Annotated in this window: 57 protein-coding genes and 1 other annotated feature (1 of these 58 running past the window's edge); of the genes, 40 read left to right on the top strand and 17 right to left on the bottom strand. The window is 37.6% G+C overall.

Annotation, left to right across the window (positions count from 1 at the left end):
- From ACFO3L_RS06165 to ACFO3L_RS06125, 9 genes are all read left to right on the top strand, one after another.
- On the top strand, nucleotides 1–436 hold the 3' portion of the coding sequence (locus tag ACFO3L_RS06165; RefSeq protein ID WP_379964914.1) for a formate/nitrite transporter family protein. 362 nt of this gene lie to the left of the window's left edge; the window shows 436 of its 798 coding nt (coding positions 363–798); its start codon lies off the left edge, out of view; its stop codon occupies nucleotides 434–436.
- 284 nt (nucleotides 437–720) lie between these two features.
- Nucleotides 721–1584 carry a PRD domain-containing protein gene (locus ACFO3L_RS06160; RefSeq protein WP_379964912.1) on the top strand — a complete coding sequence of 288 codons (864 nt, stop codon included), beginning with the start codon at nucleotides 721–723 and terminating at the stop codon, nucleotides 1582–1584.
- 122 nt (nucleotides 1585–1706) lie between these two features.
- Nucleotides 1707–3575 carry a beta-glucoside-specific PTS transporter subunit IIABC gene (locus ACFO3L_RS06155; RefSeq protein ID WP_379964910.1) on the top strand — a complete coding sequence of 623 codons (1869 nt, stop codon included), beginning with the start codon at nucleotides 1707–1709 and terminating at the stop codon, nucleotides 3573–3575.
- A 38-nt stretch (nucleotides 3576–3613) separates the two neighbouring features.
- Entirely contained in the window at nucleotides 3614–5083 is a 1470-nt protein-coding gene (locus tag ACFO3L_RS06150) for a glycoside hydrolase family 1 protein (RefSeq protein WP_379964908.1), read from the top strand.
- A 188-nt stretch (nucleotides 5084–5271) separates the two neighbouring features.
- Nucleotides 5272–5721 (top strand): YaiI/YqxD family protein, encoded by a 450-nt coding sequence (locus ACFO3L_RS06145; protein WP_379964906.1) that lies wholly within the window; start codon nucleotides 5272–5274, stop codon nucleotides 5719–5721.
- 130 nt (nucleotides 5722–5851) lie between these two features.
- Entirely contained in the window at nucleotides 5852–6925 is a 1074-nt protein-coding gene (locus tag ACFO3L_RS06140) for a D-alanine--D-alanine ligase (RefSeq protein WP_379964904.1), read from the top strand.
- A gap of 65 nt (nucleotides 6926–6990) precedes the next feature.
- The gene (locus ACFO3L_RS06135) at nucleotides 6991–8346 is read left to right on the top strand and encodes a UDP-N-acetylmuramoyl-tripeptide--D-alanyl-D-alanine ligase (RefSeq protein ID WP_379964902.1); all 1356 of its coding nucleotides are present in this window, start codon (nucleotides 6991–6993) and stop codon (nucleotides 8344–8346) included.
- 409 nt (nucleotides 8347–8755) lie between these two features.
- Nucleotides 8756–10366, top strand: coding sequence for a degradosome RNA helicase CshA (locus ACFO3L_RS06130; RefSeq protein ID WP_379964900.1), 1611 nt, complete (start codon nucleotides 8756–8758; stop codon nucleotides 10364–10366).
- A 156-nt stretch (nucleotides 10367–10522) separates the two neighbouring features.
- On the top strand, nucleotides 10523–11065 hold the full coding sequence (locus ACFO3L_RS06125) for a sialidase family protein (RefSeq protein ID WP_379964898.1): 543 nt from the start codon (nucleotides 10523–10525) through the stop codon (nucleotides 11063–11065).
- A gap of 273 nt (nucleotides 11066–11338) precedes the next feature.
- Here the strand turns inward: ACFO3L_RS06125 and ACFO3L_RS06120 are convergent, their stop codons facing one another.
- The gene (locus ACFO3L_RS06120) at nucleotides 11339–12166 is read right to left on the bottom strand and encodes a MerR family transcriptional regulator (RefSeq protein ID WP_379964896.1); all 828 of its coding nucleotides are present in this window, start codon (nucleotides 12164–12166) and stop codon (nucleotides 11339–11341) included.
- Between the two features lie 89 nt (nucleotides 12167–12255).
- Between ACFO3L_RS06120 and ACFO3L_RS06115 the strand changes: the two genes are divergently transcribed.
- The 9 genes from ACFO3L_RS06115 (at nucleotide 12256) to ACFO3L_RS06075 (ending at nucleotide 21351) form a co-directional block, all read left to right on the top strand.
- Nucleotides 12256–13284: an NAD(P)H-dependent amine dehydrogenase family protein gene (locus ACFO3L_RS06115; RefSeq protein ID WP_379964894.1), complete on the top strand. Its 1029-nt coding sequence runs from the start codon at nucleotides 12256–12258 to the stop codon at nucleotides 13282–13284.
- A gap of 245 nt (nucleotides 13285–13529) precedes the next feature.
- Complete coding sequence (locus ACFO3L_RS06110) at nucleotides 13530–14264, top strand: alpha/beta fold hydrolase (RefSeq protein ID WP_379964892.1); 735 nt, start codon at nucleotides 13530–13532, stop codon at nucleotides 14262–14264.
- Entirely contained in the window at nucleotides 14261–16798 is a 2538-nt protein-coding gene (gene mprF / locus ACFO3L_RS06105; RefSeq protein WP_379964890.1) for a bifunctional lysylphosphatidylglycerol flippase/synthetase MprF, read from the top strand. Before ACFO3L_RS06110 ends, mprF begins: the two co-directional genes overlap by 4 nt.
- 184 nt (nucleotides 16799–16982) lie before the next feature.
- Nucleotides 16983–17348 carry a holo-ACP synthase gene (gene acpS, locus ACFO3L_RS06100; protein ID WP_379964888.1) on the top strand — a complete coding sequence of 122 codons (366 nt, stop codon included), beginning with the start codon at nucleotides 16983–16985 and terminating at the stop codon, nucleotides 17346–17348.
- Nucleotide 17349: 1 nt separating this feature from the next.
- Nucleotides 17350–18483 carry an alanine racemase gene (alr, locus tag ACFO3L_RS06095; protein WP_379964886.1) on the top strand — a complete coding sequence of 378 codons (1134 nt, stop codon included), beginning with the start codon at nucleotides 17350–17352 and terminating at the stop codon, nucleotides 18481–18483.
- Nucleotides 18483–18839: a type II toxin-antitoxin system PemK/MazF family toxin gene (locus ACFO3L_RS06090; protein WP_379964884.1), complete on the top strand. Its 357-nt coding sequence runs from the start codon at nucleotides 18483–18485 to the stop codon at nucleotides 18837–18839. Before alr ends, ACFO3L_RS06090 begins: the two co-directional genes overlap by 1 nt.
- A complete protein-coding gene (locus tag ACFO3L_RS06085) occupies nucleotides 18839–19114 on the top strand; it encodes a hypothetical protein (RefSeq protein WP_379964882.1) in 276 nt (91 codons plus the stop codon). Before ACFO3L_RS06090 ends, ACFO3L_RS06085 begins: the two co-directional genes overlap by 1 nt.
- Before the next feature lie 9 nt (nucleotides 19115–19123).
- Complete coding sequence (gene proC / locus ACFO3L_RS06080) at nucleotides 19124–19933, top strand: pyrroline-5-carboxylate reductase (protein ID WP_379964880.1); 810 nt, start codon at nucleotides 19124–19126, stop codon at nucleotides 19931–19933.
- Nucleotides 19934–19974: 41 nt separating this feature from the next.
- Complete coding sequence (locus ACFO3L_RS06075) at nucleotides 19975–21351, top strand: MATE family efflux transporter (protein ID WP_379964878.1); 1377 nt, start codon at nucleotides 19975–19977, stop codon at nucleotides 21349–21351.
- A gap of 45 nt (nucleotides 21352–21396) precedes the next feature.
- Here ACFO3L_RS06075 and ACFO3L_RS06070 read toward each other — a convergent pair whose 3' ends face one another.
- On the bottom strand, nucleotides 21397–22179 hold the full coding sequence (locus ACFO3L_RS06070) for an ABC transporter ATP-binding protein (protein WP_379964876.1): 783 nt from the start codon (nucleotides 22177–22179) through the stop codon (nucleotides 21397–21399).
- A 271-nt stretch (nucleotides 22180–22450) separates the two neighbouring features.
- Here ACFO3L_RS06070 and ACFO3L_RS06065 point away from each other — a divergent pair, with 271 nt between their 5' ends.
- Nucleotides 22451–25156, top strand: a complete 2706-nt coding sequence (locus tag ACFO3L_RS06065) for a YhgE/Pip family protein (protein ID WP_379964874.1) — start codon at nucleotides 22451–22453, stop codon at nucleotides 25154–25156.
- A 96-nt stretch (nucleotides 25157–25252) separates the two neighbouring features.
- Here the strand turns inward: ACFO3L_RS06065 and ACFO3L_RS06060 are convergent, their stop codons facing one another.
- The 4 genes from ACFO3L_RS06060 to ACFO3L_RS06045 are packed head-to-tail and all read right to left on the bottom strand — an operon-like array spanning nucleotide 25253 to nucleotide 28654.
- Nucleotides 25253–25915: an ABC transporter permease gene (locus tag ACFO3L_RS06060; protein ID WP_379964872.1), complete on the bottom strand. Its 663-nt coding sequence runs from the start codon at nucleotides 25913–25915 to the stop codon at nucleotides 25253–25255.
- Between the two features lies 1 nt (nucleotide 25916).
- Nucleotides 25917–26840: an osmoprotectant ABC transporter substrate-binding protein gene (locus ACFO3L_RS06055; RefSeq protein WP_379964870.1), complete on the bottom strand. Its 924-nt coding sequence runs from the start codon at nucleotides 26838–26840 to the stop codon at nucleotides 25917–25919.
- Nucleotides 26840–27475: an ABC transporter permease gene (locus ACFO3L_RS06050; RefSeq protein WP_379964868.1), complete on the bottom strand. Its 636-nt coding sequence runs from the start codon at nucleotides 27473–27475 to the stop codon at nucleotides 26840–26842. The genes ACFO3L_RS06055 and ACFO3L_RS06050 overlap by 1 nt, the downstream gene beginning before the upstream one ends.
- Before the next feature lie 3 nt (nucleotides 27476–27478).
- A complete protein-coding gene (locus ACFO3L_RS06045) occupies nucleotides 27479–28654 on the bottom strand; it encodes a betaine/proline/choline family ABC transporter ATP-binding protein (protein WP_379964866.1) in 1176 nt (391 codons plus the stop codon).
- Nucleotides 28655–29003: 349 nt separating this feature from the next.
- Here ACFO3L_RS06045 and queA point away from each other — a divergent pair, with 349 nt between their 5' ends.
- Nucleotides 29004–30038: a tRNA preQ1(34) S-adenosylmethionine ribosyltransferase-isomerase QueA gene (gene queA, locus ACFO3L_RS06040; RefSeq protein ID WP_379964864.1), complete on the top strand. Its 1035-nt coding sequence runs from the start codon at nucleotides 29004–29006 to the stop codon at nucleotides 30036–30038.
- 522 nt (nucleotides 30039–30560) lie between these two features.
- Here queA and ACFO3L_RS06035 read toward each other — a convergent pair.
- The gene (locus ACFO3L_RS06035; protein WP_379964862.1) at nucleotides 30561–31280 is read right to left on the bottom strand and encodes a DUF975 family protein; all 720 of its coding nucleotides are present in this window, start codon (nucleotides 31278–31280) and stop codon (nucleotides 30561–30563) included.
- Nucleotides 31281–31516: 236 nt separating this feature from the next.
- Between ACFO3L_RS06035 and tgt the strand changes: the two genes are divergently transcribed.
- The 4 genes from tgt (at nucleotide 31517) to adhE (ending at nucleotide 36651) form a co-directional block, all read left to right on the top strand.
- A complete protein-coding gene (tgt, locus tag ACFO3L_RS06030) occupies nucleotides 31517–32662 on the top strand; it encodes a tRNA guanosine(34) transglycosylase Tgt (protein ID WP_379964860.1) in 1146 nt (381 codons plus the stop codon).
- Nucleotides 32663–32737: 75 nt separating this feature from the next.
- On the top strand, nucleotides 32738–33052 hold the full coding sequence (gene yajC / locus ACFO3L_RS06025) for a preprotein translocase subunit YajC (protein ID WP_379964858.1): 315 nt from the start codon (nucleotides 32738–32740) through the stop codon (nucleotides 33050–33052).
- Between the two features lie 227 nt (nucleotides 33053–33279).
- On the top strand, nucleotides 33280–33636 hold the full coding sequence (locus ACFO3L_RS06020; protein WP_379964856.1) for a CPBP family glutamic-type intramembrane protease: 357 nt from the start codon (nucleotides 33280–33282) through the stop codon (nucleotides 33634–33636).
- A 402-nt stretch (nucleotides 33637–34038) separates the two neighbouring features.
- Nucleotides 34039–36651 carry a bifunctional acetaldehyde-CoA/alcohol dehydrogenase gene (adhE, locus tag ACFO3L_RS06015; protein WP_379964854.1) on the top strand — a complete coding sequence of 871 codons (2613 nt, stop codon included), beginning with the start codon at nucleotides 34039–34041 and terminating at the stop codon, nucleotides 36649–36651.
- Nucleotides 36652–36707: 56 nt separating this feature from the next.
- Here the strand turns inward: adhE and ACFO3L_RS06010 are convergent, their stop codons facing one another.
- A complete protein-coding gene (locus ACFO3L_RS06010; RefSeq protein ID WP_379964852.1) occupies nucleotides 36708–36929 on the bottom strand; it encodes a hypothetical protein in 222 nt (73 codons plus the stop codon).
- Nucleotides 36930–37116: 187 nt separating this feature from the next.
- Here ACFO3L_RS06010 and ACFO3L_RS06005 point away from each other — a divergent pair, with 187 nt between their 5' ends.
- Nucleotides 37117–37620: a hypothetical protein gene (locus ACFO3L_RS06005; protein WP_379964850.1), complete on the top strand. Its 504-nt coding sequence runs from the start codon at nucleotides 37117–37119 to the stop codon at nucleotides 37618–37620.
- A 213-nt stretch (nucleotides 37621–37833) separates the two neighbouring features.
- Here ACFO3L_RS06005 and fni read toward each other — a convergent pair whose 3' ends face one another.
- The 4 genes from fni to mvk are packed head-to-tail and all read right to left on the bottom strand — an operon-like array spanning nucleotide 37834 to nucleotide 41876.
- Nucleotides 37834–38874: a type 2 isopentenyl-diphosphate Delta-isomerase gene (fni, locus tag ACFO3L_RS06000; protein ID WP_379964848.1), complete on the bottom strand. Its 1041-nt coding sequence runs from the start codon at nucleotides 38872–38874 to the stop codon at nucleotides 37834–37836.
- A gap of 2 nt (nucleotides 38875–38876) precedes the next feature.
- Entirely contained in the window at nucleotides 38877–39959 is a 1083-nt protein-coding gene (locus ACFO3L_RS05995) for a phosphomevalonate kinase (RefSeq protein ID WP_379964846.1), read from the bottom strand.
- The gene (gene mvaD, locus ACFO3L_RS05990) at nucleotides 39956–40948 is read right to left on the bottom strand and encodes a diphosphomevalonate decarboxylase (RefSeq protein WP_379964844.1); all 993 of its coding nucleotides are present in this window, start codon (nucleotides 40946–40948) and stop codon (nucleotides 39956–39958) included. The genes ACFO3L_RS05995 and mvaD overlap by 4 nt, the downstream gene beginning before the upstream one ends.
- Nucleotides 40941–41876 carry a mevalonate kinase gene (mvk, locus tag ACFO3L_RS05985; RefSeq protein ID WP_379964842.1) on the bottom strand — a complete coding sequence of 312 codons (936 nt, stop codon included), beginning with the start codon at nucleotides 41874–41876 and terminating at the stop codon, nucleotides 40941–40943. The genes mvaD and mvk overlap by 8 nt, the downstream gene beginning before the upstream one ends.
- 314 nt (nucleotides 41877–42190) lie before the next feature.
- Between mvk and ACFO3L_RS05980 the strand changes: the two genes are divergently transcribed.
- The 4 genes from ACFO3L_RS05980 (at nucleotide 42191) to ACFO3L_RS05965 (ending at nucleotide 47187) form a co-directional block, all read left to right on the top strand.
- Nucleotides 42191–42859, top strand: a complete 669-nt coding sequence (locus ACFO3L_RS05980; protein ID WP_379964997.1) for a deoxynucleoside kinase — start codon at nucleotides 42191–42193, stop codon at nucleotides 42857–42859.
- Nucleotides 42860–42992: 133 nt separating this feature from the next.
- Complete coding sequence (locus tag ACFO3L_RS05975; protein WP_379964840.1) at nucleotides 42993–43934, top strand: glycosyltransferase family 2 protein; 942 nt, start codon at nucleotides 42993–42995, stop codon at nucleotides 43932–43934.
- A 249-nt stretch (nucleotides 43935–44183) separates the two neighbouring features.
- Nucleotides 44184–45518, top strand: coding sequence for a H2O-forming NADH oxidase (nox, locus tag ACFO3L_RS05970; protein ID WP_379964838.1), 1335 nt, complete (start codon nucleotides 44184–44186; stop codon nucleotides 45516–45518).
- 118 nt (nucleotides 45519–45636) lie between these two features.
- Nucleotides 45637–47187, top strand: a complete 1551-nt coding sequence (locus tag ACFO3L_RS05965; protein ID WP_379964836.1) for a ClC family H(+)/Cl(-) exchange transporter — start codon at nucleotides 45637–45639, stop codon at nucleotides 47185–47187.
- Between the two features lie 74 nt (nucleotides 47188–47261).
- Here ACFO3L_RS05965 and ACFO3L_RS05960 read toward each other — a convergent pair whose 3' ends face one another.
- Nucleotides 47262–47675: a DUF1801 domain-containing protein gene (locus ACFO3L_RS05960; RefSeq protein WP_379964834.1), complete on the bottom strand. Its 414-nt coding sequence runs from the start codon at nucleotides 47673–47675 to the stop codon at nucleotides 47262–47264.
- A gap of 107 nt (nucleotides 47676–47782) precedes the next feature.
- Nucleotides 47783–47907 (top strand) — a sequence feature (ribosomal protein L20 leader region).
- A 45-nt stretch (nucleotides 47908–47952) separates the two neighbouring features.
- Between ACFO3L_RS05960 and infC the strand changes: the two genes are divergently transcribed.
- The 9 genes from infC to ACFO3L_RS05915 all read left to right on the top strand — a co-directional run bounded on the left by infC (nucleotide 47953) and on the right by ACFO3L_RS05915 (nucleotide 54009).
- A complete protein-coding gene (gene infC / locus ACFO3L_RS05955; RefSeq protein WP_379964832.1) occupies nucleotides 47953–48474 on the top strand; it encodes a translation initiation factor IF-3 in 522 nt (173 codons plus the stop codon).
- Between the two features lie 66 nt (nucleotides 48475–48540).
- Nucleotides 48541–48741, top strand: a complete 201-nt coding sequence (rpmI, locus tag ACFO3L_RS05950) for a 50S ribosomal protein L35 (protein ID WP_379964830.1) — start codon at nucleotides 48541–48543, stop codon at nucleotides 48739–48741.
- A 72-nt stretch (nucleotides 48742–48813) separates the two neighbouring features.
- On the top strand, nucleotides 48814–49173 hold the full coding sequence (gene rplT / locus ACFO3L_RS05945; protein ID WP_379964828.1) for a 50S ribosomal protein L20: 360 nt from the start codon (nucleotides 48814–48816) through the stop codon (nucleotides 49171–49173).
- 118 nt (nucleotides 49174–49291) lie between these two features.
- Nucleotides 49292–50443 carry a VanZ family protein gene (locus tag ACFO3L_RS05940; RefSeq protein WP_379964826.1) on the top strand — a complete coding sequence of 384 codons (1152 nt, stop codon included), beginning with the start codon at nucleotides 49292–49294 and terminating at the stop codon, nucleotides 50441–50443.
- Nucleotides 50444–50625: 182 nt separating this feature from the next.
- Entirely contained in the window at nucleotides 50626–51699 is a 1074-nt protein-coding gene (locus ACFO3L_RS05935) for an NCS2 family permease (protein ID WP_379964824.1), read from the top strand.
- 1 nt (nucleotide 51700) lies between these two features.
- The gene (locus ACFO3L_RS05930; protein WP_379964822.1) at nucleotides 51701–52246 is read left to right on the top strand and encodes a phosphoribosyltransferase family protein; all 546 of its coding nucleotides are present in this window, start codon (nucleotides 51701–51703) and stop codon (nucleotides 52244–52246) included.
- A 93-nt stretch (nucleotides 52247–52339) separates the two neighbouring features.
- The gene (locus tag ACFO3L_RS05925) at nucleotides 52340–52789 is read left to right on the top strand and encodes a MepB family protein (protein ID WP_379964820.1); all 450 of its coding nucleotides are present in this window, start codon (nucleotides 52340–52342) and stop codon (nucleotides 52787–52789) included.
- 16 nt (nucleotides 52790–52805) lie between these two features.
- A complete protein-coding gene (dat, locus tag ACFO3L_RS05920) occupies nucleotides 52806–53651 on the top strand; it encodes a D-amino-acid transaminase (protein ID WP_379964995.1) in 846 nt (281 codons plus the stop codon).
- Nucleotides 53652–53736: 85 nt separating this feature from the next.
- Nucleotides 53737–54009, top strand: a complete 273-nt coding sequence (locus ACFO3L_RS05915; RefSeq protein ID WP_379964818.1) for a GNAT family N-acetyltransferase — start codon at nucleotides 53737–53739, stop codon at nucleotides 54007–54009.
- 55 nt (nucleotides 54010–54064) lie between these two features.
- Here the strand turns inward: ACFO3L_RS05915 and ACFO3L_RS05910 are convergent, their stop codons facing one another.
- Nucleotides 54065–54610: a GNAT family N-acetyltransferase gene (locus tag ACFO3L_RS05910; protein ID WP_379964816.1), complete on the bottom strand. Its 546-nt coding sequence runs from the start codon at nucleotides 54608–54610 to the stop codon at nucleotides 54065–54067.
- 122 nt (nucleotides 54611–54732) lie between these two features.
- Here ACFO3L_RS05910 and ACFO3L_RS05905 point away from each other — a divergent pair, with 122 nt between their 5' ends.
- Nucleotides 54733–55377 carry a FusB/FusC family EF-G-binding protein gene (locus tag ACFO3L_RS05905; RefSeq protein WP_379964814.1) on the top strand — a complete coding sequence of 215 codons (645 nt, stop codon included), beginning with the start codon at nucleotides 54733–54735 and terminating at the stop codon, nucleotides 55375–55377.
- Between the two features lie 62 nt (nucleotides 55378–55439).
- Here ACFO3L_RS05905 and ACFO3L_RS05900 read toward each other — a convergent pair whose 3' ends face one another.
- Nucleotides 55440–56192 (bottom strand): alpha/beta fold hydrolase, encoded by a 753-nt coding sequence (locus ACFO3L_RS05900; protein ID WP_379964812.1) that lies wholly within the window; start codon nucleotides 56190–56192, stop codon nucleotides 55440–55442.
- Nucleotides 56193–56284: 92 nt separating this feature from the next.
- Between ACFO3L_RS05900 and ACFO3L_RS05895 the strand changes: the two genes are divergently transcribed.
- Complete coding sequence (locus ACFO3L_RS05895; protein ID WP_379964810.1) at nucleotides 56285–56428, top strand: hypothetical protein; 144 nt, start codon at nucleotides 56285–56287, stop codon at nucleotides 56426–56428.
- Between the two features lie 41 nt (nucleotides 56429–56469).
- On the opposite strand, the gene aac(6') is transcribed toward ACFO3L_RS05895, so the two are convergent.
- Both aac(6') and ACFO3L_RS05885 read right to left on the bottom strand, forming a co-directional pair.
- Nucleotides 56470–56904 (bottom strand): aminoglycoside 6'-N-acetyltransferase, encoded by a 435-nt coding sequence (aac(6'), locus tag ACFO3L_RS05890; protein ID WP_379964808.1) that lies wholly within the window; start codon nucleotides 56902–56904, stop codon nucleotides 56470–56472.
- Nucleotides 56897–57340: an acyl-CoA thioesterase gene (locus ACFO3L_RS05885; protein WP_379964806.1), complete on the bottom strand. Its 444-nt coding sequence runs from the start codon at nucleotides 57338–57340 to the stop codon at nucleotides 56897–56899. Before ACFO3L_RS05885 ends, aac(6') begins: the two co-directional genes overlap by 8 nt.
- Nucleotides 57341–57671: the final 331 nt, after the last annotated feature.

Genomic DNA, 57671 nt, shown 5'->3' with positions numbered 1-57671 from the left:
CGTGTTGTTTGGTTACTTGATTTCTTTGACAGGACCATTCCAAGACTTACCGATTGATAGTTACTTTTTTGAGTCGATAACGAGTAAATTAGAAAAATCTTCGGGACAAATTTTAGTGGAGGGGATTTTTGCCAATATTGTCGTCAACGTTGCGGTTTTAATTAGTATGCGAATGAAAGACGATGCTGGAAAAATTATGGCGATTATTTTTATTATTTTCATCTTTGCCTTTTTAGGTTTTGAACACGTCATTGCTAACTTCCCGGCCTTTTCATTAGCTTACTTTGCTTCAAACGGAACATTAGAAGCGATGACCGCAGGCAATGCGGTACACAATTTAACTTTTGCCTTAATCGGTAATTATATCGGTGGTGGTTTAATCATGGGGCTCGGCTATGCCTGGTTAAACAACTCAAGCTCAAAATACGTCGATTAATCAAGGGCTTTATATTTAAAGTATTTATAAGACACGCAATCCATTTTTTTGATTGCGTGTTTTTATTTTTTAGATATAAAAGATAGAAAAAGATCGGATTTATTGAGGGAAACATGAATAGAATAGGCTTTAGAGCGTTTTTTGCTTTTTTTTCCAAAAAGTATTGACACCGCTTTCTAACGGTGGTATTCTTTATTCATACAAAACACGAGGAGTGTCACTGATACGATCAGGCACCACCAAATCTTTAGTAGTTGGGACAACTGCTTCAGTTTGGTGTTTTTTTGTTTCAAAAAGGGGGTAGTCATATTTATTCCATAGTGAAATCGCTAAATAATAACCTAGTCTTAGCACAAGATGAGCAGCGAAAAGAATATGTTTTGTTTGGCACAGGGATTGGCTTTAAAAAGAAGAAGGGGGATCTGATTGAGGAGTCGTTAATTACAAAAATTTTTCATGGGGAAGATTATCAAAATATTTCAGCGTTGGTAGATAGTATTTCTCCAGATGTATTATCGGTAACAGAAAATATCGTTGATGAAGGTGAAAAATATTTAGGCAAAAAGCTCAACACAAGTCTTTTGATATCGCTAGCGGATCATATTCAAAGTGCGATTAATCGCCAAAATGAAGGAATTGAGATTGTAGGGAGTTCGTTGCAGTGGGAAATTCCTTTCCTCTATACAAAAGAATCAAAAATTGGGAAAAAAGCCTTGGAAGTCATCGCTATAAAACTTGGAGTAGATTTACCAGAGATGGAAGCGGCTTTTATTGCATTGCATTTTGTTAACGCGCAAGATGGCATTCAGTCAATGGATGAAACGATGTTGATTACGGCAATTACCAAAAGTATGGTGAAAACAATTCAGTCGTTGTTTGATGTAGTATTGAATAAAGAAAGTATGAACTATTCAAGGTTTGTTACTCATATCCGCTATTTTATGAATCGACAAATTCGTCAAGAAGAAATGATTGCAAATCCCGATGATAAATTGTACTTAATTATTCAGGAACAATACCCAAAAAGTTACGCTTGCGGATTAATGATTCGTGAAATGTTAAAAAAAGAATATCAATTAGTTATTAATGATGATGAAATGATCTATTTGATTATTCATATTCAACGTGTTGTTTCAGAAACTAAATAAAAATAGGTGTGTAACATGATTGGCATTAACCTAAACAAATTTTTCAAGGACTTTTTTGAGTTCGCTGGAATTTGTTTAGGTTTTTTCTATATCTAAATACATGAAAATAGGAGTGAATGAACATGAACCATCGAGAACTAGCCGAACAAATTATTGAAAAAATAGGCGGAGTCGGAAATATTAATCAAAGTTGGCACTGCATTACACGTTTACGCTTTAATATACGCGACAAAGATGCGGTTAAATTAAAAGAGATTCAAGACTTGGAGGGTGTACTAGGGGCACAGTTTCAAAGTGGCCAGTTACAAATCATTATTGGAAGTGCCGTTGCAAAAGTTTATCAAGAAGTTCAGCAATTAACCGAAGGGAAAATTGTTTCTACTGATAACGAAGGTGGAAAAAAAGGGAATATCTTTGATCAATTATTTGATGTTATTTCAGGTGTTTTTACCCCGATTTTAGCTGCGATTACAGGTAGTGGACTCTTAAAAGGAGTCATGGCAATTTTAGTTGTTTTAGGTGTTTTATCCGATACGAGTTCAACATACATCGTATTAAACGCGATTGCTGATGCAACGTTTCATTTCTTGCCTTTTCTAATCGCTTTCTCAGCAGCTAATAAGTTTAAAACGAATCCATCGCTTGCAGTCACATTAGCTGGAATTTTAATGTATCCAACTTTTATGGCTAATGCGGCAGGTGGAGAAATTACGAGTTTAAGCTTTATTGGTTTAACGATTCCAATGAATAGCTATGCCTCAACAGTATTGCCTATTATTTTAGGTGTTTTACTTTTGAGTTACGTTGAAAAATATGCGAAGAAAATTGTTCCAGATTCTTTAACAATTATTTTTGTTCCATTAATTAGTTTGCTTGTAACAGCACCGATAACGTTAGCTTTTATTGCGCCACTTGGAAATCTGTTAGGAATGTATTTAGAACAATTCTTTACAATGTTGTTTACTGTTGCAGGTCCAGTAGCGGGTGCTTTAATGGGTGGTTTAATGCCAGTGATTGTCGTAACTGGTATGCACTATGCCTTCTTCCCAGGAACATTTGCAAGTTTCGATAAATTTGGGTATGACATCATGTTGCTACCTTTAAACTTAGTCGCTAATTTAGCACAAGCAGGTTCAACATTAGCAGTCTTTTTCAAAACCAAAGATCAAAAAATGAAACAAGTCGCATTCTCTGCTTTTATTCCAGCACTCTTTGGGATTACCGAACCAGCCATTTATGGTGTAACGATGAAACTTAAAAAACCTTTTTATGCAAGTATGATTGGTGGTGCCGTTGGTGGTGCGATTTTTGGAACATTTGTCGTTAAAGCTTTCAGTTTCACAGTTCCAGGAATTTTAGCGTTACCGACTTATATTGAAACAGGCACAAACAATTTTTTGTTTGCCATCTTAGGTGTTCTATCAAGTTTTGTTGTCGCATTTATCATGACGATGTTATTGAAGTTTGATCGCGGAGAGGTTGAAACAAAAGAAATTTTTGAAAGCAAAACAGTAATCACCAAAGAACTTCCGAGTCCTATTTTGTCACCGATGACAGGAGTAGTTAAAAATTTAAGTGATTGTCCAGATACAACTTTTGCTTCAGGAATTGTTGGTAAAGGAATTGGAATTATTCCAGAAAATAATACTGTGACTGCGCCATTTGAAGGCGAAGTTACAATGACTACACCGACCAATCATGCAATTGGTCTGTTATCTAAAACCGGTGTCGAAATTTTGATTCATGTAGGGATTGATACGGTTAGCTTAGATGGTCAAGGCTTCGAACGCTTAGTCAATGTTGGCGATCAAGTCAGTGTCGGTACGCCGTTACTAACTTTTGATATCGAAGAAATTAAAAAAAGAAACTTACCATTATTTTCACCAATTGTCATAACGAATAGTCCCAATTTTCTCGATGTGATTGTTTCAGTTAAAGCAGACGAAAGAATTACTAGTGGTCAGGAAGAAATACTAATCGTTGTTGATTAATTTAAAATAGAAAAAATAGTTTTTAGGAGGAATTTTTAATGAAAGAATTACAAACAGGATTTCCAAAAGGATTTTTATGGGGCGGCGCAACGGCAGCCAATCAAATAGAAGGTGCTTATAATGAAGGCGGAAAAGGCATGTCTACTTCGGACTATGCAGCATATAAAGACCCTTATGCAACTGGAAAAGTTGATAACTTCACATTTAATGTGACTTCAAAAGAGTTAAAAGAATATCAGGAAAATGAAGCCAATTATTTGTTCCCTAAACGTTGGGGAATTGATTTTTACCATCGCTATAAAGAAGATATCGCATTGTTTGCAGAGATGGGCTTTAAAACATTTCGGATTTCAATTTCATGGGCACGAATTTTTCCAACAGGTTTAGAAACAGAACCGAATGAAGAAGGATTAGCATTTTATGATAAAGTGTTTGATGAATGTGCTAAATATGGGATTGAACCGTTAGTAACTATGTCGCATTATGAGTTGCCAATCACTTTAACTGAAAAATACAATGGTTGGGCAAGCAGAGAATTAATTCCTTTATTTGAAAAATATGCGCGAGTGTTATTCAATCGTTATCAATCAAAAGTAAAATATTGGATTACTTTTAATGAAATGAACATGAATTTAAATAGTTTGTATACGGGTGCAGGGATTCTTGAAGATTTAATTGATCCGGAGAAAAAATTAGAAGTGACTTACCAAGCATCTCATCATCAATTTTTAGCAAGTGCCTTAGCAGTGAAAGCAGCGAAAGAGATTATGCCAGACGCTCAAATTGGTTGTATGATTAACCAAATTGAATCTTACGCTTTAACTACAAAACCGGAAGATCAATTGCAAGCATTGAAGTCCAATCAATTAAACATGTTCTATCCAGATGTTCAAGCTCGTGGCGAATACCCATCATATATGGCTCGTTATTTTTCTGATAATGATATTAACATTGTGATGGAGGAAGAAGATGCAGCGATTTTAGCTGAAGGAACAGTTGATTTTGTAGCCATTAGTTATTACATGTCACATGTAACAGAAGCGCGTGAAGATGCAGCAAAATTAGCCGGCTCATTTGATAGCCCGATTAAAAATGAATATTTAGAACTATCACAATGGGATTGGCCAATTGATCCAATTGGGTTAAGAATTTCATTAATGAAATTATATGATCGTTATGAATTGCCATTGTTCGTCTGTGAAAATGGTTTGGGTGCGAAAGATGAATTAACTGAAGATGGAAGAATTCATGATGACTATCGTATTGATTATATAAAAAAACATGTGGAGCAAATGAAAGAAGCAATCAAAGATGGTGTTGATTTGATGGGTTACACAACATGGGGCTGTATTGATTTAATTAGCTGTGGAACATCACAAATGTCGAAAAGATATGGTTTTATCTATGTCGATCAAGACGATGAAGGCAATGGGAGCCTGGCACGTTACCGAAAAGATTCTTTTGAATGGTACAAAGAAGTCATAGCTTCTAATGGTGAAAATCTATAAAGGACGAAGAGATGCGGTCGAAATCGCATCTCTTTATTTTTACATATAAATTTACTCAGCACAAAACAATTGCTGCCTGAATTTTATACTTTCTTTTTGAATCAGTTCATTAAAATATTGCCTGCCATACTAGATTTAGCTTAATTGTGTTAAACTAAAAAGGAGTTCAAGTAAAGAAGGTGGATTTAATGCGTTTTGTGATTGATGGCGATGGTTCGCCAGTTAAAGAAGAAGTGATTCGTTTAGGGAAGGAATTTCAGTTGCCGGTGTTAATTATTACGAGTGTCGATCATTATACGATGAAAGAATATCCTGATTTTGTACAATTTATTTATGTCGATAAAGGAGCAGACCGAGCGGATTATCAAATTGTGAAAGAAATCAAACCAGGAGATTTGTTGATTACGCAAGATTATGGTTTAGCTTCGCTTGTCTTACCTAAAAAAGCGCGTGTATTTCATCATTCCGGTATGGAGTATTTACCCGAGACGATCGATCAATTATTAATGCAACGCTATATTGGAGGACAAATGCGTAAAGCGGGTAAGCGAACAAAAGGTCCAAAACCATTTACCGCTAGTGACCGCCAATTATTTTATGAAATCATGATGGACGTAGTAGAAGCGGAATTGAAATAGCTAACCTGTGAAAGCCTTTTCTTATTTTTTTCGTTAAACTATGTTCGCTCCGCTGCTTTTGTGATAAAATATGAAATGATTTAGAAATGAATATTGAAAACACTGTAAGAGATATTAGGAGGACGCGTTTTTGAAAATTATTTTACTCTATGGCGGCCAAAGTGCAGAACATGAAGTGTCAATCTTGTCGGCTTTTTCAGTTTTGAATGCCGTATACTATAACTATTATCAAGTACAATTAGTCTTTATTACTAAAGAAGGCGAGTGGATTAAAGGGCCACTTTTAACAGAGCAACCAGCTTCAAAAGAAGTATTAGAATTGACTTGGCCAAAAGATGCGACAGAAGAAGGTGAATTTACAGGTGAGAAAATTTCACCAAGTCTCATTAAGGAAGACGACGCAATTGTCTTTCCAATTTTACATGGACCAAACGGTGAAGATGGGACCATCCAAGGCTTCTTAGAAACGATCGGCATGCCTTATGTAGGTGCGGGTGTCCTAACGAGTGCTTGTGCGATGGATAAAATTACAACGAAGTATTTATTGCAAGTTGCGGGTATTCCGCAAGTACCTTTTGTTCCAGTCTTGAAAAATCTCTGGAAAGAAAATCCAAAGAAAATTTTTGAACAATGTGAAGGCTCGTTATTGTATCCATTTTTTGTTAAACCGGCAAATATGGGTTCAAGTGTCGGGATTTCAAAAGTTGAAAATCGTGAAGAGTTACAAGCAGCTTTAGAAGAAGCTTTTAAATATGACAACCGCGCTGTAATCGAACAAGGTATTGAAGCCCGTGAAATCGAAGTGGCAATCTTAGGTAACGAAGATGTCCGCACTACTTTGGCTGGTGAAATTGTTAAAGATGTTGATTTTTACGATTATAATTCGAAGTATATCGATAACAAGATTACAATGGCGATTCCCGCACAAATTCCTGATGACGTGCAAGCCAAAGCTCAAGAATATGCGAAATTGGCTTATACAATGATTGGTGGTAGTGGTCTGAGTCGTTGTGATTTCTTCTTAACAGATAAGAATGAACTATTCTTAAATGAATTAAATACGATGCCTGGCTTTACTCAATTTAGCATGTATCCAGTTCTCTGGGAGTCAATGGGCTTACAGTATAGCGATCTAATTGAAGAGTTAATCCAATTAGGCTTAAATCGTTTTAAACAACGTAAAAACTTTTTAGTCAATATGTAGAAAAGACGAGGCTGTAATCAATGAAGGTTACAGTCTTATTTTTATGCAAAAATAAGGAGAAGAAAATGAATTTAACACTGAAAGAAATTACAATAGCATTGAACATTCAAGGAGAATTCCCAGATTTAACGATTTCAAGCGTTGAGTTTGATAGTCGTTTAATCACACAAAATGGTTTTTTCGTTCCGTTGGCAGGAGAACGGGACGGTCATACGTTTGCGGATAAGGCTGTTGAAAACGGTGCGGTGGCGAGTTTTTGGAGTCGCTCGTTAGAAGAAGCACCAAAAGGTTTGATTTTGTTACCGGTAGCTGACGTTACGGCAGCATTTCAGCAATTAGCTGTTTATTATCAAGCAAAAGTTGCGCCTAAAGTGGTCGCTATCACGGGAAGTAATGGGAAAACGACGACGAAAGATATGACGGAATCCGTGTTGGCCCAAAAATTTCAAACGTACAAAACGCAAGGAAATTATAATAATGATTTAGGGATGCCGTATACGATATTACACATGCCTGAACAAACGGAAGTACTCATTTTAGAAATGGGGATGGATCATCAAGGCGAGATTGCCTTCTTATCCAAATTAGCGAAACCTGATGTGGCGGCGATTACTTTAATTGGTGAAGCCCATCTTGAGAATTTAGGTTCACGTCAAGGGATTGCGGCAGCCAAAATGGAAATTGTCACTGGTTTAAAAAATGAGGGACTCTTGTTAATTCCAGCAAATGAGCCCTTACTTAAACCATTGGTTGCTGATTTACCACAAACGATTCAAACTTTTGGTGTCGGTCAAGGTGAATTGAGCGCGACGATTTTAACAGAAGACAAAGAGCGTACAACCTTTGAAGTTGACGGTTTCGTCTATGAGATTCCCATATTAGGTAGTTATAATGTTACGAATGCCTTAATCGCTTATGGTTTTGGTCAATACTTTGGTCTGACTCCAGAAGAAATTGCACGTGGTTTGGCTCGATTTCAATTAACGAAAAACCGTACACAATGGTTGAAAGCGGCTAATGGGGCGGATATTTTAAGTGATGTTTACAATGCCAATCCAACAGCGATGGGCCTTGTCTTGGATAGTTTTGGTCAGTTATCGATTGAAGGTCGTCGCTTTGTTGTTTTAGCGGATATGTTGGAGTTAGGTCCAGATTCAAAAGCAATGCACGTGGCGATGAAAGAACATTTAGCCGATAACTATCAAGCTGTTTTCCTATATGGTAGCGAAATGAAAGCTTTAGCAGATGCTTTAATAGGAAGTGCTTTTGATGTTTATCACTTTGAAAAAGAAAACAAACAAGCCTTGATGACACAATTAAAAGCACAGTTAAAAGCAACGGATGCCTTGCTACTAAAGGGAAGTAACGGCATGGGTTTAATTGACATTGTGACGTATTTGCAAATAGAGGATGAAGATTAAGAAAGTATAAGAAAAATTATGTAAACAGTTGTTGAAACTTGCTGAAATCTTTCAGCTGTGTTAGAATATTACCGTGCCGAAAGATGAAGAGAATGATTATCAACTCAAGATAATCAATAATGAAGATAAACTAAACATAAGGTGACTATTTATAGTCAGAATGAATTTATATTCGCAATGAGGCTAAGACAAAAGGGAATTGATTACTTGTCCTAGTCTTTTCTAATGCCTTCAAGAAGCGGTTTTTCGGTGGGAAATGAGTGAAAGTTTGGCTAGGGACATCCACTTTTACGTCATTTATCAAAAACAACGCTTCAAGTCAGAACAGTTGATGAACTGACAGAGGGGGAACCCTACAAACAAGCGATGAATGCGGGAGACGTATTCAATCACCACTAGGAGGATTTATTTGAAATTTAAAGAATTAAACTTATCACCAGAATTACTTGCATCCGTTGAACGTGCAGGTTTTGAAGAAGCGACACCGATCCAAGCTGAAACAATCCCAATGGCCTTAGAAGGTAAAGATGTTATTGGTCAAGCACAAACAGGTACTGGTAAAACAGCAGCTTTTGGTTTGCCAATGTTAGAAAAAATTGATCCACAACTTCGCCAAATCCAAGGATTAGTCATTGCTCCAACACGTGAATTAGCGATTCAAACACAAGAAGAATTACACCGATTAGGTCGCGATAAAAAAATTCGTGTATCAGCTGTTTACGGAGGCGCGGATATCGGTCGCCAAATCCGTCAACTAAAAGACAATCCACATATCGTTGTTGGTACACCGGGTCGTATGTTAGACCACATTAACCGTCGTACGTTAAAACTAGGAACAGTTGAAACGTTAGTATTAGACGAAGCCGATGAAATGCTGAACATGGGCTTCCTAGAAGATATCGAATCGATTATCTCTCAAGTCCCTGAGCAACGCCAAACATTATTATTCTCAGCAACAATGCCGCCAGCAATTAAAAACATTGGCGTGAAATTCATGAAAGAACCGGAACACGTAAAAATCAAAGCAAAAGAAATGACTGCTGATTTAATTGAACAATTTTACGTACGTTCAAAAGATTTCGAAAAATTCGATATCATGACTCGTTTATTAGACGTTCAAACACCAGAATTAACCATCGTTTTCGGCCGTACGAAACGCCGTGTTGACGAATTAGCTCGTGGATTAGAAGCTCGTGGTTACAAAGCAGAAGGAATCCATGGCGATTTAACACAACAAAAACGTATGAGCGTTTTACGTTCATTCAAGAATGGTCAATTAGACATCTTAGTTGCGACTGACGTAGCGGCTCGTGGACTAGATATTTCAGGTGTAACACACGTTTACAACTACGATATCCCTCAAGATCCAGAAAGCTATGTTCACCGTATTGGTCGTACAGGCCGTGCTGGTAAAGAAGGTGTGTCAGTAACTTTCGTAACTCCAAACGAAATGAGCTACTTACACGTTATCGAAAACTTAACGAAAAAACGTATGACGCCATTACGTCCACCAAGTGAAAAAGAAGCATTCTCTGGTCAATTAAATGCTGCAGTAGAACAAGTAAGCAGTAAAATTGCAGAAAATGGTTTGGATCGTTACTTAGAAGTAGCTGATCAATTACTTGAAGAGCACAGTCCCCAAGATTTAGTTGCATTGTTAGTTAAAACATTAGCAAAAGATCCAGCAGATATGGAACCCGTAAATATCACACCAGAACGTCCATTACCACAAGGCAAAAAAGGCTTTGGTAATAAAGGTGGCGGTGGTAACCGTCGTGGAGGCAATCGCTCAGGCGGTGGCCGTCGTGAAGGTGGAAACCGTGATGATCGTCGCCCTCGTGGCGAAGGTCGTGGCCGTGATGACCGTCGTTCACGCGGTGGTGAAGGTCGCGGACGCGATGAGCGCCGTGCCCCTCGTACAGAAGATAACCGTGGACGCAGCGGTAACGGTGCAGACCGTAGCAAACGTCAAAGCGGCGATAAAAAACGTAGCTTTGTGATCCGTAACAACCAAGATTAATTAAAGCCAAAAAGCGAAAACTAAAAAGTTTTCGCTTTTTTTTGCCTTAAACAATGTCTGACTATCTATTGGAAAGCGTTTACGATTGTGTTAAGCTTTTTATTTGAAACGTGAATAAATCAGGTGCTTGAAAGACACCTTATGGGAGTTTTTTTAGTGAGTAATCAGCAGATTTTATTTTATCCAGGTGATAATGGTTCAAAGGCTTACCGTATTCCATCGTTGATTTATACAAACGAAAACATACTAATTGCAGCAAATGATGCGCGACTGGTCAATCAAAATGACAATCCGAATCAAATCAATAACGTCATTCGTCGTAGCTATGATAACGGATTAACGTGGACAAATAGTCAAACAACCGTTGCTTATCTTGGCGATGAAGGTGAAGATGGACCAGCTGCGATGGATATTTCCTTGTTACACGATCAAGTAACCGATACGGTTTGGGGTGTGTTTAATCATACGCCAGGTGGTGTCGGATGGTATTTGAGCCAGACAGGCACGGGTTATATTGATGGCGATAAAAAATTAATCGATGGGAATCAAAAGGTGTATCGCTTATTGAGCGATGAGCAAGTTCAAACTCAGACTGGTGAAACGACGGCCTATCGAGTGGATAAATCTGGTTATGTTTATTTAAACGAACAACGTTTAGCGACGATTTACACTAAATTTGATACTGCTAAAAAGACATAACTTTTTGAAGTACAACTAGTTTTTTACAATTAGTCCATAGTCAATATGGCGAGGAAAAATGGATTACTGAAAAAGTCATCGAACCAGGTGCATTTGTGTATTCTTGTATGACACAATTAAACGATGGTCGAATTGGCATACTATACGAGACCGAAAGTGATCAGCCAGGATTGTTACAATCAACATTTGTAACGATTCGATTTGATGAATTACAATAAGTAAGCACCTTATGGCAAATGACGTCATAAGGTGCTTAAATGTTTTATGAGTTACTCAAATAAGTCGCTTCTTTTTTACAGGAATTTGCATGCGAATAAACATTGAACGATTCACGTCAGAGGTTTTACTGTTTTCGTAAAGCACTTCGCAAATGTAATCACCGATAACTTGATAACCTTGTTCAGCCAATGTCTTTTTGAAAAGGGGCAATTGTTTAATTTCTTCTTCGAAAGAGTGACAATAAAAAGTCGCATAAGTTCCTTTTTTTAATTTTTTTGTTTGGGGCGTTTTTTTATCTGAGAAAATAAAGAATTCGTGTGACTGAAAGGTCTCATTTGTAAATGATTGAAGAGACATCAGCGACCCTACCCGATTAAATTTGAGTGCTTGGTTTCGTTGTGACTTGAATTCGCGCAAGGAAAACTCGTATTCTTCATCCGTCATTTGATAAATATTTTTTGTAGAAGCATGCGGTAAGACCCAACGATTTGGAAAATCAACAAGCTCTATTTCGCGACAATCCTTTTTTTCTTGATACAGTAGCGCACCTTCTTGAAAACTTCGAATATCCTGTAATTGCTGCCGAATGCTGTTTAATTCATTTTCTAGTTCAGACTTCTTATTTTCAATTAATTGATTTAACATTGTTGGATTTTTCGTATCATTCATCATTTGTTTAATTTCGGCCAATGAAAAATCCAACTGTTGGAAAAATTGAATGTTATCAATCACGGCTGATTGTTTAATGTGATAGTAGCGATAATTGGTTATTGGATCGACTTCGATTGGGTGCATTAAATTAATTTTTTCATAGTGACGTAAAGCTTGAATTGAAATTTGATTGTACTGGGCGAAATCACCAATTTTCATTTTTGAAAACAATTTCAAAACACTCCCTTGACTCTATAGTTACTATAGATATTATACTATGAATGTGAAAATAAATTCAAATGAAAGCGGAGGAATTAAAAATGTTTAACGAGAAAGTACGTGTAGTGCAATATGGCTGTGGTAAGATGTCAAAATCAATTATCAAGTATTTAGTTAGTCACGGAGCAGAAATTGTCGGCGCAATTGATAGTAATCCAGCAGTAGTCGGACAAGATATTGGTACGTTTGCCGAATTAGGGTATCAAACAGGTGTTAAAATTTCAGACAATGCCCAAGAGGTATTTGATCATTGCGATGCAGACGTAGCAATCGTTACCGTTTTTAGTTACATGCCGGAAATGGAAAAAATATTTGAAACATGTTTGACGAATAAAGTGAATGTTATCACAACTTGTGAAGAAGCGATTTATTCATGGAATACGTCACCAACTGTTTCGAATCGTTTGGATCGATTAGCCAAAGATAATGGAGTAACAATCACTGGAAGTGGCATGCAAGATATTTATTGGATTAATATGCCAACCTTAATGATGGCGGGGATGAATCAGATTACAAAAATTAAAGGTGCCGTGAGTTATAATGTCGAAGATTATGGCTTGGCGTTGGCTGAAGCGCATGGCGCAGGATATGATTTGGCTAAATTTGAAAAAGAAATTGCCCAAGCTGAAAGTTTCCCTTCTTATATGTGGAATGCGGCAGAAGGAATTTGTGCCAAAATGAATTGGACGATTCAGTCGATTAGTCAAAAGAGCGTACCATTTGTTTTAGAAGAAGATGTTTACTCCGAAACACTTGGTCGGACTATCCCAGCAGGTGAGGCAATTGGTATGTCTGCGGTAACGACGATTCAAACACACCAAGGAATTGAGTTGGAAGTTGAATGTATTGGAAAAGTTTATCGTGAAACAGATGGCGATATGTGCGACTGGGAAATTACGGGAGAACCAAATATGGTCTTTTCACTAGAGAAACCAGATACTGTTGCTCACACATGTGCAACAATTGTGAATCGCATTCCATCACTCCTACATGCACCAACCGGCTTAATTACGGCTGATAAATTAGAAGAACCCAATTACTTAACGTATCCAATGCATCTATATGTTTAAATAATCATTCGTATAAACAAGGCGGAATCAAAAAATTAAATAACCAAGTTCCATGAAATCTGTTTGATAAAACACTGATTTCATGGGATTTTTATTTTTATAGATCGTTACGTAAAAGGTACTTTTGGACCAGTCGTATTTTTTTCTAAAAAAATTTAAAATCACTCGGTTGTCACAAGGCAAAAAAGTGAAGTTGATGTATGATTAAGACAAGGCATACTCGAGCAAAAAAGGGGTTGAAACAGATGAAGAAAGAAGCTTTTTATAGTCAAATGCCAGATGGCACTGAGATTTATTATGAAAAAAGTGGCGTTGGTGAACCGCTTTTCCTTTTGCATGGCAATGGCGATAGCGGGGGGTATTTTTCTCATCAAGTCCCCTTATTTGAAAAATATTTTACCGTGTATGTGATTGATAGTCGTGCACATGGAAAATCGAATAATACTCAACCGTATTTAGATTTTCCTTTGATGGCAGATGATTTAGTTCAGCTCATTGCACAAGAATCATTGAGCGATGTGACGATTTTAGGTTTTAGTGACGGAGCAAATTTGGCGCTTGTTTTTAGTGTCTTGTATCCTCAAAAAGTCCGCGCATTGGTTTTAAATTCTGGGAATATTTTTGTTTCAGGAGTGAAATTTTGGGCTAATTGGTGGAGCTATGCTCAGTTGATTTGGTTTTGGTTGGGTCATTTTTTTATTCCTAAATATCAGCAAAAATTATCGATGATTCGACTCATGCTACACGATAGCGGTGTTTCCGAAAGTCAGTTACATCAAATCGCTTGTCCAACGCTAATTATTGTCGGTTATCGTGATTTGGTCACATTGCGTCATTCAAAATTTTTAGCTCGATCAATCCCACAGGCATCCTTTGTTCGGATGAAGGGCGAAAATCATTTTTATGCAAGAAGAAATCCAGACAGTTTTAATCAAGAAGTTTTAGCATTTTTGAATTCGGTTGGTGAGGTGGAGAAATGAAAAAAGTGATGGCATTTTTTAAAAAGTATTTTGGTTATTTGAAATTTCTATTGTTCCTGTCAATTATTGTAATCGTTGTTCGTGAATTATTGTTACTCAACAAAAGTTTGTCCTATGAGGCATTATTATCAATCTTTAGCCAGATTGCGCCGTGGAAAACGCTCGTGATGTTGCTTGTTGGTGGAATAGCTGTGATTCCGATGATTGGTTACGATTGGATTTTGAATAAGAATTTAGATCAAAAACTCTCGAAAAAATACTTGTTTGAAACGAGTTGGATGATTAATACAATCAATAACGTGGCTGGTTTTGGTGGTGTTGTCAGTATTGGTTTACGCTCGCAAATATATGGGAAAAATAAAGAAACAAAAGTTTTAGCGGCCTCGTTATCGAAAATCTTTTTATTTATGATGTCCGGTCTATCGATTTATAGTTTTTTTGCGCTAATTGTCGGTTTTTTCGCAGATGTTTTGACCACTGATCACCATTGGATTTGGTTGTTAGGGGGAAGTTTGTATGTCCCGGTCGTACTTTTGATTCATTCTATTTGGAATCAAAAAAAAGAGCAAACCGTTAACAGTAAAGAGGCACTTTCGTTGATTATGATTTCCTTTTTGGAATGGACGGGAGTCATTGTAACTTTTTTTGTAGTCGGTCAATTAATGGGATTGAATCAGCACATGGCTAGTATTTTTCCACTATTTGTGGCGGCCAGTGTGATAGGTGTCCTCTCGATGATTCCAGGTTCATTAGGGAGTTTTGATTTAGTGATGCTCGTTGGCTTAACGCGCCTGGGACTGTCCAATGAACTAGCAACTAGCTGGCTATTACTCTATCGATTTTTTTATTATATTGTGCCCTTTTTAATTAGCTTACCCGTTTTTGTGCATACGTCAGCCAATCAAATCAACATGCGCTATGAAGGGGTTCCTAAACAATTGTTCTTTCAAGTCCTTCAGAAATTGACGGTCATTAGCTATTACGTTTTTGGTATTTTGTTAATGATGTCGAATGTCTTTCCGAAATGGTTTGACCAATACATTTGGCTGCAGCAATTTCATTTGCCAACAGCTCATTTGTTTTCGCAAATTCCCAATATTATCATTGGTAGTTTTTTCTTAATTGTCGGTCGAGGGTTAGCAGCGAAAGTTAAAAGGAGTTTACTCCCAGCCTATGTGTTACTCGTAGGAACAAGTATTTACTGTTTCCTACTCGGATATGGCGTACTGTTACAAATTTATTTGTTGGTTCTTTTCTTACTAACATTCTTCACTCGCAAAGAATTGTTCCGTAAACAATTCGTGTACGCTTGGGAATGGTTAACAATTGACGGCTTGATTTTAGCTATTTTTTCAATTAGTTACATTGTTCTTGGCGTTGAAAATCGACAAGGGCTACCAAAATCCTTTCATTTTCGAGCCTTACACTTAGTGAATGTTTCGATTGGTGAAATTTGGCTTTATAGTTTGTTAATCATCCTTTCGATTATTTTATGTAGTGCACTTTTAATCCGTTATTTACAAGGAACAAAAGAACTACTAGGAGAAGCGTTCAATGAAGCGCTTGTCCAAAACATTCTCCGGAACTATGGCGGTAATTTAACGAGCCAACTTGTTTTCTTAAAAGATAAACGAATTTTTGTTTATCAAAACGCCGACGAACCAACCGTCTTTTTCCAGTTTGCGATTTATAATAATAAATGTATCGTGATGGGGGATCCTTCAGGAAAAAAAGAGGATTTCCCGGAAGCTATTACAGCGATTATTGAAGCAGGCGATGTTTTAGGTTACACACCAGTTTTCTATGAAGTTAGCGAAGAGTTTGTTTTCTTACTGCATGAATATGGCTATGAATTTTTCAAAATGGGGGAAGAGGCGCGTGTTTATTTACCTGATTTTACATTATCAGGTAAAAAAATGAAGGGCAACCGAGCGTTAATTAATAAATTGATAAAATCGGGTTATCAATTCGAAGTTTTGCAGCCACCATTTAGTCCAGAAATGATGGCGGAGATCAAAGTAATTTCTGATGCATGGCTAGGTAGTCGTAAAGAAAAAGGCTTTTCGTTAGGTTTCTTTTCAGAGGAATATTTGCAACGAGCAGAGCTAGCCATTGTTCGTGATGAAAATCAGGCTATCGTGGCTTTTTCCAATATTATGCCGACGTATGACAAGGAAGTTATCACAATTGATCTAATGCGACACCACCCACAAAAGGCGCCTTCAGGCAGTATGGACTTTTTATTTATTCACTTATTTGAATGGAGCCAAGCACAAGGAATCGATTATTTTAGTTTAGGGATGGCACCTTTATCAAATGTTGGTGTTACGCAAAAAAGTTTCATTCAAGAAAAAATTGCTCATTTGGTTTATCAATTTGGTTCGCGTTTTTATTCTTTCCAAGGATTACGAAAATACAAAGCCAAGTATGCAACGAAATGGGTTCCAAGTTACTTGCTTTACCACCGAGATAACTGGATTTTATACGTGATGATTGCGTTGTTAATTGTCGATGATGAGTCGAAAAGGGAGTAGTTAAAACGGATTGCTAAGTGTTATCACAGCAATCCGTTTTTTTGTCGGAAAGCGTAGCGTAAAAATGATGTTTTCAAAGAGATTCATCGCCTCTCACAGCAGAGCGCTTCTTTTATCTCCTTTTTTTTGCTAAAATGGTTAGTAGAAGAATATTTCACTATTAGAATGAAAAGAGTCGAAGAGAATGATTCAAGGAATTGGAATAGATGCGGTGGAATTACCACGCATGAAAAAAATAATCGAAGAAAAACCGCGCTTTATTACCCGCGTGTTGACGAAGAATGAAAAATCTTTATTTGATGCCTTGCCAACTAAGCGACAAGTTGAATTTTTGGCGGGTCGTTTTGCCTGTAAAGAAGCTTTTTCAAAAGCTTGGGGCACAGGTATCGGACAAGTTACTTTTCAAGATATTGAAATATTAGTCAATGAAAAAGGTGCACCAGTGGTCACAAAATCACCTTATGACGAGGGAAGTGTATTTGTGAGCATTACCCATACCGATGCTTTTGCTTTTGCACAAATTATTTTAGAAAAAAAGGAGGCGAATTAAGATGGTCGTATCTTATCACCGTCCCACACGAGTTGTTGTCGATTTGGCAGCCATTAAAAAAAATGTTCAACAAGAAATTGTCCATCAAAAAGGTGCACGTGATGTTTTTGCCGTTGTGAAAGCCAATGGTTATGGTCACGGAGCGGTTCCGGTCGCTAAAGCGGCTTTAGCCGGTGGTGCTGCTGGTTTTTGTGTGGCAACTCTTGATGAAGGCATTGCGTTGCGTGAAAATGGTTTAACCGAACCGATTTTAGTTTTAGGAATTGTCGAGGTCGATTGGTTGCCACTCGTATTACAATATCATTTAGCGATTCCCGTTGCGACTTTATCATGGATAGCGGCGGCAAAAACGTTTTATTTGGAAAATCAATTAACAGGTGAGATTGCGCTGCATTTGACTGTCGATACAGGGATGGGACGGATTGGTTTTCAAACAGCTGAGGAAGTTTTATGTGCTGTTGATCAAATTGATGGCTTCAGTGGTTTTTTATTGGAAGGAATTTTTACGCATTTTGCGACGGCCGATGAGTTGGATGAGACTTATTTTGAAAAACAAAACCAACGTTTCGTGCAAGTTGTGGAGCAATTGCCTTACCGCCCGCGCTACGTTCATGGCAGTAACAGTGCGACGGCTTTATGGCATCAAGATCCTGGTAATTTAGTCCGCTTAGGGATTGCGATGTATGGTCAAAATCCGTCTGGTGGCGTTCTGACGGAAACGTATCCCCTACAAGCTGCGATGGCATTGGAATCCGCGCTCGTTCAAGTGAAAGAAGTTCCAGCAGGTGAGGGGATTGGTTACGGTAAAACATACGAGACAACAAATAGTGAATGGATTGCGACGGTGCCAATTGGTTATGCCGATGGTTTCGTACGCGGGATGCAAGGTTTTAAGGTTTTAGTTGAAGGACATTATTGTGAAATTGTCGGTCGGGTCTGTATGGATCAATTGATGATTCGCTTACCAAAAGCTTTTCCAGTTGGAACCAAGGTAACTTTGATTGGTAAGAACCAAGAGGAAGAAATTACCATGCAAGAAGTAGCCGATTACTTAGGTACGATTCATTATGAAGTGATTTGTCTACTCTCTGATCGAATTCCAAGAGTCTATTTGAATAGCGAGGGAATTCTTTAATGAAACGTGGAGATATTTTCTTTGCCGATTTATCCCCGGTTCAAGGTTCGGAACAAGGCGGGGTTCGGCCGGTTGTTTTAGTGCAAAATGATTTAGGAAATCGCTACGGTTCAACGTTGATTGTCGCAGCGATTACCACTCAAAAAAGTAAAGCTAATTTACCGACCCATGTTGCATTACCCAAAGAATTGAGCGGTTTAAAACGTGATTCATTAATTTTAGTTGAGCAGTTACGCACAATTGATAAGTGCCGTGTGAAAGAAAAAGTTTGCCGTTTATCAGAAAATAAAATGTTAGAAATTGATCGGGCATTATGTATTAGCTTGAGTTTAACGGATAGGAAGAAGGAGAAGTAATGGGAAAATATGTTATTTTACTAACGGTTATTCTCTTTCTTTTTTTTGTAATCAAAAAAGTAAAAAGTTTTTTCAAACAAATGAAATTAGAAAACATCGGTTATTGTTTAGTCGTTGATAAATTTGAAAAAGACGGGAAAGCAATGGTCGTTTTTCAACAAAGTGAGAACGAATGGACACTCTTTTGTCCATATAAAATATATTTGGAAACACCGTTACTGACAAGAGGGATTTTGACATTAAAAGATGGCGCCTTTTACTCGTTTGAAAGTTAGGAGGAATAGATGAAAATGAAAATTGGTTTTTATGGTTCAGGGAATATGGCGCAAAGTATTATTCAAGGGTTGTTAGAAAAAGAAATTTATCCCAAAGAAGCGATTGTTGTTTACAATCGTCGTTACGCACCAACGCTACAAAAAACAGTTGAGACTTATGGTGTAACACCATTATTAGATCAAAAAGAGTTTTTTGAATCGGTTGATACAATTATTTTGGCAGTTAAGCCACAAGTTTTAAGGACCTTATACACTGATTTACAACCATTATTGAGGCCGAATCATTGTCTAGTTTCATTAGCAGCTGGAATTACTTTAACAGAATTGGAAACAAAACTGGGAGAGCAGGCGTATATTAGAGCGATGCCGAATACACCATTAGCGGTCTTAGAAGGTTCGATTGCATTGGCGCGTAATCAGCAAGTGAGTGACGAGCAGTTTACAGCGATTCTAGACTTATTCAATCAAATTGGAGTTGCCAAAGAGTTGCCAGAATCGTTATTTGATGCTTTTATCGGTGTCAGTGGCTCCGCGCCAGCTTATGTTTATTTATTTATTGAAGCGTTAGCTGATGGTGCCGTTTTAGAAGGGATGCCACGTCAAATGGCTTATGAATTTGCGGCACAGACCGTTTTAGGCAGTGCAAAAATGGTGCTTGAAACGAAAGAACATCCCGGTGTTTTGAAAGACAACGTTTGTTCGCCAGGTGGAACAACGATTGAAGCAGTGAAAGTTTTAGAAGATAATCATTTTCGTAGTACGGTCATACAAGCAGTACAAGCGGCTGCTCAAAAAAGTCGTAAAATGAATGAGGGTTAATGATCGGAACAAAATAAACGAGACAAAGAAGGGATAAACAATTGTTTACCAAAGTTCGTCATAAAATTGAGAGGTCGTTAGAAGGTGAAGAAATTTCTCGTGGTGAGATTTTATCGATTCTCTTACCGGTTATTATTGATCAGTTTTTCTTAATTAGTTTTAATTTTATTAACACCGCAATGATTAGTTCTTCTGGTTCAGCCGCGATTAGTGCGGTGAACATGGTTGGGAGTATTAATATCTTTTTAGTTCAAGTTTTTGTAGCGATTGGACTAGGAGGAACGGTACTCATATCCAGAGCTTACGGCAAAGGCGATGCGCGTGGACTGGGTTCACTGAGTGCTAGTGTCATTCATGCCACATTAATTGTCGGGACGTTATTGATGTTGGTATTCTTGTTACTCCATCAAGTTGTTTTAAATTTGTTATTTGGAACAGCCGATCCAATCGTCATGTCGAATGCCAAAATCTATTTTATCGGTATTTTATTGAGTTATCCGGCACATGCGATTATTGAAGGCGTCAATGGGAGTTTACGTGGTCTAGGTTTTACGCGTAATTCACTCAAAAATTCACTATTTATGAATAGTGTCTATTTAATTTCAAATATCTTTTTGGTGTTGATTTTTGATTTAGGTATTATGGGTTTAATTATTTCATTGTTAATTTCCCGTTTTTTAGGGGCTATTTTTGCTAGCTACTCAATGTATCAATACCGGATGAATTTCCGGTTGCGAAAAAACGATTTACAGAGATTTGATATCACTATGGTGGGCTTTATTTTACGAACGTCATTGCCCTTTGCCGCAGAATCACTCTTTTTTAACGGTGGAAAAATCATTATGCAAATGATGATTGTCAGTTTTGGAACGGCGCATATTGCTGCCAATGCAATCGCTGGTTCGTGGGTCCAATTGGCTGAAATCATTCCAAGTGCGTTAGCGACGTCGCTTGTTCCGATTGTCGGCCAATCAGTCGGTCGAGGGAATTTGAATGACGTCCGTAAGTTAACGAAATCCTTTGTTCGTTTAGGTATTATTGCAATCGTAGCGGTTGATACAATCATGTTGCCACTCTTTCCCTTAGCGATGAAACTTTTCAATCCAGAACCGGAGATGATTCCAATTATTTTCAAAATGTATCTGGTGGCTTTCGTGATGCATGGTGTTGCTTGGTGTTATAGCTTTGTCTTACCGTCAGCTTTACGTGCCCTAGGGGACGGCAAGTTTACGACGACAGTCTCCTTATTTTCAATGTGGATTTTTAGAATTGGGGCGGGCTATTTAATTGGTGTCTATCTTGGTTATGGTTTAGTTGGAATTTTCGTAGTGATGACGATTGAATGGGCCATTCGAGGAGCGATTTTCTACCGACGCTTTACAAGTAATAAATGGATGAACCATCTAGAACTAAAATAAAAAAAACAAGAGAAGGATTCGTTTTGGCGAATCCTCCTCTTGTTTTTATTTTATAGGGGAAACGATGTAACGATTGCTAGCATAAGGTTCGATTGTAACGGCCTGTTGATAAAAATCTTGTAACGTCTCGGTTGAGAGTAAGTCTTCACGTAGTCCTTGAGCATAAATCTCCCCCGCCCTTAATAAACAAACATGGGAGATGAAAGGTAATATTTCTTCGGTGTGATGAGTGACGAATAAAATCGTCGGCGCTTGTGGTAGAAAAGACAAGTGTGCAATCTGTTGCAAGAGGCGCTCGCGGGCGAATAAATCTAGTCCCGTACAAGGTTCGTCTAAAATAAGCAATTCCGGTTCAGCCATTAAGCCACGAGCAATTAGGACAATTTGGCGTTCCCCTTGAGAAAGTTGCCCATAGGTTTTGCCAATCAGACTGGCAGCCTCCAAGTGTTCTAAAAGATTCTTCGCGTGCATTAGATCCTCAGGTTCATATTTTTGATAAATGCCAATGCTCGCAAATTTACCGGAAAGGACAATCTGTTCAGTAAATTCATTCGCACGTAAACGAACTTGAAGGGCGGAACTAATCCAACCGATTCGCTTACTTAATTCAGGGAGTGATGTTTGTCCAAAGACTTCTCCAAGAACCGTCACTTTGCCACTAGAGGGCCATAAATTACCGGTAATGATTTGTAAAAGTAAGGTTTTTCCTGCACCATTTAATCCTAGTAATGCCCAGTTCTCACCTTGCTCGACTTGCCATTGAATCTGATTTAATAAAAACTTATGATTTCGGATTAATTGTACATTTTCTAATGAAATAATTGGCATACGGTCACTTCCTTTATTTTTCTCTTTGTTATTTTATCTTCATTTTAGCGCTACGAACGCGATAGGATTAACGAGCGAACGCTAGCCTTAAAATTATCTTACTCGATAATTTCAAAAAGTAAAAATATTATGATGTTTTTCTGAGTCATTTTATTCCGATAAAACGATGGAATTTCAAGGGATGACGCTTGAAAATAAAAATGAAAAGGAGTAGTATCTGATGTTGGAAATAGTGATATATGAAAGGTTATTAAAGTGTAGGTGAACATCAATGAAAAAAATAAAAAAGATTTTCCAGTTGTATAAAATCGATTGGAAACGAATCGGAAAAAATCCAGTTGCGTTATTTTTAGTCATCGCTTTAATGATTTTACCATCGCTATATGCTTGGTTTAATATTAAAGCGCTCTGGGATCCATATGGCAATACGAAAGATTTACCGATCGCTGTTTACAGTGCGGACGAGGGAGCAAAATTAAAAGAGACCCAAATTCATATTGGTGAGGAAGTCATTGAGAATTTACGAAAAAATGACCAGTTAGGCTGGCGTTTTGTTTCTTCAAAAGAGCAAGTGACAAAGGGCGTGCAGTCTGGTAAGTATTATGCGGGGATTTATTTACCCCCGGAATTCTCGGAAGATTTATTAAGTTTTATCAAAGGAGATATTAAAAAACCAGCGATTAATTATTACTTCAACGGGAAAATTAATGCAATTGCCCCCAAAATTACCGAAAAAGGGGCGACAAGTGTCCAAGAAGAAATTAGTCGCCAGTTTATCGAGACGACGAGTGGTACGTTACTAGAGGTTTTTAACGCAATTGGTTATACGTTGGAAGACAATTTGGTTTCAATTAATAAAGTTAAAAATTTAATTTTAACAACCAACGATAATCTAGCTAAGATAGATGGTTATACGCAAGAAGTGGTTCATTTACAAAAAGCGATGCCAAGTTTGAAAAAAAAATTGGAAAAAGCCAATCAAATGGTCGATTATTTGCCAGAGGTTGATGCCTTAACGACAAAAATTATTGCATTAAATGACAAATTTCCGAGTATTCAAAAAGAAGCGGGAATTATTTTAACCTTACAAGATAAAATTCCTGAAATAAAACAAGCCAGTCAACAAGTTGCGATGATTGATGAAGATTTTTCAAAAATAGCTCAGACGATCACTGAAGGTGTGACTGAAGGGAAAGAGGCACTTGAAATTGTTCAGCAAGTCCAAGATTTATTACCAATGGTACAACAATTTGGTCAAGACTCAAGTAATTTTGTAGCAAAAACACAAGAAGCCGCAACAAAACTACAACAAGCGCTACCGCAAATTCAAAAAATTGTCGCTTTTAACTTTGAAGCACTAGGTAGTGTCTCAGCCCGTATTAATAGTATCGCGCAAGACTTACAAGCTTATCTGTCACAACCAGAAACGGGACTAACGCCCGAAGAAAAAGCAGCGATTTTACAGATTTTGCAAGTAGCCAATACGACAATTGATGAACAATTGCGTTTAATTGATGGCTTAAGCCAATGGTTAACTCAAATCAATCAAGAACAAAAGTTTGATACGGTCATTGCACAATTAGCCGATGTGAGACGACGACTACAAGATTTACAACAACTAAATCAGTTCTTAATTACAAACAGTGACGCGATTTCAAAAGAAAGTCTTTTAGCACACGTCAATAAGATTGAAGCTGTTTCAGGTACGATTAATCAAATCATTGCTAGTATCGACGTGGCAAATATTACAGAGATGATTAATCGGACGTTAAGTGAAGAAGTCTTGCCGGCATTAGCTAATGTCCAACAATTATTGGATAAAGGCAGTCAAATTGATTTAACGAAATTACTAAACGCCACACAAACAACCATTACGAATGCCGTGTCACTTTTAGAAAAATATGAAAAAGAACTGCCAGCAATTGGGGAAGAAATTCATGATGCCAACCAAATGCTAAGTACCCACCTTGATACGATCGTTAATGGTATTAATCGTGGGGCAGATTTATACAAAAATGATTTACCAGTACTAGGTGAAAAATTACAGATCGCCGCCGATTTTAGTCAAAATGAGTGGCCTGTTATCAAAAAAGAAATGACGAGTACCTTAACGATGGTCAATCAAAAAATGCCTAGCGTTGAAGCGGCCTTAAATGAGGGTGTCCGCTTAATTAATGAAGATTGGCCAACGATTCAAAAAGGCATTCAAAAAGCGGCAAAAGCCATTGAGAAGGGCGAATCAATGGTTGATTTAGGTGACATCATTCAATTACTCAAAGCGGATGCCTTATCAGAGAGTGATTTCATGGCAAATCCCGTCGAATTAAAAACCAAAGAATACTATCCAATTGGCAATAACGGTTCGGCAAGCACACCGTTTTATACAACCCTTTGTCTGTGGGTCGGTGCATTACTTCTTTCTAGTTTAGCAGCGACAGCATTTCACCTAGATGAAGAAGAGAAAGCCAAATACACGAAAAGAGAAACTTTTGTGGCGCGGATGTTAACCTTCTTAACCATTGCGATTCCACAAGCATTAATTGTAACACTTGGAAATCTCTGGGCTTTAGGTGTCGCTGTAGCCAATCCATTGGCGAGTGTCCTATTTGCGGTCTTAATTGCTCTGACCTTTATGATGATGATTTATGTTTTTGTCGGACTTTTTGGCAATATTGGTAAAGGAATTGGGATTGTTATTCTAGTCTTATCCATTTCAGGTGGGGGTGGGAATTATCCAATTCAAGTTTCAGGACCTTTCTTCCAATGGATTAATCCGTTCTTACCCTTTACTTATGGCGTGAATCTTTTACGAGAAGCCGCTGGTGGCATTTATTGGCCAAATGCCTGGATCGATATAGCCGTATTAATCAGTCTCTTAATTGTTTTTGCTATCGTGGGCACGTGGGCCTTTCCAAAAGTTGAACCATTAACTGAAAAAATTGAAAAACGCGCTAGAGAAAGTCACTTCTTCCATTAAGATCAAGCGAAGTTCATGATTTAGACGATGCTCAACATAAAAAAATACAAAGAAAACGAGCAATGACCGTAAAGTCACGCTCGTTTTCTTTGTATTTTAATTTTTCTTTTTACTTGTTGGATCAAGTTTTCGTTCGATAATTCCTAAAAACCAATCGGTAAAAATTGACATCGCAGCTGTCGGTAGAGCACCGGCTAAAATAATCGCCGCACCATCTGTCGCGTTCGTTCCACGGACAATGATATCTCCTAGACCGCCTGCGCCAACGAAAGTCCCAATAGCGGTAATTCCGATTGCTAGAACAAGGGCATTACGGACACCGGCCATAATAACTGAAATCGATAAAGGAATCTCAACTAAGTAGAGTCGTTGCCAAGGGGTCATGCCCATTCCTTTACCGACATCTAAAATACCGGCATCGACTTGACGCATACCAGTGTAAGTATTTTTGACAATTGGTAGAAGTGAATAAAGAAAGACCGTCACGATTACAACGTTAACACCGAGTCCTAGACCAAGCATTAAAATCGAAACCATCGCTAGTGCTGGAATGGTTTGAATTAAATTCGCAATCCGCATCACCCAATCCGCAAGTTTTACACGGCGGGAAATAAAGATCCCTAGAGGAATACCGACGATAGCAGCAAACAAGACACCATAGAAAGAGATTAAGAAATGACGGAGAAACTGCGTAAAGACGTAGCCGCCGTTTTCGTTGAAATAAAGTAGAAACTGTTGAAATAAATTTAAGTCTGCCATTTTATTTCCCTCCTTCTTCGAAATAATTATGTTCTTCTAAAAAATCTTTAGCAACAACTGAAGGTTCAATTAAATCATTATCGGATATGAAGTTGAGTTTTTGCATCGTTTGAGTATCGATTTGACCAGCTAATTTATTTAAAATCGAGTCAATTTCTGGTACTTCATCAAGCAGCTCTTGCGAGACAACGGGTGAAGCATCATATGGCGGGAAGAAATTCATATCATCTTCCAACATCACTAAATCGTAACTGGCAATCCGTCCATCGGTTGAATAACCTAAAACGACGTCCATTTGATTGGCAGCAACGGCATTGTAAACGAGTCCGATTTGCATCGGTAAAATGGATGCAAAACTAAAGCCGTATGTTTCGACAAATCCAGGATAACCATCACCTTCACGTGCCATCCAAGCACGGTCGGCACCAACGACTAATTGGTCGGCCACATCGGCTAAATCACTGACGGTTCTTAAGTCATATTTTTCAGCGGTATCTTGACGAACTAAAAAGACATAAGTGTTGGCAAATCCATAAGAAGGATACCAAACTTGATTGTATTTTTTCTTAAATTCGCGTTTAACCACATCAAATGCTTCTTTTGGATCAATTATTGGTTCTAACTGTAACGTTGAAGCAATATCTGTTCCTGTATAGCGAGCCGCAGAGATTTGGGCATCACCATTCAGCATCGCTTGATGATTAATATTTGTTGTTCCTAAGTTGTTAATAATCGTTGTGTTTTTATCAGTGTAGTGTTCAACCATTTCAGCCACAATACTACCTAAAATTTGTGCTTCGGTTGTAATTCCCCCGGTAATTGCAATCGTGTTAGGATCACTACTCGTTTTTAAACCTGGTAATGAGCAAGCGGATAAGACCAAGGTCATTACGAAGAATACAACGAGTTGTTTAGTTTTCTTCATTATTCCGCCTCCTTTTTTAAGATTGAAGAGGTTAACTTATCTTCTACTTTTCCTAATAAATAATCCGTTCCTAGCGCTAAAATAGTCACCGGAATTGTCCCAGCGAAGATTAAACTTGGCTGATAATTATCTAAACCACTAAAAATCAGCACACCAAGTCCACCAGCTCCAATATAGGAAGCTAAACTGGCCCAAGCAATCACATAAACCGCTGCTAAGCGTAGGCCTGCCATAATTGTGGGTAGTGCTAAAGGAATTTCAACTTGATAAATGGACTGGGCGGGCGTCATTCCCATCCCTTTTGCCGCGTCTAAGTAATTGACATCGACATTTTTTAAACCAATATATGTATTTCTTAAAATCGGTAAGAGAGAATAAATAAAGAGGGCGATGATTGCTGGTAAACGTCCCACACCTAGAAAAGGGATCATTAACGTAAGTAATGCTAAAGAAGGGATGGTTTGTAGCGCACTGGTAATCCCTAAAACAATATTAGCAATTTTTGGCATACGCGTTAAAAGAATACCTAAAGGAATCGCAACGAGCGCACCAAGTATCAACGCGATAAAGGAAATGTAAATGTGTTCAAGTGTTGTGGTAATGATTTGGCCACCATATTCTTGAAAGAAACTCATGACTTACCCCTCCTTTACTTCATCTGTATTGAAAGACTCAACTGCATCCATCAGGGAATCTTCTTCTCCAAATACGACATCATAAACAATGTCGACTAATGATGCACGGGTAATAATTCCGACGACACGATTATGGTCATCGACAACGGGCACATATTTTAGTCCACGTTTTAAGATACGTTGCAATGTATTACGTAGCAGGGCACTTTGTTTGACAAAGAAAACTTCTGCTTGCAAAATATCGCCAACGCTAGCCGTTAACCCACGATTTTTATTAATTGATTCAATATCAACAAAGCCTTTTAAGACGTCTTGATTGTCGGTAACAAGGAGTGTATCGACTCGTTTTTCACGCATTAAACGTAATGCTTCTTGAATGGATTTTTCGGTTGTAATCGTAATGGCTGTATTTAGCATCACTTCACCAACGGTTGTTTTGTCTGGTCGTGCTTGTAATAGGCGATCTTCACCTAAAAGATCTTCGACAAATGAATTGGCTGGATTTTTTAGAATATTTTCAGGCGTATCAAATTGAACAACCCGGCCTTCACTCATAATTGCAATGCGATTAGCTAATTTTAATGCTTCATCCATATCATGGGTAACGAAGACGATCGTTTTACCTAAACGTTCCTGTAAGTCTTTGACTAAATCTTGCAAAGAATCGCGTGTGATTGGATCCAGCGCACCAAAAGGCTCATCCATTAAAATGATATCTTGGTCAGCTGCTAAAGCACGAACTACACCAATCCGCTGTTGTTGCCCACCAGAAAGCTCACTCGGATAACGATCGAGCATCTCGCGGGGCAATTCAACTAAATCAATCATTTTTTCCGCTGTTTGATCGCGCTTCGCTTGATCGACCTTTAATAATTTTTGTACTAGTGTAATGTTTTCACGGATTGTCATATGAGGCATCAATCCAATACTTTGAATGACGTAACCGATTTTTCGACGTAGCTCGACAGCATTTAATTTTTGGATATCTTGTCCATCAATTAAAATCTTACCTTTACTAGGTTCGGTCATACGGTTAATCATTCGCATAGAAGTTGTTTTCCCACTTCCACTTGTACCGATAAAACAAATAAATTCACCTTGTTCAAAAGATAAATTTATATCTTCTACCGCTATTTTTCCACCACGATATATTTTGGATACATTTTGAAATTCGATCAAAAGAACCACCTCTTATCTTTCCTATTTTTTTGCGAATATATATATAATTGTGCCAAAAAAAAGACCTGTTGACAAATCTAAAGCCTAATTAAGGGAGAAAAAAGAGCGATAAACCAACAAAATGAATGCTTTTTAAGAAAAAATTATCAAGCGCTATCCCTTGTGAGCGTAAGAAGTAAGAAAGTTTTCAGAAAAAAATAAATTAGAATTTGATTAGAATTTTCGTTTTTTACGAAAAAAGGGCAAAAACACTTAAGAAAATCACAAAGAATTCGTCGATAGTTTTCTAATTGTTGAAAGAATGTTAGAATATGCTAGAGTATTTGACAGCAAAGAAAAGAGTGAGAGAATGTTAACAACAGAAGATTTTGATTTTGACTTGCCGGAAGCTTTAATAGCTCAAACACCGTTAAAGGATCGGACAAGTTCTCGTTTATTAACCTTAAATGCCACAACAGGTGAAATGGACGACAAGCATTTTTATAATATTTTAGATGAATTAAATGCTGGAGACGCGCTAGTCATGAACGATACAAGAGTTTTGCCCGCACGCTTATACGGAGAAAAACCATCAACAGGTGGTCACCTAGAAGTCTTGCTTTTAACGAATATTGAAGGTGACACATGGGAAACATTAATCAAACCAGCGAAACGCGCCAAAGTTGGGACAGAGATTTCTTTTGGTGACGGTCGCCTAAAAGCTATCGTTGAAAAAGAATTGGAGCACGGTGGACGAATTGTTCGCTTTGAATATGAAGGAATCTTTTTGGAAAACTTAGAATCATTAGGTGAGATGCCTTTACCACCATACATTAAAGAGCGTCTAGAAGATCCAGAACGTTACCAAACCGTTTATGCAAAAGAAAATGGTTCTGCAGCAGCACCAACAGCCGGACTACATTTTACACAAGAACTATTAAATAAAATTCAAGAAAAAGGCGTTCGTCTAGTTTATTTAACATTACATGTGGGCTTAGGAACGTTTCGACCAGTTAGTGTCGATAATATCGCTGAACATGAAATGCATAGCGAGTTTTATCGTCTGAGTGAAGACGCAGCCGCCGCATTAAATGAAGTAAAAGTTGCGGGTGGAAAAATTATTGCAGTTGGAACGACTTCCATTCGTACATTAGAGACAATCGGTTCAAAATTTCAGGGTCAAATTAAAGCCGATAGCGGTTGGACTAGCATCTTTATTACACCAGGTTACGAGTTTAAAGTGGTCGATGCCTTCTCAACGAACTTCCATTTACCAAAATCAACCTTAGTCATGTTAGTCAGTGCTTTTGCAGGACGAGAAAACACATTAGCTGCCTATCATCATGCAATTGAAGAGGGGTATCGTTTCTTTAGCTTCGGAGACGCAATGTTTGTCAAAAAATAACTTAATAAAAAAAGACAGCTGTTCTAAATGTTTCTAGAACAGCTGCTTTTATCTTTCGGAAGGAGTTGTTGGTTTTTATTGCGAGTCATGCAAAGTAACGTTCTCACGGTTTAACAAAAATTTTGTTTACTCTCAAAGGTTCGAAACTAAAATTCTTTTGCAAATCATGTACTATTTTGTTTCAGGTACTTTTTGATTCTTTGTACTTCTTGTGGCCTTATTTTAAAAATGGTATTACTCTGCACGTGGAATACTAGGTGAAGCTTGTAAAACGAACAACTTTTTGTTTGTTACGACTATTCTCTCGGTACTTTATCTATCTTAAATCTTCAATCTAAAATGTTTGGTACTAGAAAACGAAACCAACAACTTTGTTCCTTCCTTACACTCATATAGTAACACGAAATGACAGCGCTTGCAAAAGATACGCTTTTATATATGAAGACAAAAAAAAAGACACCCTAGTAAAAATTAAAATTTTTACTAGGGTGTCTTTTTCCAAGTACTCAAAGCAAATCGCTTTTACGCACTTTTTAAATTGTCGTAAAAGGCTGTTTTGGTTGTTAGGATGTATGGGGTTAGCCATAGGTAGCCAATGCCTAATGTGAAGAGGCAGAGGATGTGCCAACCGATGAAGCTTAGATCGAGTATGAAAAGTTGTCCTTTATGTCCATCCATTAATTGACGGCTTTTAGTGATTGAATCTAAGTATCCTGGGGCAACGCCAGTTTCACGATAGTCATCATAATAAATGAAATATGCTTGAGAATACGCATATCCTTTGATAATCCCTGGAATAACAAAGAGTAAACTCCATAGGAAGGTGAAAATAGAGGTTAATAGATAGATAACTAAAATACCGATACCGTAAGGCGCTTGAAATCCTTTAAATGCATCTTTCAAAGGTTCGATAGTCATTTTTTGACGACGGAAAACGTCAAGAAACGTCCAAGAAATACCAACAGTAAAGAATGTAGAGATTAAACCTCCAACTAAACTAGGTCCCCCTGATCCACCAAAGTTGATATCCGCTGAGGTACTCACATTTGATCCGTCGACAAAAGATTGGATCATGTCAGAATTATTAAAAATAAAATAAGCCGGGACAGCGATTAAAATAAGAAAAATAAGAGCAATAACGATTGTGATAGCTGTCGGAATTAGATTGATTAAGACGGCTTCTTTCCAACGGCCTTGTAACATTTCTTTTGCTTCTGCTTTTAACTCCGCGTTTGTTTTCATGTTGTTCACACCTTTTCTTTTTTATAGATTTGATTTGGATCAAACATTGTAGAAATGACTTCCTAACTAATTGAAGCATAACATCTTTTTTATTATTCTGCATAGGTTATTAGAAAAGCTATAAGAAAGATTAAGTTTTCAAGTGAAATTTTTCTTAGAGTTGCAAAATAACGTGGGAAGATTTATGATGAAGGGTGCAAAATAAATAGTGTATAAATTAGAAAGTAGGGAAATGAATGACGGAACCAGCCATTCGTTATCGATTAATAAAAAAAGAAAAACATACTGGAGCGCGCTTAGGTGAAATTATTACACCGCATGGGACGTTTCCAACACCAATGTTTATGCCAGTTGGAACATTAGCAACTGTAAAAACAATGGCACCAGAAGAATTAAAAGCGATGGGTGCCGGAATTATTTTGAGTAATACCTATCATTTATGGCTTCGACCAGGAGAAGATTTGGTTGAAGAAGCAGGTGGATTACATAAATTTATGAACTGGGATCAACCGATTCTAACGGATTCAGGTGGTTTCCAAGTCTTCTCACTAGCAGATATGCGTAATATCGAAGAAGAAGGCGTTCATTTTAGAAACCATTTAAATGGTTCAAAACTATTCTTATCACCAGAAAAAGCTATTCAAATTCAAAATAAATTAGGTTCAGATATTATGATGAGTTTTGATGAGTGCCCACCTTTTGATGAAAGTTATGACTACGTTAAAAAGTCTGTTGAACGAACTTCTCGTTGGGCAGAGCGTGGCCTAAAAGCTCATGCCAATCCAGATCACCAAGGGCTTTTTGGAATCATCCAAGGTGCCGGATTTGAAGAGTTACGTCGCCAAAGTGCCAAAGATTTAATTAGTATGGACTTCCCAGGGTATTCAATCGGAGGATTATCAGTTGGTGAACCAAAGGAAGAAATGAACCGTGTCTTAGACTTTACAACACCACTGATTCCCGATAACAAACCACGCTACTTAATGGGCGTTGGTGCGCCAGATTCATTAATCGACGGTGTGATTCGTGGTGTCGATATGTTTGACTGTGTCTTACCAACTCGAATTGCCCGTAACGGTACTTGTATGACTTCTCAAGGTCGTTTGGTCGTGAAAAATGCGCAATATGCACGTGACTTTAGACCGATCGATGAAAAATGTGATTGTTATACATGTAAAAACTATACACGCGCTTACGTTCGTCATTTAATCAAAGCCGATGAAACATTTGGTTTGCGTTTAACCTCATACCATAACTTACACTTCCTAATTAACTTGATGAAACAAGTGCGTCAAGCAATTATGGATGATAATTTACTAGAATTCCGTCAACACTTCATGGAAGAATACGGATTTAATAAAGAGAACGCAAGAAATTTCTAGTTTTTTGTGAAAAGACTAGAGAAGCGTTTCCTTTTTTGGTACAGTAAACCTAGATAAAAAATTGAGGTGAAATAAATGTCAGCAATAATTATGATTCTTCCAATCGTAGCTATGTTAATTTTCATGCAACGTTCTCAAAAGAAACAACAAAAAGAACGTCAAGCATTAATGGATAGCATTGTTCCAGGAAGTCGTGTAGTAACAATTGGTGGTTTACATGGCGTCGTGTCTGAAGTAAACAAAGATAAAAATACCATTGTTCTAGACTGCGAAGGAATCTACTTAGAATTCGAACGTACGTCGATCCGTACAGTGAAACCAGCAACAGTAGTTGAAAATGATGATTCAGTGACTGAAGTAGTCGTTGAAGAAGAAAAACCAGCAGAATAATGATTAGAAATCCAGTTAGACTTTTACGTCTAGCTGGATTTTTTTGGCGTATTCAAGTAATTCATCCGCGTAGTCATTCATATGAACGAAGTGAAAAGTTTTGATGACCCGATTGATTGTTTTCCAACCCTCTTGATTTCCTTTTCTTTTAGGGATCGCCTTATTTGGTCGTCCATTATGGAGGAAATGGAAACAAGTAACAAAAAAAACACGTTATTATTTTTTCAGTGATTGCAACGTTACTTCAGCTATTGTCCGGTATTGTCATAGCAAAAATCTTGGAGGTCCCACTTGGAGTCGAACGGTGTTCATTCAAACTTATTTGGTTAATCACTAATATTTTTGTCGTACCATTGGAAGAGGAGTTGGTGTATCGTTATGCGATGATTTTGCCACTTGAAGGAAATAGCCCACCACTATTAATCAGAGCAAAAATAGGACGTCTCAGTTTAATCGTTTTATCAAGTAGTGTTTTCATGTTGGAGCATGTTGCGACGAGTGAAGAGAATTTGATTTTGTTAATTCCTTATTTGGTAATGGGATTGTTGTATGGCTTTGTGTACTATTTAAAAAATAATCTTTGATATAGTGTAGGCGCACTTATTTATTATAACGCGTCCGTCCTAGCGCTATCATTTGTTATGAATTAATTGACCGCTAACAATCAAAAACTCATTATATCTTGTCGACTAGTGAGTTTTTTTGAGTAGAATTGTTAATTTTATCACAATTAAAAAACTTGTTTTTCATGAGGAAAAGGAAATTAGATTAAAAATCTATACATTTTTTATTTTTTTAAAATTAATGGAAAGAACAAATACATCGATAAATACTGTATTATGAGGGTTTTTTTCTGAGGTAATCAAAAATATTGAAAAGTTGTGAAGAAAATCACAGGAAACTATTTACAAACCCAAATAAATTGTGTATGATATGTTTGTGAGATAGATAACAAACGAAAATCAGATTTTCTTAGGAGGATTATCATGAGTAAAACAGTAGATAAGAAAGAAGTTAAAAAAGAAGAAGTGGCAACAATTGATGTTTCTGTGATGATTGATGATTTAGCAGCAAAAGGGAATGTCGCTTTAAAAGAAATGGAAAACTTCGATCAAGCGCAAGTTGACCATATTGTTCATGAAATGGCAATGGCTGCTTTAAATGAGCACATGTCATTAGCGAAATTAGCGGTTGAAGAAACAGGACGTGGAATTTACGAAGATAAAGCAATCAAAAATATGTACGCATCTGAATACATTTGGAACTCTATTAAAGACAACAAAACAGTCGGTGTGATTAATGAAGATGAGCAAAAAGGCTTAATCGAAATTGCTGAACCAGTAGGTGTTGTTTGTGGAGTGACACCAACAACAAATCCAACTTCAACAACAATCTTTAAAGCGATGATAGCTTTGAAAACACGTAATCCAATCATTTTTGCTTTCCATCCAAGCGCTCAAAAGAGTTCAGCACAAGCAGCACGCATTGTCCGTGACGCAGCAGTTGCAGCGGGCGCGCCTGAAAACTGTATTCAATGGATCGAACACCCATCAATTGAAGCAACTCAGGGCTTGATGAATCACCCAGGAATCGCGATTGTTTTAGCAACTGGTGGGGCAGCGATGGTTAAATCAGCTTACTCAACAGGAAAACCAGCATTAGGTGTTGGACCGGGTAACGTACCAGCTTATATCGAAAAAACAGCGAAAATCAAACGTGCCGTTAACGACTTAATTGTTTCAAAAACATTTGATAATGGAATGATTTGTGCGTCAGAACAAGCGATTATTGTTGATAAAGAAATTTACAAATCAGTTAAAGCCGAATTCCAAGCGCATCAAGTTTACTTTGTAAAACCAAATGAATTACAAAAATTAGAAGACGCTGTTATGAATGAAGGTAAATACGCAGTTAACCCATCAATTGTTGGGATGCCAGCTGTTAAAATTGCTGAATTAGCCGGAATTAAAGTACCAGAAGGCACAAAAATGTTAATCGCCGAATTAGAAGGTGTTGGTGCAGATTACCCACTTTCACGTGAAAAATTATCACCTGTTTTAGCAATGATCAAATCAGAAAGCACAGAACATGGGTTAGAGCTATGTGAAGCAATGTTAAACTTAGGTGGTTTAGGACATACTGCCGTTATCCATAGTGAAGATGAAGATTTACAAATTCGCTTTGGCTTACGTATGAAAGCTTGTCGTGTCTTAGTCAATACACCATCAGCTGAAGGCGGAATCGGAAATATCTATAACGAAATGATTCCTTCATTAACATTAGGTTGTGGTTCTTACGGTAAAAACTCTGTATCACGTAACGTATCAGCAGTGAACTTAATTAACGTGAAAACTCTAGCGAAACGGAGAAATAACATGCAATGGTTCAAATTACCTTCTAAAATTTACTTTGAGAAAAATTCATTATTATACTTAGAAAAAATGGAGAACTTAGAACGTGTAATGATCGTTTGTGACCCAGGCATGGTTCAATTTGGTTACGTTGATCGTGTACGTGAAGTTTTAGCTCGTCGTACAAATACTGTTCAAATTGAAGTCTTCTCTGACGTTGAGCCAAACCCTTCAACAAATACCGTTTATAAAGGAACAGAAGTTATGATGAACTTCAAACCAGATACCGTAATTGCTATCGGTGGTGGTTCAGCAATGGATGCTGCCAAAGGTATGTGGATGTTCTATGAGCACCCAGACACTTCATTCTTTGGTGCAAAACAAAAATTCTTAGATATTCGTAAACGTACTTACAAAATTGCAAAACCTGAAACAACTCAATTTGTATGTATCCCAACAACATCAGGTACTGGTGCCGAAGTAACACCATTTGCGGTAATCACAGACAGTGAAACACATGTGAAATACCCATTAGCAGACTATGCCTTAACACCAGATGTTGCGATTATTGACCCTCAATTCGTTTTATCAGTCCCTGCATCTGTTACTGCTGATACAGGAATGGACGTTTTAACTCACGCGATTGAATCTTATGTATCTGTAATGGCATCAGATTATACACGTGGCTTAAGTTTACAAGCAATCAAAATTGTTTTCGAATATTTAGAAGCATCAACTTTACGTCCAGATATGGAATCACGTGAAAAAATGCATAACGCTTCAACAATGGCAGGGATGGCATTTGCCAACGCGTTCTTAGGAATTTCTCACTCAATCGCTCATAAAATTGGTGGAGAATACAATATTCCTCATGGTCGTACAAATGCGATTTTATTACCACACATTGTTCGCTACAATGCGAAAGATCCACAAAAACATGCGATGTTCCCTAAATATGACTTCTTCCGTGCGGATACAGACTACGCAGATATTGCACGCTTCTTAGGTCTAAAAGGTGACACAACTGAAGAATTAGTTGAAGCATTAGCAACTGCAATTACTGAATTAGGTGAAAAAGTTGGAATCGAAATGAACTTGAAAGCACAAGGTGTGACTCAGGAAATCTTAGATTCAACCGTTGATCGTATGGCTGAATTGGCTTATGAAGACCAATGTACAACTGCCAATCCAAAACAACCACTTATTTCTGAATTAAAACAAATCATTATTGATGCTTATAATGCATAATTAAAAAATCCAAAAGACGAAGGCTCATTGATTGGGCGCTTCGTCTTTTGAATTTTTCAAATGGTTAGTATCATTTTTTGTCTTAAAGATAGTAGCTGAATAAAAAAGACACCGAAACAATAGACAATCAGGATAACGCCGAGAGCAAAGAGTAAATGTCCAGGTGCCAGTTCCCTAGTTAGATTCATTGGATTGTAGCCACTGTCTTGTGACAAAAAGTGAGAACCAATTAGTAAAGACATTAATCCCAAAATAAAATAAATCATGGTATTTTTCATTTTTTCTCTCTCTTTTGAATGATTAGACTGATAAAGTAGGCAAGTATGAATATGAAATGATACATTGATTGTAAACGTTTGCTTTTAAGGGTCCAAGTTTTATTATTTTTAGAATTTTACTTGACTCGAATGGAGAGTCAGGTAGACTATTATTAAAAGGTTTTAGTATAAAGGATGGAAAAATCGAATGACAATTATTGAAACATTGCAATCATTAACCAACTCACAAGGCAGTCTTTTATCAATCCAAAAACGTTTATCAAATACGAGTGAAATTATGAAAGACGAAACGTTACAAAATTTTGTTTTTGACTTAAGAGACTATGCAGATAGTCTACGTGTCGTAACGGATCTGGCTTCACTGAATGAAGTCAAAGAAATTGAAGTAACTGAAATTTCTCAAGTCTTTTCAGAACAAAATCAACTACTACGAACATTGATTACTGCTTTAGGCGAACTCGATGACAACAACAAAAGCCATGAATTTTTTGGAATGAGTGATGGCGAGTTGCGTCGTTTAATTGGTAGTCTACAAGGAGTACTTGAGTTAAATAGTTTGAATTTACAAGACAACTTAAATTTCCAACGTCTTTTAAAAGAAAGAAATATTACAATCAATCAAACAACGAGTACAACTAATACAGAACCAGAAAAAGCAGGTTTTTTCCAACGATTATTTGGAAAGAAATAAGACCTATAAAAATCCCCACCGAAAATTGTTCAATCATCGAACAACTTTCAGTGGGGCTTTTTTATTTATTCGGGCTAGAACGATTTGTTTTTCACCTAGATGAACGGGATAAAAAAAGTAGCGATTGCGGAGATAAGTGGTCACTAAAATAAAATCAAAAAACGATTTTTCTAATGCCCTCTTATCTCTTATCGGTGACGACTCTTTATCACCTTAGCGTTGGCTATATTTTGTGTAGTCGATGCCTCTTGCTTCGCACCAGTTTTTGCTTTCACCGGATAAAAGGAGTGGAACTTTCTTGAGATCTTCGGTTGACTTGGCACCTACAAGTGTGTAAAGGGATACGAGTTCTTGCTGCCATTGTTTAATGAGTTCAATGGTTTCATCTAAATCATTAACTAATAGTTGGTTTAGAATGCTAGCTGAAATACCAACTGTTTTGGCACCGAAACAAAGCGATTTGAAAATATCATAAGAGTTACGAATACCACCAGAGGCAATTAAATCAAAAAATCCAGGGACTTCATTGGCTTCCAATAAGGACTGAACAGTGGAAATACCAAAGTCACTTAAGTATGAAAATTCACGTTTTCTACGACGAGCATTTTCAATTTGGGTGAAACTTGTACCGCCGGAACCTGCAATATCGATTGTAGTAACACCAACGTCTAGTAATTGTTGAATGGTTTGTCGAGACATCCCAAATCCGACTTCTTTGACAATGACCGGGACATCGAGTCCAGCCACAATTTCTTCAATTAAACTTAACCAATTCGTAAATTCACGATCACCTTCAGGCATAACAAGTTCCTGTGGGGCATTCAAATGAATTTGTAGGGCGTCTGCTTGTAATAAATCAACGCCACGTTTGGCATTTTCTAAAGAGGAACCTGCACCGATATTGGCTAAGATGATGCCATTAGGATTTTCTTTACGAGCGATTGTAAATGTTTCAGCGACGCTTGGGTCTCTGAGTGCGGCTGAAATTGATCCTGTTGCTAACATCAAGCCAGTTTCACGCGCAAGAATGGCCAATTCTTGGTTAATGTAGCCTGTTTTTTCACTGCCACCTGTCATGGCATTAATGAAGAAGGGAGAGCTTTGATCTTTGCCTAAAATAGTTGTTGCGATTGATGTTTCTGCATAATTGCTATTAGGCAGCGATTGATGAATAATTCGAACGTCGTCAAATGAGTTGGCTTTGGGTTTATGAAAAGCTTTTGCTAATGAGACGTGTTCATCTTTACGATCCATCGTTATTTTCCTCCTTTAGGATAATGATAAATATGTAGCGGAAGAGGCGTGATTTCTGCTTTTTCCCACATACTCATTAGTGGTAAAATACCTGTTTTTTTGTCTGTAATAACAATCCCGCAGTCGCCACCGCCAGCGCCAGAAGATTTTGCGGCGCCACCAGATTTTTCTGCAAGATCACATAGTTCTTTTAAAGCTGGCGTTTCGATTGTAACCCCAGTTGTTGAAGCTAAACCGGCTAACAGCTGACGATTTAAAGCAATCATTTGTTTAATAAGCGGAATGTTTTTTGTCTGGAAACCTAAAATCATTTTTTCGACACATTCACGGCTGTTATTTAAGAATGATTGATAGGATTGCTCTTTGTGTTCTCTTGATTGATTGACTTGGTCAACTAAATCAGATGTTGAAGCTGGGCTACCAGTCCAACCGATTAAGAGGCGTAAGTCTTTGGGTGCTTCTAATGGTTGAATGGATAGGTTTGGCCAGTCAGCGGCTAACAATGAACTTAAAGACCAAACTTTTTGTCTTTCTTTAACCCATTGGCTATCGAATGTTGAAAAGGCTAACCAACCACCGTAACAACTAGCGGCAATATCGCCACAAGAGCCATTCCCTTGTACAGCTAAATGAGCGAGGGCTGCGATTTTGAATTGCGTTAAAGTGTCCATTTCTAAATCATAAAAAACATTGAGTGCTTTGACAGTTGCGACTGTGACAGCGCCACTTGAACCTAGACCATATTTGCGGCCATTTGAATTGTCGAGTTCGCTACGAACTTTTAAATGATAAAAAGCTAATAGCCGACCTTGTTCTTGGGCGTATTTTTCAGTTAAACGAATAGCTTCCAAAATATAGTGGAAAGGATTATCGCGATGGTCCAAAACGAGGACGCCATCTTTACGAGTCCAACGAATCGGTAAATCACTATATTGTTGGGACTGAATACTACCATTTTTAGTGGCAGATTCAATGGTAACACTAATAAATTGGTCAACCGCTACAATAATTGCAGGGTGTCCTGGTTCAACAACGGCGTATTCGCCGGCGATAAATAGTTTTCCAGGTGCGCTGACTTCAATCATGCTTTCACGTCCGTTTCTAAATATTCTAGACCAGGCCCGCTATAGGCGCAAGTTAATTGATCTTTGCTAAAAGTAGTTTCTAATTGCGCTAAAATTTCAGCGGCATCTTTTTTCTGACATAAGACTTTGACGTTCGGACCAGCATCCATCGTAAAGTAACAAGGAATACCCAATTGACGTATTTCACGGACACGGTTCATCGCTTTTAAGCTATCAGCTGACCAGTAAGTAAAAGGCGGTGTCGCACCAAGTGTTGTGCCGTGCATTTTTAGACCGTTTGTTTCCGTTACAACACCTAGTTTTTCAAAATCTTTTTCGGCAATGGCTTCTTTGGCTGTTTGCAAATCAAGCGGACTTGTTTTTAACCAACCGTCATAAAAGACAGAAGTAGCAACTGTCCGTTCCATACCATCGCGGCTTGAGACGTCTTTTTGTTGATCGTTAATTAAAATAAAAATCATCGCCAAATCGTCTTCCCATTGGTTCGAAGGAATGACTTTAGCGAAGGAAGTCGCATCATCATGTCCTTTTTCCCATTCAACGAAGCCGCCATAAATACTACGGCAAGCCGAACCAGAGCCACGTCTTGCAAGGCGCGAGAGGTCTTGTTCGCTTAGATTTAAGTTTAAGGCAGCGTTACAAGCACCGGCTAAAGCCGCTAAGCCGCTAGCAGAAGAAGCAAGTCCAGCTGCAGTAGGGACAAAATTTTGACTTTCAACGGTTGCAAATAAATCTTTTCTAGCAAGCGAGCGAACCAAATCTAAAAACTGACTGACTTTTTTCGTTCCTCTTTCATCTTGTAAAACAGCATCTAAATAGAAAGTATCTTTTGTTAAATCTTCTGAAAAAGTGACCGTTGTCTCGGTATAAAAAGCATCCAATGTTAATGAGAGGCTATTATTCATTGGAAGGATGAATTCTTTATTTGCTTTTCCCCAATATTTAATCAGTGCAATATTCGTGTGTGCACGTGCTTTTCCTTTATACATTTTCGTAAACTCCTAATCCTTGCATCCAGGTCTCAGTGACACCGGCATCTTTTAATTGTGTTTGAATGTGTTGGGCGTTTTGATAATCACGACATAAGACGATAAAACAACCGCCCCGGCCACCACCAGTAAGTTTGGCACCAAGTGCATCATTGTCTAGGGCTAATTGAATTAGCGTGTCCAAGCGTTCATTGCTGACCGTTAATGCCCGCAAATCGTGCTGTGCTAAGGACATATAATCTCCAAGTGCTTGAGGTTGGTTATGAATGATGGCTTCTTTGGCTAAGTGAGAGAGCGTTCCTAAGTGATGAATGAATCGATTGGTTGGCTCTGGTTGTGTTTTTCTTAATTGAGCAACGGCAGCGACGGCTTCACGTGTACGACCAAGAATTCCGGTATCCGCAACTAATAAGTAAGCATCAATATTTAGTGGAAAGGCTTCGAAAGCTTTTCCTTTTTCAAAATACACGGGTTGACTGCCACTCGTTGTCGCTGCGTCAATCCCACTTGGGTTTCCATGGGCAATTGATTCCGAAAAATTGACGTATGCCAGTAATTTTTCATCGGACAGTTCAACATCAATCCAATCGAAAAAAGCACGTGTAATGGCGGTCGCGACCGCAGCACTCGAACCCATTCCACGGGCAGAAGGGACGGTACTTTCAATTATTAAATGAAATGCTCCTTGTTGGAATTCTTGGCATAAACGTTGGGTTAGTTGCTGAATCATTTGTAACGGTTCAGGAGCATTTGCTAGTAAACCGGAGTAGTGACTAGAAGTAATCTGATTTTGATTACAAGTGTTAAACGTTGCTGTTACTCCCACCCCGCGAAAAGGAAAGGCGATTGCCGGTTCACCATAGACCACAGCATGTTCACCCATTAAAATAATTTTACCCGTGCCGTGACCGACGCCTGATGTTTTCATTCGTATGTTCAACCTTCATTCTATCTTGATTAAGCAGTCATTTTTAGTCTTTTATTCGAAGTATTTTTTAACTCGTCTTACATAAAAATCACTATCTCTATTTGCTGATTATAGCATGCTTACTTATAGTACTAAAAAAAAGTCTGTTCGTTAAGCCCTCTCGACTTTTTTTCAAGGAATGCTAACAAAATTTAACGAATTTGTCATAATTTTCACTTGCTTCTTTTCTTGACGAAGTATCTTAGGTGTTGTAAGGTAAGAAAGTTGGAAAAACATGAATATTATTAATAATGAATAGAAATGAGTTAGGGGATATGAGCGTGATTGTATTAGCAGGAACAATTGGAGCAGGGAAATCAAGTTTGACGGCAATGTTAGCGGAACATTTAAAGAGTGAAGCTTACTATGAGTCGGTTGAAGACAACGAGGTCTTACCATTGTTTTACAAAGATCCAAATAAATATGCTTTTTTATTACAAATTTATTTTTTAAATAAACGTTTTGAAAGTATCAAAAAAGCCTTACAAAATGAAAACAATGTTTTGGATCGGTCGATTTACGAAGATTCCTTATTATTTCATTTAAATGCCGATTTAGGTCGAGCAACCGATACGGAAGTCCGTGTGTACGATGAGTTGCTAAGTAATATGTTAGAAGAATTACCGCATGCAGCGCATAAAAAACACCCAGATTTACTTGTCCATATTCGTGTATCTTTCCCGACAATGTTAGAAAGAATCGAAAAACGTGGACGCGATTTTGAACAAATTGCCTATGATCCAAGTCTCTATGATTATTATAAAGAGTTGAATCATCGCTATGATCAATGGTATGAAGACTATAATGAGAGTCCAAAAATTCAAATCGATGGCGATGTTCTTAATTTTGTCGAAGATCTAGACGCTGCAAAAGAAGTGTTACGAATCATTGAAGAAAAAATTGAAGAAGTACGTCAAAGTCCAGTTTTGACAGCCGCTGAATAATTCTTGATGCAGAACCTTTTAGGAAAATTTGATTTCCTAAAAGGTTCTTTTTGTATTTTTTCGTGGCTTGTCAGTTGTGAAAGAATCGCGTTATAATGAAAAGAACAAATAACTAGAAAAAAGAGGCGAAGACATGCTTTCGATTGTTGTACCTTGTTTTAATGAAGAAGAAACGATTCGTCATTTTGTGGATGCGGTCGATCAAGCACTAGCGCAATCGACACATACCCTCGAATATATTTTTGTTGATGATGGTTCGAAAGACCAGACGTTAACCGTACTAAAAAAATTGAATGCTGAACGTCCAACGACAATTCACTATTTATCTTTTTCCCGCAATTTTGGTAAGGAAGCAGCATTATACGCCGGTTTAAAACAAGCACAAGGCGATTTAGTGACGGTCATGGATGCTGATTTACAAGATCCGCCAGAATTGCTCCCACAAATGATTGCGATGATTGAAGAAAAAAATTTGGATTGCGTTGGAACGAGGCGGAAAAATCGAGCAGGGGAACCGCCAATTCGCAGTTTCTTCTCAAAAGCTTTTTATAAAATCATTAATCAATTTAGTGAAACGAAGATGATTGATGGTGTCAGAGATTTTCGTTTGATGACTCGTCCAATGGTAGATGCCGTTTTGGAAATGACCGAGTACAATCGTTTTTCCAAGGGAATCTTTAGCTGGGTTGGTTTTGAGACAGAATACATTGCTTATGAAAACCGTGAGCGCGTAGCAGGGGAGACATCGTGGTCTTTTTGGGGACTCTTTAAATATTCGCTTGATGGTATCGTGAATTTCTCGGAGGCACCGTTAATGTTTGCGTCGTTTATCGGTGCGTTATCGTGTGTGATAGCCGGCATTGCGTTAATTTTTATTGTAGTGCGTGCGTTACTTTTTGGTGATCCAACAACGGGTTGGCCATCGATTGTTTCAATTATGCTCTTTATGGGTGGTTTACAGTTACTTTGCTTAGGAATTATTGGCAAATATATTGGGAAAATCTTTTTAGAAACGAAGAAACGTCCGATTTATTTAATTCGAGAAAAATCAGACTCAGTGAAATCAACGCAATAGTAAAGAAGGGAAGGTGGCATTAAGTCGCATCTCCTCTTATTATTTAATGTTTGGCTTGTTTTTTAAGTAAATGTTAAGAAAACACTTCACAATCAAAAAGTTTATTTTAATTTTTATCAGAGGATATCTTGATTTATCAGTCTTTTTATTATTACTTTCAACTTTTTCACTTGTGCATAAATTATTGATAGTTTTTTTATTCACATGCCCGTTATACTAAGTTTGTAAATATTAAAGGAGGCAACACAAATGACAAAAACAGTAATTATTGGATCGAACCATGCCGGAATTTCAGCTGCCAATACACTATTAGATAAATTTGATGACCAAGAAGTAGTATTAATCGAAAAAACAAACCACATTAGCTATTTAAGCTGTGGAACTGCTCTTTGGGTAGGACGCCAAATCGAAGAGTACGAAGGATTATTTTATACAGATCAAGCAGAATTTGAAGCAAAAGGTGCAAAATTACATATGTCAACTTCTGTAACGTCAGTTGACTATGCGAACAAAACAGTTCATTGCGTTTCTGAAGATGGTAAAGAGTGGGACGAAAACTATGACAAACTTGTTTTAGCAACAGGTTCATTACCAATTTCACCAAAAGTTCCAGGACATGACTTGAAAAACATCCAATTCATGAAAAAATTCCACGAAGGCCAAATGATTGACCAATTATTAGACCAAGAAGATGTGAAAAACGTTGCGGTTATTGGCGCGGGCTACATCGGTGTTGAGATTGCAGAAGCAGCAAAACGTCGTGGTAAAAACGTCTTATTATTTGATGCAGTGGATCGTTCATTGTCAAACTACTATGACAAATGGTTTACAGATGACATGGATAAAAACTTAGCCGACAATGGTCTTGAGTTACACTTAGGTGAACTTGTTGAAGAATACCGTGGAACAGATAAGGTTGAAGCCGTTGTGACTGCTAAAGGGGTTTACGAGGTAGATGTGGTGATTAATGCCATTGGTTTCCGTCCAAACAGTAGTTTAGCTGGTGATCACTTAGAAACATTTGTAAATGGCGCGTACTTAGTTGACCGTCATCAACAAACAAGTGATAAAGACGTTTATGCAGTCGGTGACTGTGCAACAGTCTTCTCAAACGCTTTACAAGATACAGCTTACATCGCTTTAGCAAGTAATGCTGTTCGTACAGGAATCGTAGCTGGTGAAAACATTGGTGGTAACAAAATTGAATCACCTGGTGTTCAAGGTTCAAATGGGATCACAATCTTTGATTTTCACATGGTTTCAACAGGTTACTCTGTTCAATCAGCACCTCGTTTTGGCTTAGATGTAAAATACACAGATATTGAAGATACACAAAAACCAGCCTTCATGAAAGATAACGATAAAGTTAAAACACGTATCGTTTACGATGCAAAAACACGTCGTATTGTTGGCGCGCAAATGTCTTCAACAACTTCAGAAATTGGTATGGCAATCCATATGTTCTCATTAGCGATTGCAAAACAAGTGACAGTTGATGAGTTAGCGTTACTAGACTTATTCTTCTTACCACATTACAACCAACCATTTAACTACATTAACAAAGCCGCAGCAGCTGCGGAATAGTCGGTAAATGTAAGGAATCGCCTCAAGGTGGTTCCTTTTTTTGTGAGGAAAATATCCACTCGAACTTGAAATTCGTTTGGAAGAGGCGTAAATTAAGAGTGGATTGTGAGGGAATAGGATGAAACAAGGAGAAACACATGAATTACAAAAGTTAGATGGTACAAGAGTGTTGTTTATTGGAAAAGGGGTACTTGTTGGGATTTGTGTCGGAATTGTCATTACACTTTTTCGCTTTTTTATAGAAGAGTTGAATCAAATCGTTGTAAAACTCTATTTATATTTTCAAACAGAGCCACTCTGGTTAATCCCATGGGGGATTTTTTCTGTCCTTCTAGCCCTTTTTATTGGATGGTTGATTAAGAATGAACCGCATATCAAAGGAAGTGGGATTCCGCAAGTCGAAGGACAGTTACAAGGTTTGATTGAAATCAATTGGTTTTCTGTTTTATGGAAAAAATTTATTGGGGGAATTCTATCAATCGGTTCGGGTTTATTTCTAGGAAGAGAAGGTCCATCGATTCAGTTAGGCGCAGTTGTTGGACAAGGAGTTAGCGAAAAGTTAAAAAGCAGTAAAGCAGAAGCCAAGATTTTAATTTCGAGTGGGGCAAGTGCTGGGCTCTCTGCGGCGTTTAATGCACCTATCGCGGGTTTACTTTTTGTTTTGGAGGAAGTTTATCATTCATTTTCACCACTCGTTTGGTTAACGGCTTTTTCAGCCTCGATTACGGCGAATTTTATTTCATTGAATGTCTTTGGTTTAAAACCGGTACTTTATATTGGAACAATTGAGTCGCTACCATTACAGTATTATTGGACATTGCCTTTATTAGGTGTCTTATTGGGGGGATTGGGCAGATTATATCAAATAGTTATTTTACAATTGCCAAAATGGTATGGAAAGATTCGATTCTTATCACCGAATTATTATGGGATGGTGCCATTTTTATTAGTAATCCCGATTGCTTTTTTATTTCCTAAAATATTAGGCGGAGGCAATCAAATTGTCTTGTCATTGGCAGAAGCACCTTTATCATTATGGTTATTACTTGGATTATTTGCTCTACGTTTTATTTTTTCAATGGTTTCTTATGGTTCGAACCTTCCAGGGGGGATTTTTTTACCGATTTTAACTTTAGGTGCAATTATTGGAACGATTTATGGCGTTGTAATGACTGATATTTTAGCTTTAGATTCGATTTTTATTAAAAATTTCTTGGTACTTTCAATGGCGGGTTATTTTGCAGCGATTGGTAAAGCACCGTTAACAGCGATTATTTTAGTCACTGAAATGGTCGGTAATTTTTCACACTTAATGTCAATCGGCGTTGTTGTTCTAGTCAGTTATGTTGTGAATGATTTATTGGGCGGCCATCCGATTTATGAGACGTTGTTGGAAAGACTCGTTAAGCCCACTGTACGTAATATTAGTGGCAAAAAAACAATTGTTGAATTTCCAATTCAAGCTGAAAGCCCTTTTGATGAACAAATGGTACGCGACATTCCATGGCCAAAAGAAATGCTTTTGACATCGATTCGCCGAGGAGAAAAAGAACTTCTAACACACGGTGACACGATTATTCGTACTGGGGATCATTTAATTGTCTTAACCGATGAGGCGTTAGTGCCGCAAATCAATGAACAACTTCGCAACACTGAAAGAAATTTTTAGAAAGAACTAGTCCAAAATACTAGTAAAAAACCCGCTAAAATCATGGATCGATTGATGATTTTAGCGGGTTCTTTTTATTTGTCAGTTATTTGTGTGGCGTTCCAAGTAATGGCATCGTTGATGATTGCTTTTAGTACCGTTAAATCAAGTTTTTTCGTATTTCTTAAACGTAGACAGGTTTTGCCCATTGCTGATTTTGGAAATAAATCGGCATAGTTAGCCAAAATGGGTTCGCCGTTTTTTTCACCCGTAATATAGAAAGAAAGGTTATTCTTTTGGGGAGCAAGGGCCACAATAGAAGAAAAAGGATCATCTGGGTTGGCATTTGCTAAGTCACCGTAAGCGATAAATGTAATGGTTGGTGTCTGAATGAGTCTGCGATTTAACTGTGGAAAAGTGACAATCATCCATTCATCAAGAAGCTGAAACAGCTCTTGATGTTCGCTTTGAGTAATGAGTTCTTCAATTGAGTTAGCTGAAATATGCATAAGAGAACCTCCTAAAGGAATTTTCTCTATTTTAGCATAGAAATCAAAAAAAGATGGATAAAACTATTGACATGCCTATTTGATTTTGTTAAACTATTGTAGTTGAGAAATAAAAGTAGAAGCACCCGCTTCTCGCCTTAGTGATAATTTTTGCTGGGCAGAATAGGATTTCAGATCATATGAGGCTGAAGTACGCGCGGGTTCGAATAAGAACTCGTTTTTTTGTATTTTACGCTCTAGATTACAACTTTTTTTCTCGCAAAAAACTTGGAGGTGAATGACCATAGCAAAAGATATGATGGTAAATGACGGCATTCGTGCTCGCGAATTACGATTGATTGATCAAGATGGTGAACAACTTGGAGTAAAAACCAAAGCAGAAGCATTAGAACTTGCTGAAAGAGCAAACTTAGATGTTGTTTTAGTTGCCCCGAATGCAAACCCACCAGTTGCACGTATTATGGATTACGGTAAACATCGTTTCGACTTGCAAAAGCGCGAAAGAGATGCTCGTAAGAAACAAAAAGTGATTAACGTTAAAGAAGTTCGCTTAAGTCCAACAATTGATGTTCATGATTTCGAAACAAAACTTCGCAATGCACGTAAGTTCCTTGAAAAAGGCGATAAAGTGAAAGCTTCTATTCGTTTTAAAGGACGTGCTATTACCCATAAAGAAATTGGTCAGAAAGTTCTGGATCGTTTGGCTGAAGAAACTGCAGATATTGCGACAGTGGAACAAAAAGCGAAAATGGACGGACGCAGCATGTTCTTAGTGTTAGCGCCAAAAAACGACAAGTAAATAGCGGCTCACTAAATGATTAGTGAAATAGTCAGATAATGAAAGATTTTGAGGAGGAAATTAGTTATGCCAAAACAAAAAACTCACCGCGGACTAGCAAAACGTGTTAAACGTACTGGTTCAGGCGGATTAAAGAGATTCCGTGCGTTCACAAGTCACCGTTTCCACGGTAAAACAAAGAAACAACGCCGTCAATTACGTAAAGCGGGTATGGTTTCAAAAAGCGATTACAAACGTATTCGTCAATTATTAACTCGCATGAAATAATTGGTTTAATCACGCAACAAACTATCTAAAAAATTCAAGAGAAGATTCATTTACACATAGGAGGAATTAAACATGGCACGTGTTAAAGGTGGAACAGTAACTCGTCAACGTCGTAAAAAAGTGCTTAAATTAGCAAAAGGTTATTACGGCTCTAAACACACTTTATTTAAAACAGCAAAAGAACAAGTAATGAATTCATATTACTATGCATATAGAGATCGTCGTCAAAAGAAACGTGATTTCCGTAAATTATGGATTGCACGTATCAACGCTGCAGCTCGTATGAATGGCCTAAGCTATTCAAAATTAATGCACGGTTTGAAATTGGCTGAAATTGATATCAACCGCAAAATGTTAGCTGATTTAGCAGTTCATGATGCAGTTGCATTTACAGCGTTAGCTGATCAAGCAAAAACAGCTTTAGCTAAATAAGCTTGAAAACATTGTAATAACAACGTTTAACCCACTAGAGATAGTGGGTTTTTTTATATAAAAAAATAAGCTATACTTGAATTATCTATTTATTACGATGAGTTAAGGAGGTTATGCAATGAGTGCTTACATTGAGCCAATTCGAGTGGCGGTTTTTCTCTTTCCTTTTTTGGCCTTGTTTCTTTCGTTACCAATTTTCGTCAAGCAATACCGACAATATGGGCGTTTTATTTTTAGTCGAGGGGCCATTATCTATACGTTTATTTTTTATTTACTTTGCGCTTATTTTCTAGTGATTTTACCGCTTCCGTCTAGGGAAGCCGTGGCTCAAATGACGGGGCCAAAATATAACTTAATTTTAGGTACATCATTAAAAGATTTTCTTTCAGATACCGTTTTACACTTGAATGATCCAAGCACATTTCTTCCTGCGCTTAAGCAGTCGTTTTTTTTAGAACCAGCTTTTAATGTCTTATTATTCTTTCCGTTAGGTGTGTACTTACGTTATTATTTTAAGTTTGATTGGAAGAAAACACTCGTCGTGGCTTTTTTTGCTTCACTCTTTGTTGAACTGACGCAACTAACAGGTTTGTATTTTATTTACCCACGTCCGTATCGCTTATTTGATGTGAATGATTTATTTCATAATACGCTAGGCGGGATGATCGGTTACGGGATGACACCTTTATTAACGATTTTCTTGCCAACTAGACAAGAAATCGATGAGGCCTCTTATGAAAAAGGTTTAGAAGTAACTCTCGTTCGACGCTTTGTCGCTTTGGTGATTGACTGGTTAGCCATTGGTATCTTGGCATTTGTTATTAATCTAAGTGCACGTTTATTCTCTTTACCTTTTGAGATGACTCGTGAAACGATTACGGGCTACTTCATCCAAGTCGTTGGTTATTGGGTTATATTAAACTATTTTATGAAAGGTCAAACCTTTGGTAAACGAGCGGTTAAAATAAAAATTGTGCAAACAGCTAAAAAGAAACCTTCGTTAGTGGCATTGTTTATCCGTTATGGCTTATTGTATTTAATTCCTAATTTCTTTGGTCGAGTAATGAGTCAACTGGCAACGGCATTGAACAGTTCCAACCGACAAATTCAACAGATGGCGATACTAGTCTTTTTCTTAATTACTGGTTATTTCATCGTCTTCTCTCTGAGTATGCTAGTAACAGTCGTTTTAAGAAAAAGAGTTTTCTTTTATGAAAAAGCAAGCCATACACATATTGAAAGTCTCCCACAAAAAGATCTATCAAGGTGATAGGTCTTTTTGTTCGTTTATTATTCGGTTATCAAAGTTTTTTATTCTGTTTATTTGATTTTTTATAATTAAACACGAATGATTTTAATATATTTCAATCTAATAGATAGCAAATGGTTGCAGAATGTAAAATGCTTCTTTAAAATGAAATTCGTATTTAAAAATGAAAGAGGCGTAAATAGATGGAGTTTATTCAAGATTTACTCGCTGCAATTGGCGTAGTAATTAATGGGGTACCACAGGGGATTTTGGCATTATCATTAGGGTTTGCAGCATTTCCAACGGCAATTGCCTTTGCTTTTTCAGCAGTAGCAAATGCAGTTACGGGATCGGTTGCTCCGATTTCATTTCAAGTAGAGTCGATTACCGTAGCAGGAGCGTTAGGGGATAACAAATGCGAACGAATTTCAATTATTTTATGGGCAGCCGTATTAATGACGGCCGTTGGTTTACTTGGTTGGATGAATACGTTGGTCGATTTTTTAGGTAGTGATATCACATCAGGGATGATGGCAGGTGTTGGATTTATTTTGGCCCGTGCGGCGATTCGTATGACACAAACCAATGTCGATGTTGGTTGGATTTCAATGATTTCAGCTATTTTAGTTTATATTTTTACTAAGGATTTAATTTATACGATTTTATTATCAGTTGTCATCTCAACAATTTACTCCGTATATTATAAAAAAGCGACAATTGAATTACCAGCTGGTGTAGGTGATCAAAAGCTTTCATTTATTAAACCAATGTTTTCGGGACGCATTTTACGCGGTGCGTTAGCACTTGCTTGTTTAAATATTGGTTCAAATATTTCTTTTGGGATGATTACTGGAAGTATGACTGGTAGCGAAGTCAATCCAGTGAATGTTGACGTTTTAACCGTTGTAAGTTCACTTGCTGATTTAATTTCAAGTGCCTTTGGTGGTGCGCCACTGGAGTCGATTATTTCAGCGACCGGAAGTGCACCGAATCCTGTTTTCTCAGGTGTTTTAATGATGGCGATTATGGCAATTATTTTGGGAACAGGGATTTTACCTAAAATGGGGAAATACGTTCCAACTGAATCGATTGCTGGATTCTTGTTTGTTTTAGGTGCATTTGTCACAGTTACTGGAAATATTCAACCAGCCGTAGCGGAAAACCCATTAGTTGGGAGTGTAACGATGGTTGTAACGGCTTTGTTTGATCCATTCTTTGGGATGCTAGCGGGATTGGTTATTAAATTTATTCTACCGATGATTGGAGTTATTTTATAAAATGGAAAAGATTTATGAATTAGAAGTTGCCGGATTAAAAAGAGAACTGCCAGTGATACAAGTAGCGGCTGATTTAGCAATCGCATCGTTTGTTTTATTGGGCGATGCAGAAATGACAACGCAAGCAGCTAAAGCTTTGGTTGAAAAATTACCAAAGGATATTGATTATTTAGTGACAGCTGAAGCAAAAGGAATTCCATTGTTGCAAGAACTAGCCAGAATGATGGATTTCAAAACATATATCGTTGCTAGAAAAAGTGTCAAAGCGTATATGGATGCCCCACTTGAGACCTCTGTTTTTTCAATCACGACACAAAAAGAACAAAACTTAATTTTAGACGGTCGTGACGCAGCGTTAATTAAAGGAAAAAATGTAGCAATTATTGATGATGTTATCAGTACGGGAGAATCATTAGATGCGTTAGTAACGCTTGTAGAAAAAGCCGGCGCAACTGTTTGTGCGCAAGCTGCTGTTTTAGCAGAAGGCGATGCGGCTAAGCGTGAGGATATTGTGTTTTTAGAAGCACTACCACTGTTTTATTTGTAAGATAATGAAAAAAGATGTCGATTTGCGAAAAAAGGCAAGTGGCATCTTTTCTTTTTTTATCGTATGCTAGAAACAAGTTTTAGGAGGTTAGAGATGAAAACTTTGGAGTGGTTCGCAAGGTATTGGATAAAACCAGACGTGAAAATTCAAAATTTGTTTGTTGAAAAACAAAATCAAGCCTATGAAGGACTGACTTTTAACCTCAGAGATAAATCTTATCGTAGTCGACTAGCAAAGAAAACGCCGAATAAAAAAGGTTATTTTGTTGTATTTTGGGAAAAAGATGCGCAAAATAAAAATCAACCGTATGCGTTTGAGTCGGCACCGGATCAATTGATTGTCTTGGTTCTTGATGATAAAAAGCAAGGCATCTTTCTTTTTCCTAAAAAAGTACTTTTAGAACAAGGAATATTAACGAATCAAACGAGTAAAGGCAAGATGGGCATCCGAGTCTATCCGACTTGGGAAAGCGAGTTAAATACGAGTGCGCAACGCACGCAAAAATGGCAAGCAGTCTATTTTACCGATTACACGAATCAATGAGATAGGGGATGCGTCAATGAAAACATTGTTTAATGGCAAAATCATGGAGAAAGAAGAAGTAAAAATTTCTTTTGAAGATCGAGGCTATCATTTTGGCGATGGCTTGTACGAAGCCGTGAGAATTTATGCCGGAAAAATGTTTATGTTCACGGAACATTTTGAGCGATTAGTAAGAGGTGCCGCGAAGATTCATTTAGCTCTTCCTTTTACTAAGGAGGAATTGTTAATCATGCTGGAAGAATTGATTACTGCTTCAGAAGTTGGGAATGGTTTAGTCTATTTTCAAATTTCGCGCGGGATTGTCTCACCAAGACAACATTTGATTCCAGAAAAAGGGAGTGTCGAACCGGTTTATCTAGCGTATACGTTACCCTTTGAGCGACCAGAAGCGATTCAAAAAAACGGCCAACGAGCAACGGTGATTCCCGATAGGCGTTGGTTGCATTGCGACATTAAATCATTGAGTTTGATGGGGAATTTATTATCACTTGACGAAGCGGTTAAAAAAGATTATGAAGACGCGTTACTTGAACGAGACGGTGTCATTACGGAAGCTTCAGCCTCAAATGCGTGGTTTGTGATTGATGGCATCATTTATACGCATCCAGATGGCCAGTTAATTTTGCCTGGAATTACGAAGCAACATTTATTACATCTAGCTAAAGAAAATGACCTGCTTGTTATCGAAGAGGCGGTAAAAGTCAGTCAGCTAGGCGATATTGACGAATGTTTCGTCACAAATAGTATTTACGAAATTGTCCCGATTGTTTCAATTGATAATCGGTTAATTGGAAACGGCACACCGGGGCCAATAACCGAGCACCTGTTAAAATTATATTTAGAGTCAACTGTTATGTTGTAATATTCGACAAGAGAATCGTTTCGTTTTACAATAATAGATGTCTATCATTTATTAATGGTTAATCTAACCTTAGGGAGGAAAAACGATGGAATTTAAAGAGGAAGAAACACGTATTGCATTAGTTGTAGACGGTGTTGAAGCAGGTGAAATTACTTGGAAAAACGATGACGATTCATTATGGATTGTGGAGCACACGAGAGTCAATGAGGCATTTCAAGGAAAAGGCTATGCAGGTCAATTAGTTGAAGCGGTAGTTGAACGTGCCCGTCGAGAAGGTAAAAAATTAGAACTTGTCTGTCCCTATGCGAAAAAAGTCATTGATCGAACGCCTGAGTATCAGGATGTCTTACATAAATAATGAGGAAACCCCACTTAAAAGCCTATGAAATTCGGCCTAAAGTGGGGTTTTTAAATCAAAAATCATTTTTCACTAGATAATATTCATTCATGTCTTGATACTCACCGTAAATAAAACTATCTTGAGGACGTGTACCGAGGAAAGTAAACCCACAATTTTGAGCGACTTTATTGCTACCAATATTACGGACAGCGGCCATGATGGTTAACTTGTTTAATTCGAGTACATCAAAGGCATACTGGCAAAGGGCGCGTACAGCTTTAGAGGTTATGCCTTTTCGCGTAAAGTCAGCATGGACCCAGTAGCCAATCTCAGCCTTTTTGACTGTTGGATGAATCGCATGTAAGTCGATGGTTCCAATTAATTTGTCCCCGTATGCGATGAAGAAAAGTTTATCAGTACCATTGGCAGAGCCTTGGAGTTTCATTTTGATATAATTTTCTTGTAGTGTTTCGTCAACAGAAGAATCGACGAAATCTAAAAAGGTACGCAAATGCTCACGGTTGGAGTCGACCAGTTCGAAAAGTTCTTTGGCCATTGAGAGTTCTGCTGAGACTAAAGAATAGCCGTCTCCGATAGGTAAATGAAAATAATTTGTCATGTGATTCCTCCTGAAATTTGGTTAAAAGTTACCTAGTAGCATATCACGTCAGTTTTACGATAGCAATCAATCATTGACCGTTATTTTGATTTTCGTTATACTTTCGAAAGAGGAGTGGGATGATGGAACCATTTTTAGAACCTTATAATTATTATTTTTTACGTGAGCAAACGCAAATGTTAGCTCAAACGCATCGCAGTGTTAATGATCGTTCAACGATTCAAGCCGTTCGCAGTTTAGCTTTTGATGCGATTAAAGAGGAACTCAGTCATTTAACGCAAGAAGAACTGGCCGCTGTGATGGCAATTGAAAAAATTACAGATAGTCAAAGAGAAGTCGATCAATATTTGGCAACATTGCGTACTTTTGTCCGCCCCTTTAAACAACCGAGTGAGGCGGGCGTCAAAAAAGCTTTTGCAAAAACTAAGAAAATTCAAATGCCCGATTGGGAACAGATCGATTTAAAAGATTATTCTTTTTATGCATGGAATGATATGGGACAGCAAAGTAAGTTTATTTTATATTATCAAAACAACAAACTCCAAGGCTTGCAAGGCAACCTTAGTAGTGAAATCAAAAAAGGTATTTGTACGATTTGTCATGGAACAAGTGGTGTTTCGTTATTTACCGTTAAAGGCAAAGTTAATAAAGACGGTCAATATAAAACAAAAGGCAATTATATTTGCTACAACAGTGATGAATGCAATCATCAGCTCCAAACAAAAGAACATTTCGAAACCTTTATTGAACAAATTAAAGCCAAATAAAAAGCATCCATCACGATTGATTCTCTTAGAATCAGCTTGTGACGGATGCTTTTTTGTAACCCTTAAATGTCAGTTGAACGTGAAAGGTTATTTGTGAAGAACTCTGTGACTAAATCCATCGTTGCTCCACGGACTAGATGACGCTCATCTTCAGAAATAAATTCGATATTGTCCTTTGGGTGTTTTTCTACAAAATCTTTAATATGTTCATAAGGGATTTTTTCATCTTCGGTACCATGCCAAATTAAGAAAGGACGTTCCGCTAAAGTGTCTATTTGTGACTCCAAATCATAAGCATCAATCCAACCAAGTAGTTTTTCATAATCGTTTGGTAAGAAGAAACCTGCTGCACCTGCGTGGTATAAAATGCGCTCGCGATAACGAATCATTGCAGGAGAACCCATAATACAAGCCGCAGCCGTGATTTCTGGATGTTGCGTTAATAATCCAGCAGTCGTCATACCGCCCATCGAAACACCGCCGACACCAATTTGATCAGTCGTCACCCCTAGGTTTTCAAAAAAATCAACGATAAATGAAAACTCGAATAAGTTGCTTTGAATACTATTCCAAAAAGTCAGTGATGGAATCGGCGAAAGCTCGGTTTTTCGTTCGCCATGATTGGCAGCATCCGGTAAAACAACGCGAAAACCTTGTTTCGCTAATTTTCTACCTTGAGTCAAAACGAGTTCTTTCGATGTTTGCCAACCGTGATAATAAACGATTAAGGGCATTGGTTCGTAGATTTTCGTTTCATCAACAATTTCTAAAATAGGAATATTTCCAATTTTTCTTTTTCTAATTGCTAATTTCATGCTCATCCCTCCAAAGACAGTATAACTGATGTGGCGAATTTACTTAAAGGAATTGATTTCTTCTTTTTTTATAAGCCGAAATTGAAATCCGTTTGCTCCATCAAAAAATTGACCATTTATTAACTAACGAGTGGCAACATTTAATTGAGATTCCAACGCTTCAGTTATCACTCTTAGAAGAATTGCAAAAACAAGTCGATGTGCTTGAACTTATTGTGCGAGAAGAAAACGGCTAACTAAAAGGGAATGTGACTGATGCCGCATTCCCTTTTGACGTTTAAATTGTTTTAGTAAAACAAATAATTCGATTGGCATCAATAAAGCCATGAGATAAATGAAATCTCAAACTCTCGGTATTCGTGAGTTCGCAATCACTTGCAAATTCGCTACAACCTTTTTGTTTGGCCCAGAGCTGACAGGTGTCTAATAGTTGACCGGCAATGCCTTGTTTACGAAAATAGGATTGCACATAAATCCCTTCTAAATAACCAACAGGACTACTATTTGTTCCTTCGACATAATCACGACGCAATTGTGCATGAGCAAAAGCAACGGCTTGGTTGTCAGTATAATACAAGAAAAAAGCAGTATCCGTTTGATTGAGGCTTTCGTACATTTCGGCTTCGAGTGATTCAACGGTATTTTCTGGCCAAAGTTCTTGAGCCAGACGTGCGACTTGATGGATTTCTGTTGTGGTTGCTTTTTTAATCATTGGTTTGACCTTTTTGTTTCTCAAATGTCTCTAAGAAAATCTGATGCATCTCAGGATGACTGCGTTTTAATTGTAATAAGCGATTGTTTTCTTTATTCAAGAAACAATGATTACTAGTGCCGGTTGTGAGTAAGCGATTGTTTTTTTCATTATAAATCTCATATGAAAAATCTAAGCGGGTGCCGGTATATTTATCAATCGTCACTTCGATTCGAACTTTGTCTTCGTAGCGAATCATTTCTTTGTACTCGCAACTCACGCCTAAAACCGGAATAATAATTCCAACTTCTTCAATTTTGTAATAAGGCACATCTAAAAAGGCCAGCCAGTCAACACGAGCTTCTTCAAACCAGCGAATATAATTTGAATGATGAATAATTCCCATTTGATCGGTCTCATAATAATGAGGTTGTCGTAAATAACCAGAATAAGTCATAGAAAACTCCTTTAAATTTGATTAGTCATACTCTTAGTTTAGCATAATCGATGAAAAATTATTGTAGTTTTATTTGCACAATTACTAGTTCGATTGCATCATTTGGGGATAGTAAGAAACCAAGGTTTAAATAAGCCTCGATTCGTTGCTAACAGTACTTGTAATTCGCTAGAGTTGTTAGCGCTTTCGGGGTATGCTAGTATTAACGAAGTCGAATGAATATCAGGATGGAGTGATTTAACTTTGAAAAAATAATCAGTCATTTTTATTAACTAGCCGAGAACACTCGCGACTTTAGTCGTGTAGATGAATCGGCTTCGGTTGAGGCACA

The organism is Enterococcus eurekensis (assembly GCF_042654605.1).
GTDB classification, from domain to species: Bacteria; Bacillota; Bacilli; order Lactobacillales; family Enterococcaceae; genus Enterococcus_I; species Enterococcus_I eurekensis.
Note: the sequence above shows the minus strand (reverse complement) of the source record. Positions and strands in the feature narration are given on the sequence as shown.

Coding starts and splice junctions, on each gene's coding strand:
- acpS (WP_379964888.1), top strand. CDS start 16,983: ATGATTCAAGGAATTGGAATAGATGCGGTGGAATTACCACGCATGAAA.
- ACFO3L_RS06150 (WP_379964908.1), top strand. CDS start 3,614: ATGAAAGAATTACAAACAGGATTTCCAAAAGGATTTTTATGGGGCGGC.
- ACFO3L_RS06005 (WP_379964850.1), top strand. CDS start 37,117: ATGACAATTATTGAAACATTGCAATCATTAACCAACTCACAAGGCAGT.
- ACFO3L_RS05910 (WP_379964816.1), bottom strand. CDS start 54,610: ATGACAAATTATTTTCATTTACCTATCGGAGACGGCTATTCTTTAGTC.
- ACFO3L_RS05980 (WP_379964997.1), top strand. CDS start 42,191: ATGAGCGTGATTGTATTAGCAGGAACAATTGGAGCAGGGAAATCAAGT.
- mprF (WP_379964890.1), top strand. CDS start 14,261: ATGAAAAAAGTGATGGCATTTTTTAAAAAGTATTTTGGTTATTTGAAA.
- rpmI (WP_379964830.1), top strand. CDS start 48,541: ATGCCAAAACAAAAAACTCACCGCGGACTAGCAAAACGTGTTAAACGT.
- mvk (WP_379964842.1), bottom strand. CDS start 41,876: ATGAAAACATCAGGCGTCGGTCACGGCACGGGTAAAATTATTTTAATG.
- ACFO3L_RS06060 (WP_379964872.1), bottom strand. CDS start 25,915: ATGGCAGACTTAAATTTATTTCAACAGTTTCTACTTTATTTCAACGAA.
- ACFO3L_RS05940 (WP_379964826.1), top strand. CDS start 49,292: ATGAGTGCTTACATTGAGCCAATTCGAGTGGCGGTTTTTCTCTTTCCT.
- ACFO3L_RS06065 (WP_379964874.1), top strand. CDS start 22,451: ATGAAAAAAATAAAAAAGATTTTCCAGTTGTATAAAATCGATTGGAAA.
- ACFO3L_RS05975 (WP_379964840.1), top strand. CDS start 42,993: ATGCTTTCGATTGTTGTACCTTGTTTTAATGAAGAAGAAACGATTCGT.
- rplT (WP_379964828.1), top strand. CDS start 48,814: ATGGCACGTGTTAAAGGTGGAACAGTAACTCGTCAACGTCGTAAAAAA.
- ACFO3L_RS06110 (WP_379964892.1), top strand. CDS start 13,530: ATGAAGAAAGAAGCTTTTTATAGTCAAATGCCAGATGGCACTGAGATT.
- ACFO3L_RS05960 (WP_379964834.1), bottom strand. CDS start 47,675: ATGCATATTTCAGCTAACTCAATTGAAGAACTCATTACTCAAAGCGAA.
- ACFO3L_RS05995 (WP_379964846.1), bottom strand. CDS start 39,959: ATGATTGAAGTCAGCGCACCTGGAAAACTATTTATCGCCGGCGAATAC.
- ACFO3L_RS05965 (WP_379964836.1), top strand. CDS start 45,637: ATGAAACAAGGAGAAACACATGAATTACAAAAGTTAGATGGTACAAGA.
- yajC (WP_379964858.1), top strand. CDS start 32,738: ATGTCAGCAATAATTATGATTCTTCCAATCGTAGCTATGTTAATTTTC.
- ACFO3L_RS06145 (WP_379964906.1), top strand. CDS start 5,272: ATGCGTTTTGTGATTGATGGCGATGGTTCGCCAGTTAAAGAAGAAGTG.
- nox (WP_379964838.1), top strand. CDS start 44,184: ATGACAAAAACAGTAATTATTGGATCGAACCATGCCGGAATTTCAGCT.
- alr (WP_379964886.1), top strand. CDS start 17,350: ATGGTCGTATCTTATCACCGTCCCACACGAGTTGTTGTCGATTTGGCA.
- ACFO3L_RS06155 (WP_379964910.1), top strand. CDS start 1,707: ATGAACCATCGAGAACTAGCCGAACAAATTATTGAAAAAATAGGCGGA.
- dat (WP_379964995.1), top strand. CDS start 52,806: ATGAAAACATTGTTTAATGGCAAAATCATGGAGAAAGAAGAAGTAAAA.
- ACFO3L_RS05935 (WP_379964824.1), top strand. CDS start 50,626: ATGGAGTTTATTCAAGATTTACTCGCTGCAATTGGCGTAGTAATTAAT.
- ACFO3L_RS06035 (WP_379964862.1), bottom strand. CDS start 31,280: ATGAAAACAAACGCGGAGTTAAAAGCAGAAGCAAAAGAAATGTTACAA.
- ACFO3L_RS05905 (WP_379964814.1), top strand. CDS start 54,733: ATGGAACCATTTTTAGAACCTTATAATTATTATTTTTTACGTGAGCAA.
- ACFO3L_RS05900 (WP_379964812.1), bottom strand. CDS start 56,192: ATGAAATTAGCAATTAGAAAAAGAAAAATTGGAAATATTCCTATTTTA.
- ACFO3L_RS06010 (WP_379964852.1), bottom strand. CDS start 36,929: ATGAAAAATACCATGATTTATTTTATTTTGGGATTAATGTCTTTACTA.
- ACFO3L_RS06050 (WP_379964868.1), bottom strand. CDS start 27,475: ATGAGTTTCTTTCAAGAATATGGTGGCCAAATCATTACCACAACACTT.
- proC (WP_379964880.1), top strand. CDS start 19,124: ATGAAAATGAAAATTGGTTTTTATGGTTCAGGGAATATGGCGCAAAGT.
- ACFO3L_RS05930 (WP_379964822.1), top strand. CDS start 51,701: ATGGAAAAGATTTATGAATTAGAAGTTGCCGGATTAAAAAGAGAACTG.
- ACFO3L_RS06055 (WP_379964870.1), bottom strand. CDS start 26,840: ATGAAGAAAACTAAACAACTCGTTGTATTCTTCGTAATGACCTTGGTC.
- ACFO3L_RS06070 (WP_379964876.1), bottom strand. CDS start 22,179: ATGCCAATTATTTCATTAGAAAATGTACAATTAATCCGAAATCATAAG.
- mvaD (WP_379964844.1), bottom strand. CDS start 40,948: ATGTATAAAGGAAAAGCACGTGCACACACGAATATTGCACTGATTAAA.
- ACFO3L_RS05915 (WP_379964818.1), top strand. CDS start 53,737: ATGGAATTTAAAGAGGAAGAAACACGTATTGCATTAGTTGTAGACGGT.
- fni (WP_379964848.1), bottom strand. CDS start 38,874: ATGGATCGTAAAGATGAACACGTCTCATTAGCAAAAGCTTTTCATAAA.
- ACFO3L_RS06090 (WP_379964884.1), top strand. CDS start 18,483: ATGAAACGTGGAGATATTTTCTTTGCCGATTTATCCCCGGTTCAAGGT.
- infC (WP_379964832.1), top strand. CDS start 47,953: ATGACCATAGCAAAAGATATGATGGTAAATGACGGCATTCGTGCTCGC.
- tgt (WP_379964860.1), top strand. CDS start 31,517: ATGACGGAACCAGCCATTCGTTATCGATTAATAAAAAAAGAAAAACAT.
- ACFO3L_RS06085 (WP_379964882.1), top strand. CDS start 18,839: ATGGGAAAATATGTTATTTTACTAACGGTTATTCTCTTTCTTTTTTTT.
- ACFO3L_RS06135 (WP_379964902.1), top strand. CDS start 6,991: ATGAATTTAACACTGAAAGAAATTACAATAGCATTGAACATTCAAGGA.
- ACFO3L_RS06115 (WP_379964894.1), top strand. CDS start 12,256: ATGTTTAACGAGAAAGTACGTGTAGTGCAATATGGCTGTGGTAAGATG.
- ACFO3L_RS05885 (WP_379964806.1), bottom strand. CDS start 57,340: ATGACTTATTCTGGTTATTTACGACAACCTCATTATTATGAGACCGAT.
- queA (WP_379964864.1), top strand. CDS start 29,004: ATGTTAACAACAGAAGATTTTGATTTTGACTTGCCGGAAGCTTTAATA.
- adhE (WP_379964854.1), top strand. CDS start 34,039: ATGAGTAAAACAGTAGATAAGAAAGAAGTTAAAAAAGAAGAAGTGGCA.
- ACFO3L_RS05925 (WP_379964820.1), top strand. CDS start 52,340: ATGAAAACTTTGGAGTGGTTCGCAAGGTATTGGATAAAACCAGACGTG.